Source organism: Clostridium sp. (genome assembly GCF_051654825.1).
Taxonomy (GTDB): domain Bacteria; phylum Bacillota; class Clostridia; order Clostridiales; family Clostridiaceae; genus Clostridium.
Genome location: NZ_JBOFYU010000238.1, coordinates 1 through 57,671, shown reverse-complemented (window position 1 = coordinate 57,671; position 57,671 = coordinate 1). Strand labels below are relative to the sequence as shown.

General features: G+C 28.9%; 48 protein-coding genes and 1 other annotated feature (1 of these 49 running past the window's edge). Of the genes, 36 read left to right on the top strand and 12 right to left on the bottom strand.

The genetic code is table 11. From position 1 onward, the window contains the following. Nucleotides 1–122, bottom strand: partial view of a Ppx/GppA phosphatase family protein gene (locus ACRDBA_RS14590; protein ID WP_438573660.1) — the beginning only. 1,396 nt of this gene lie to the left of the window's left edge; only the first 122 of its 1,518 coding nucleotides appear in the window; its start codon is at nucleotides 120–122; its stop codon lies beyond the left edge, outside the window. A gap of 184 nt (nucleotides 123–306) precedes the next feature. Further along, nucleotides 307–511: a binding site (T-box leader), on the top strand. 82 nt (nucleotides 512–593) lie between these two features. On the opposite strand from ACRDBA_RS14590, the gene argS reads away from it, so the two are divergent. Both argS and ACRDBA_RS14580 read left to right on the top strand, forming a co-directional pair. Then, the gene (argS, locus tag ACRDBA_RS14585) at nucleotides 594–2,285 is read left to right on the top strand and encodes an arginine--tRNA ligase (RefSeq protein ID WP_438573659.1); all 1,692 of its coding nucleotides are present in this window, start codon (nucleotides 594–596) and stop codon (nucleotides 2,283–2,285) included. A 275-nt stretch (nucleotides 2,286–2,560) separates the two neighbouring features. Then, nucleotides 2,561–3,670 carry an AI-2E family transporter gene (locus ACRDBA_RS14580; protein WP_438573658.1) on the top strand — a complete coding sequence of 370 codons (1,110 nt, stop codon included), beginning with the start codon at nucleotides 2,561–2,563 and terminating at the stop codon, nucleotides 3,668–3,670. A 31-nt stretch (nucleotides 3,671–3,701) separates the two neighbouring features. Here the strand turns inward: ACRDBA_RS14580 and ACRDBA_RS14575 are convergent, their stop codons facing one another. From ACRDBA_RS14575 to ACRDBA_RS14565, 3 genes are read right to left on the bottom strand one after another with little or no spacing between them, the layout of a single operon-like run. Continuing rightward, nucleotides 3,702–3,839 (bottom strand): FeoB-associated Cys-rich membrane protein, encoded by a 138-nt coding sequence (locus ACRDBA_RS14575; RefSeq protein ID WP_438573657.1) that lies wholly within the window; start codon nucleotides 3,837–3,839, stop codon nucleotides 3,702–3,704. Between the two features lie 22 nt (nucleotides 3,840–3,861). Beyond that, on the bottom strand, nucleotides 3,862–5,622 hold the full coding sequence (gene feoB / locus ACRDBA_RS14570) for a ferrous iron transport protein B (RefSeq protein ID WP_438573656.1): 1,761 nt from the start codon (nucleotides 5,620–5,622) through the stop codon (nucleotides 3,862–3,864). 11 nt (nucleotides 5,623–5,633) lie between these two features. Further along, nucleotides 5,634–5,855, bottom strand: coding sequence for a FeoA family protein (locus tag ACRDBA_RS14565; protein ID WP_438573655.1), 222 nt, complete (start codon nucleotides 5,853–5,855; stop codon nucleotides 5,634–5,636). 365 nt (nucleotides 5,856–6,220) lie between these two features. On the opposite strand from ACRDBA_RS14565, the gene ACRDBA_RS14560 reads away from it, so the two are divergent. Further along, nucleotides 6,221–7,000, top strand: coding sequence for a ribonuclease H-like domain-containing protein (locus ACRDBA_RS14560; protein WP_438573654.1), 780 nt, complete (start codon nucleotides 6,221–6,223; stop codon nucleotides 6,998–7,000). A gap of 151 nt (nucleotides 7,001–7,151) precedes the next feature. Here ACRDBA_RS14560 and ACRDBA_RS14555 read toward each other — a convergent pair whose 3' ends face one another. Then, complete coding sequence (locus ACRDBA_RS14555; RefSeq protein ID WP_438573653.1) at nucleotides 7,152–8,012, bottom strand: ComEC/Rec2 family competence protein; 861 nt, start codon at nucleotides 8,010–8,012, stop codon at nucleotides 7,152–7,154. A 239-nt stretch (nucleotides 8,013–8,251) separates the two neighbouring features. Between ACRDBA_RS14555 and ACRDBA_RS14550 the strand changes: the two genes are divergently transcribed. Further along, the gene (locus ACRDBA_RS14550; protein ID WP_438573652.1) at nucleotides 8,252–8,962 is read left to right on the top strand and encodes a lysophospholipid acyltransferase family protein; all 711 of its coding nucleotides are present in this window, start codon (nucleotides 8,252–8,254) and stop codon (nucleotides 8,960–8,962) included. A gap of 455 nt (nucleotides 8,963–9,417) precedes the next feature. After that, the gene (locus ACRDBA_RS14545; protein WP_438573651.1) at nucleotides 9,418–11,160 is read left to right on the top strand and encodes a phosphoenolpyruvate carboxykinase; all 1,743 of its coding nucleotides are present in this window, start codon (nucleotides 9,418–9,420) and stop codon (nucleotides 11,158–11,160) included. A 30-nt stretch (nucleotides 11,161–11,190) separates the two neighbouring features. Here the strand turns inward: ACRDBA_RS14545 and ACRDBA_RS14540 are convergent, their stop codons facing one another. Beyond that, complete coding sequence (locus ACRDBA_RS14540) at nucleotides 11,191–11,397, bottom strand: DUF378 domain-containing protein (protein WP_438573650.1); 207 nt, start codon at nucleotides 11,395–11,397, stop codon at nucleotides 11,191–11,193. 68 nt (nucleotides 11,398–11,465) lie between these two features. Beyond that, nucleotides 11,466–11,933: an Lrp/AsnC ligand binding domain-containing protein gene (locus ACRDBA_RS14535; protein WP_438573649.1), complete on the bottom strand. Its 468-nt coding sequence runs from the start codon at nucleotides 11,931–11,933 to the stop codon at nucleotides 11,466–11,468. A gap of 250 nt (nucleotides 11,934–12,183) precedes the next feature. On the opposite strand from ACRDBA_RS14535, the gene ACRDBA_RS14530 reads away from it, so the two are divergent. Then, the gene (locus ACRDBA_RS14530; RefSeq protein ID WP_438573648.1) at nucleotides 12,184–12,516 is read left to right on the top strand and encodes a hypothetical protein; all 333 of its coding nucleotides are present in this window, start codon (nucleotides 12,184–12,186) and stop codon (nucleotides 12,514–12,516) included. A gap of 44 nt (nucleotides 12,517–12,560) precedes the next feature. Here the strand turns inward: ACRDBA_RS14530 and ACRDBA_RS14525 are convergent, their stop codons facing one another. After that, nucleotides 12,561–13,595: a CehA/McbA family metallohydrolase gene (locus tag ACRDBA_RS14525; protein WP_438573647.1), complete on the bottom strand. Its 1,035-nt coding sequence runs from the start codon at nucleotides 13,593–13,595 to the stop codon at nucleotides 12,561–12,563. Between the two features lie 115 nt (nucleotides 13,596–13,710). Between ACRDBA_RS14525 and ACRDBA_RS14520 the strand changes: the two genes are divergently transcribed. The 5 genes from ACRDBA_RS14520 (at nucleotide 13,711) to ACRDBA_RS14500 (ending at nucleotide 17,584) form a co-directional block, all read left to right on the top strand. Next, a complete protein-coding gene (locus ACRDBA_RS14520) occupies nucleotides 13,711–14,211 on the top strand; it encodes a gamma carbonic anhydrase family protein (protein ID WP_438573646.1) in 501 nt (166 codons plus the stop codon). 14 nt (nucleotides 14,212–14,225) lie between these two features. After that, entirely contained in the window at nucleotides 14,226–15,068 is an 843-nt protein-coding gene (locus ACRDBA_RS14515; RefSeq protein ID WP_438573645.1) for a CvfB family protein, read from the top strand. Nucleotides 15,069–15,395: 327 nt separating this feature from the next. Then, on the top strand, nucleotides 15,396–16,208 hold the full coding sequence (locus tag ACRDBA_RS14510; RefSeq protein WP_438573644.1) for an amino acid ABC transporter substrate-binding protein: 813 nt from the start codon (nucleotides 15,396–15,398) through the stop codon (nucleotides 16,206–16,208). Between the two features lie 35 nt (nucleotides 16,209–16,243). Next, complete coding sequence (locus tag ACRDBA_RS14505; protein WP_438573668.1) at nucleotides 16,244–16,885, top strand: amino acid ABC transporter permease; 642 nt, start codon at nucleotides 16,244–16,246, stop codon at nucleotides 16,883–16,885. Nucleotides 16,886–16,903: 18 nt separating this feature from the next. Then, complete coding sequence (locus ACRDBA_RS14500) at nucleotides 16,904–17,584, top strand: amino acid ABC transporter ATP-binding protein (protein WP_438573643.1); 681 nt, start codon at nucleotides 16,904–16,906, stop codon at nucleotides 17,582–17,584. Nucleotides 17,585–17,626: 42 nt separating this feature from the next. Here the strand turns inward: ACRDBA_RS14500 and ACRDBA_RS14495 are convergent, their stop codons facing one another. Continuing rightward, nucleotides 17,627–20,239 carry a cation-translocating P-type ATPase gene (locus tag ACRDBA_RS14495; RefSeq protein WP_438573642.1) on the bottom strand — a complete coding sequence of 871 codons (2,613 nt, stop codon included), beginning with the start codon at nucleotides 20,237–20,239 and terminating at the stop codon, nucleotides 17,627–17,629. A 185-nt stretch (nucleotides 20,240–20,424) separates the two neighbouring features. On the opposite strand from ACRDBA_RS14495, the gene ACRDBA_RS14490 reads away from it, so the two are divergent. From ACRDBA_RS14490 to ACRDBA_RS14455, 8 genes are all read left to right on the top strand, one after another. After that, on the top strand, nucleotides 20,425–22,143 hold the full coding sequence (locus tag ACRDBA_RS14490; RefSeq protein WP_438573641.1) for an ABC transporter ATP-binding protein: 1,719 nt from the start codon (nucleotides 20,425–20,427) through the stop codon (nucleotides 22,141–22,143). Between the two features lie 150 nt (nucleotides 22,144–22,293). After that, nucleotides 22,294–22,608 (top strand): thioredoxin, encoded by a 315-nt coding sequence (trxA, locus tag ACRDBA_RS14485; protein WP_438573640.1) that lies wholly within the window; start codon nucleotides 22,294–22,296, stop codon nucleotides 22,606–22,608. An 18-nt stretch (nucleotides 22,609–22,626) separates the two neighbouring features. Further along, complete coding sequence (locus ACRDBA_RS14480; RefSeq protein WP_438573639.1) at nucleotides 22,627–23,487, top strand: NAD(P)/FAD-dependent oxidoreductase; 861 nt, start codon at nucleotides 22,627–22,629, stop codon at nucleotides 23,485–23,487. Nucleotides 23,488–23,616: 129 nt separating this feature from the next. Beyond that, nucleotides 23,617–24,534: an alpha/beta hydrolase gene (locus tag ACRDBA_RS14475; protein WP_438573638.1), complete on the top strand. Its 918-nt coding sequence runs from the start codon at nucleotides 23,617–23,619 to the stop codon at nucleotides 24,532–24,534. A 173-nt stretch (nucleotides 24,535–24,707) separates the two neighbouring features. After that, nucleotides 24,708–26,654, top strand: a complete 1,947-nt coding sequence (locus ACRDBA_RS14470) for an HIRAN domain-containing protein (RefSeq protein ID WP_438573637.1) — start codon at nucleotides 24,708–24,710, stop codon at nucleotides 26,652–26,654. 103 nt (nucleotides 26,655–26,757) lie between these two features. Next, nucleotides 26,758–27,738: a diaminopimelate dehydrogenase gene (locus ACRDBA_RS14465; protein WP_438573636.1), complete on the top strand. Its 981-nt coding sequence runs from the start codon at nucleotides 26,758–26,760 to the stop codon at nucleotides 27,736–27,738. 126 nt (nucleotides 27,739–27,864) lie between these two features. Next, nucleotides 27,865–28,362: a deoxycytidylate deaminase gene (locus tag ACRDBA_RS14460; RefSeq protein ID WP_438573635.1), complete on the top strand. Its 498-nt coding sequence runs from the start codon at nucleotides 27,865–27,867 to the stop codon at nucleotides 28,360–28,362. A 142-nt stretch (nucleotides 28,363–28,504) separates the two neighbouring features. Next, nucleotides 28,505–29,158, top strand: a complete 654-nt coding sequence (locus ACRDBA_RS14455; RefSeq protein WP_438573634.1) for a deoxynucleoside kinase — start codon at nucleotides 28,505–28,507, stop codon at nucleotides 29,156–29,158. 69 nt (nucleotides 29,159–29,227) lie between these two features. On the opposite strand, the gene ACRDBA_RS14450 is transcribed toward ACRDBA_RS14455, so the two are convergent. Further along, nucleotides 29,228–31,132 carry an NAD(+) synthase gene (locus tag ACRDBA_RS14450; protein WP_438573633.1) on the bottom strand — a complete coding sequence of 635 codons (1,905 nt, stop codon included), beginning with the start codon at nucleotides 31,130–31,132 and terminating at the stop codon, nucleotides 29,228–29,230. A gap of 343 nt (nucleotides 31,133–31,475) precedes the next feature. Here ACRDBA_RS14450 and ACRDBA_RS14445 point away from each other — a divergent pair, with 343 nt between their 5' ends. The 4 genes from ACRDBA_RS14445 (at nucleotide 31,476) to ACRDBA_RS14430 (ending at nucleotide 33,755) form a co-directional block, all read left to right on the top strand. Then, nucleotides 31,476–31,907: an NfeD family protein gene (locus ACRDBA_RS14445; protein ID WP_438573632.1), complete on the top strand. Its 432-nt coding sequence runs from the start codon at nucleotides 31,476–31,478 to the stop codon at nucleotides 31,905–31,907. A 1-nt stretch (nucleotide 31,908) separates the two neighbouring features. Further along, nucleotides 31,909–32,850 carry an SPFH domain-containing protein gene (locus tag ACRDBA_RS14440; protein WP_438573631.1) on the top strand — a complete coding sequence of 314 codons (942 nt, stop codon included), beginning with the start codon at nucleotides 31,909–31,911 and terminating at the stop codon, nucleotides 32,848–32,850. 358 nt (nucleotides 32,851–33,208) lie between these two features. Continuing rightward, nucleotides 33,209–33,364: a zinc-ribbon domain-containing protein gene (locus ACRDBA_RS14435; RefSeq protein WP_438573630.1), complete on the top strand. Its 156-nt coding sequence runs from the start codon at nucleotides 33,209–33,211 to the stop codon at nucleotides 33,362–33,364. A gap of 235 nt (nucleotides 33,365–33,599) precedes the next feature. Continuing rightward, complete coding sequence (locus ACRDBA_RS14430) at nucleotides 33,600–33,755, top strand: zinc-ribbon domain-containing protein (protein WP_438573629.1); 156 nt, start codon at nucleotides 33,600–33,602, stop codon at nucleotides 33,753–33,755. A 58-nt stretch (nucleotides 33,756–33,813) separates the two neighbouring features. On the opposite strand, the gene ACRDBA_RS14425 is transcribed toward ACRDBA_RS14430, so the two are convergent. Then, a complete protein-coding gene (locus ACRDBA_RS14425) occupies nucleotides 33,814–34,008 on the bottom strand; it encodes a hypothetical protein (protein ID WP_438573628.1) in 195 nt (64 codons plus the stop codon). 12 nt (nucleotides 34,009–34,020) lie between these two features. Further along, complete coding sequence (locus tag ACRDBA_RS14420) at nucleotides 34,021–34,209, bottom strand: hypothetical protein (RefSeq protein ID WP_438573627.1); 189 nt, start codon at nucleotides 34,207–34,209, stop codon at nucleotides 34,021–34,023. A gap of 207 nt (nucleotides 34,210–34,416) precedes the next feature. Between ACRDBA_RS14420 and ACRDBA_RS14415 the strand changes: the two genes are divergently transcribed. The 13 genes from ACRDBA_RS14415 to ACRDBA_RS14355 form a co-directional block, all read left to right on the top strand. Beyond that, nucleotides 34,417–39,480, top strand: coding sequence for an NPCBM/NEW2 domain-containing protein (locus ACRDBA_RS14415; RefSeq protein ID WP_438573626.1), 5,064 nt, complete (start codon nucleotides 34,417–34,419; stop codon nucleotides 39,478–39,480). A gap of 59 nt (nucleotides 39,481–39,539) precedes the next feature. Further along, nucleotides 39,540–40,007: an immunoglobulin-like domain-containing protein gene (locus ACRDBA_RS14410; RefSeq protein WP_438573625.1), complete on the top strand. Its 468-nt coding sequence runs from the start codon at nucleotides 39,540–39,542 to the stop codon at nucleotides 40,005–40,007. Between the two features lie 250 nt (nucleotides 40,008–40,257). Next, on the top strand, nucleotides 40,258–44,052 hold the full coding sequence (locus ACRDBA_RS14405) for a S8 family serine peptidase (protein ID WP_438573624.1): 3,795 nt from the start codon (nucleotides 40,258–40,260) through the stop codon (nucleotides 44,050–44,052). 375 nt (nucleotides 44,053–44,427) lie between these two features. Then, the gene (locus ACRDBA_RS14400) at nucleotides 44,428–48,174 is read left to right on the top strand and encodes a phosphoribosylformylglycinamidine synthase (protein ID WP_438573623.1); all 3,747 of its coding nucleotides are present in this window, start codon (nucleotides 44,428–44,430) and stop codon (nucleotides 48,172–48,174) included. A gap of 266 nt (nucleotides 48,175–48,440) precedes the next feature. Continuing rightward, the gene (gene purE, locus ACRDBA_RS14395) at nucleotides 48,441–48,920 is read left to right on the top strand and encodes a 5-(carboxyamino)imidazole ribonucleotide mutase (protein ID WP_438573622.1); all 480 of its coding nucleotides are present in this window, start codon (nucleotides 48,441–48,443) and stop codon (nucleotides 48,918–48,920) included. After that, nucleotides 48,920–49,624, top strand: a complete 705-nt coding sequence (purC, locus tag ACRDBA_RS14390) for a phosphoribosylaminoimidazolesuccinocarboxamide synthase (protein WP_438573621.1) — start codon at nucleotides 48,920–48,922, stop codon at nucleotides 49,622–49,624. Before purE ends, purC begins: the two co-directional genes overlap by 1 nt. A gap of 77 nt (nucleotides 49,625–49,701) precedes the next feature. Beyond that, complete coding sequence (gene purF, locus ACRDBA_RS14385) at nucleotides 49,702–51,114, top strand: amidophosphoribosyltransferase (protein WP_438573620.1); 1,413 nt, start codon at nucleotides 49,702–49,704, stop codon at nucleotides 51,112–51,114. Nucleotides 51,115–51,137: 23 nt separating this feature from the next. After that, the gene (purM, locus tag ACRDBA_RS14380; protein WP_438573619.1) at nucleotides 51,138–52,139 is read left to right on the top strand and encodes a phosphoribosylformylglycinamidine cyclo-ligase; all 1,002 of its coding nucleotides are present in this window, start codon (nucleotides 51,138–51,140) and stop codon (nucleotides 52,137–52,139) included. Beyond that, nucleotides 52,127–52,738: a phosphoribosylglycinamide formyltransferase gene (gene purN, locus ACRDBA_RS14375; protein WP_438573618.1), complete on the top strand. Its 612-nt coding sequence runs from the start codon at nucleotides 52,127–52,129 to the stop codon at nucleotides 52,736–52,738. Before purM ends, purN begins: the two co-directional genes overlap by 13 nt. Nucleotides 52,739–52,754: 16 nt before the next feature. Then, entirely contained in the window at nucleotides 52,755–54,257 is a 1,503-nt protein-coding gene (gene purH, locus ACRDBA_RS14370) for a bifunctional phosphoribosylaminoimidazolecarboxamide formyltransferase/IMP cyclohydrolase (RefSeq protein WP_438573617.1), read from the top strand. A gap of 301 nt (nucleotides 54,258–54,558) precedes the next feature. After that, nucleotides 54,559–55,806, top strand: a complete 1,248-nt coding sequence (gene purD / locus ACRDBA_RS14365; RefSeq protein WP_438573616.1) for a phosphoribosylamine--glycine ligase — start codon at nucleotides 54,559–54,561, stop codon at nucleotides 55,804–55,806. A gap of 76 nt (nucleotides 55,807–55,882) precedes the next feature. Beyond that, nucleotides 55,883–56,203 carry a hypothetical protein gene (locus ACRDBA_RS14360; protein ID WP_438573615.1) on the top strand — a complete coding sequence of 107 codons (321 nt, stop codon included), beginning with the start codon at nucleotides 55,883–55,885 and terminating at the stop codon, nucleotides 56,201–56,203. A 168-nt stretch (nucleotides 56,204–56,371) separates the two neighbouring features. Next, a partial coding sequence (locus ACRDBA_RS14355) for a discoidin domain-containing protein (protein WP_438573614.1) occupies nucleotides 56,372–57,671 on the top strand: 1,300 nt, incomplete at its 3' end.

Here is a 57,671-nt window from a genome sequence, read left to right as displayed (position 1 = left end):
TGACATAATCTTATAGATGTCTTTAACTCATCAATAATTTTTAAATAACCATTTTTAGATATCTCTGCTAATAGTAATCTAATAGAACTAGGACCTATATCAATAACACCAACTCTAATCATAAAAACTCCTTGATTTATAAATTTAAATATATAATAATTATTATTATACTACTTCTTACAATAAACAGTAGATAAATTTACTATAATTAATAAATTTACATATTGTTAAAGGTATTTATCATATTTAGTTGACAAAAAAACTTTAATTTAGGTATAATAATTTTATGTAAAATTAAGATTAATATTAAATTCTAAGAAAAGGACAGTACTTTAATTGATGCTTTTAGCGAGTAGGGGATGGTGTAAGCCTTATAAGATAGATTAATAGGAATAGAACCTTGGAGATATCTACCGAAATAAGAGTAGGCTAGATCGTAGCAGCTGCGTTAAAGCGTTGAGGGGCATTTTATGCAATTAGAGTGGTACCGCGGATATTTTCCGTCTCTTATATTTAAGAGACGGTTTTTTTATTTTGTCAAATGTTTATTTTAGAAATTAATATTAACTTTATTTAGAACGAGGAGGATTAATATGGATTACAAAAAGAAAGTTGCAGAGATAATAAAACAACATGTTGATATGGATGTAGAAGCTATAGAAAAGCTTATAGAAATACCACCAAAGCCAGAAATGGGTGATTATGCTTTTCCGTGCTTCCAATTAGCTAAGGCTTTTAGAAAAGCACCGAATATGATAGCTGAAGAGTTAAGCACAAAGTTAGACTCTGAAGGATTTGAAAAGATAGTAAACTTAGGGCCATATGTAAATTTCTTTGCTGATAAAAGTATATTTACTAAAAATGCTATTGAAAAAGTATTAACAGAAGGTGAAAACTACGGTTCATCAAATATAGGTGAAGGGAAGACTGTTTGTGTTGAACATTCATCACCAAATATCGCAAAGCCATTCCACGTAGGTCACTTATTCTCAACATCAATAGGTAACTCTTTATATAGATTATTTAAAAAAGAGGGATATACAGTTGAAGGAATAAATCACTTAGGAGATTGGGGAACTCAATTTGGTAAGTTAATATCAGCCTATAAAAGATGGGGAAATGAAGAGGCATTAGAAAAAAATGCTATAGAAGAATTATTAAGAATATATGTTAAATTCCATGATGAAGCTGAAGAAAATCCAGAATTAGAGGATGAAGGAAGAGCATACTTCAAAGCATTAGAAGATGGAGATGCAGAAGCTCAAGAGTTATGGAAGAGATTTAGAGATTTAAGTTTAAAAGAATTCGATAGAGTATATGGTTTATTCAATGTTACTTTTGATTCATATGCAGGTGAAGCTTTCTACAACGATAAAATGGATGTAGTAGTAAATGAATTAAAAGACAAAGGATTACTTCAAGAAAGTAATGGGGCACAAGTAGTTATGCTTGATGAATACAATATGCCTCCATGTATAGTTCTTAAGGGAGATGGAGCTTCAATATATGCAACTAGAGATTTAGCAGCTGCTATGTATAGAAAGAAAACTTATGATTTCCATAAGTGTGTTTATGTAGTTGGATCACCACAAGCATTACACTTTAAACAAGTATTTAAAGTATTAGAACTTGCAGGTCACGAATGGGCTAATGATTGTGTTCACGTTGGATTTGGATTAGTTAAATTTGCTGATAGAAAGCTTTCAACTAGAAAAGGTGAAATAATCTTATTAGATGACTTAGTAAAAGAATCAGTAGATAAAACATTAGAAGTAATAAATGAAAAGAATCCTGAACTTGAAAATAAAGAAGATGTAGCAAAGAAAATTGGTGTTGGTGCATTAGTATTTACTTACTTAAAGAATTCAAGAGAAAAGGATATTGTATTTGATTGGAAGGAAATGTTATCATTTGAAGGAGAAACAGGACCATATGTACAATATTCATATGCAAGAGCTAAGAGTATCTTAAATAGAGCTGGAGAAGTTAAGGGAGTAGCTGATTATTCAAAATTAACTTCAAAGGAAGAGTTTGAATTAGTTAAAACTTTAGAAAACTTCACTAAGCAAATACATGTAGCTATAGAAAAATTAGAGCCTTCAGTAATGACTAGATATGTAATTGACGTTGCAAAAGCTTTTAATAAATTCTATAATGCACATTCTGTATTAAACTTAGAAGATGAATCATTAAAGGAAGCAAGATTAAAATTAGTTGAAGCGAGCTGTCAAGTAATTAAGAATGCTTTATACTTATTAGGAATAGATGTAGTAGAAAAAATGTAGTGTTTTATTAAAGGGGGGGAATAACTCCCTTTAATTTTTTTTTGTACTGAGCAATAAGAAAGGAAACTCCATCTCACATGCATTGGAAAGGAAACATCTACGCATATACATTTGTAGATGTAAGTTTGATTAACTAAATGGAACATTTAGAATCTCACTTAAGTTCTGTTAGCCAAATCATAGATTTGGAACATCACTTAAAAGAAATTTAATAAATAATACATAGGATGAATACTTATCTTTATGATATAATCATTGATAAAAGAGGTGAGCAGATGTTTAAAAAAGAAATTAAGTATAAGGATATAATTATAGCAATAGTAATATCTTGCTTATTAGTATTTGTAGGAATTAAGCTAATAAATAATTCTCAATACTTTTTCAATATAGCAAAAAAAATATTTTCACTAAGTGTACCATTTATATATGCTCTAATAATTGCATATATTTTAAATCCTTTAGTGAAATTATTTGAGAAAAAATTTAAGTTAAATAAGGGAATTTCAATTTTAATAACTTACTCTATATTAGTTGGAGTTTTAGTTTTAATTGGTTATTATTGTGTTCCTAGTATTATACAAAGTTTAGTAGATTTAAGTTCAAGTATTCCGAATTATATTACTGAGGCTCAAACTTGGTTAAATAATTTATTCAGAGACCCACAAATTAAGGAGATAATTTCAAATACAGAGTTAATGGATCATGCAAATAAGATAATCGCTCAAATGGGAACTTTAACTATTAATATATTAGAGGGTGTTGTTTTATCAGTATTTTCTATATCTACTCAAATAATTAAGATTGGTCTAGGGATATTAATTTCTGTTTATGTTTTAGTAGATAAGGAAAGATTAATAAGAGAAACAAAGAAAATATTATATGTAATATTAAGAGAAAAAAATGCTAAGAGTGCAATAGAATTAGTAAAGAATTATAATAATATGGTTGTATCGTATATTGGAATAAAGGCAATAGACTCATCGATAATTGCTGTAATGGCATTTGTATTATTAACATTAGTTAAATCTGAATACGTATTATTACTATCGATTGCAGTAGGTATAACTAATATGATTCCTTACTTTGGGCCGTTTGTAGGAGAAATAATAGGATTCTTATTTAATGTATTTATATCACCTACAAAAGCTATAATAGTATTTTTAGTTTTACTAGCATTACAACAATTTGATGGATGGTATTTAGATCCTAAATTAATAGGTAAAAAGGTTGGTGTAAGACCTATATTTATAATATTTGCAGTTGTAATTGGAGGGGGATTCTTTGGGCCTATAGGAATGTTATTAGCATCGCCTACAGTAGCAACTATAAATATATATTACGATAGATTTATGGACAAGAATAAAGAGTTAACAAAAGGTATTTAATAGAGAAATAGAGCTACATATAAATGTAGCTCTATTTTTTATCCTTATACATTGGGCAGTGTGATGAGCAGCTGCCACAATTACATTTTCCTTTAGTTGATTTTTTAAAGCTTCTATAAATTATCCAAACTGCAAGTAAGATAATTATACTTGCTATAAATATCTCCATATAATATCTCCTTTATTATTTTTTAGATAAAGAGTTTAGCAATATGGAAAACAATAAATGATACTACCCAAGCTAAAACTAATTGATATGATATAGAAAATATAGTAAGCTTAGAACCATATTCCTTTTTCATAGCTCCTATAACAGAAATACAAGGAGTATATAATAGTACAAATACTAAGAATGATAGTGCTGAAGCTGCTGTAAAGTACATTGGTAGCATTGTAGTTAAATCGCCAGCAAATATTATTCCCATTGAAGAAACAACGGTTTCTTTAGCTAATAATCCAGTAAGTAGAGAAACTGAACTTTGCCAATTTCCAAATCCTAATGGCTTAAATATAGGAGCTAAAACGCCTCCAATGGAAGCCAAGATACTATCATTAACATCTACCATTCCGGTGAAGTTAAAGTTTGATAAAAACCAAATGACAACGCTCATAGCAAATATTATTGTTCCAGCCTTAACTAAGAATCCTTTAGCTTTTTCAAAAATTTGTTTTCCTATGTTTTTAATTGACGGCTTTTTATACTCTGGTAATTCTATTATAAACGGTTCTTCATCTTTTTTGAAAAGTGTATTTTTAAATATTATTCCCAATATAAATGCTAAAATTACACCAAGTAAATATAATAATGCAACTACTAATCCCACATAATTAGGGAAGAATACTGAGGCAAATACTGCATAAACAGGTAATCTTGCATTACAGCTCATTAATGGAACTAAAAGTGCTGTTAGCTTTCTATCCTTTTCACTTTCAAGAGTTCTTGCTGACATTATAGCAGGAACAGTACAGCCAAAACCTACTATCATAGGAATAAATGCTTTTCCTGAAAGACCCATCTTTCTCATTAATTTATCCATGATAAATGCAACTCTAGCCATATATCCACTATCTTCTAATAATGAAATACAAGCAAATAATGCTAATATTATAGGTAGAAGAACTACAATTCCTCCAACTCCACCTATAATTCCATCAACTATTAATGATTGGAACCAAGGGCTTGTACTTGAAAGTAAATCAGATACATATGGAAGTAGAGAATCATTTAATAATCCATCGAGCATATCGGATAGTGGTTGACCAATCCATGCAAAGGTTACTTGGAACATTAAAGCCATAATAACTATAAATAATGGATAAGCTAACCACGGATTTAAGAAAATATTATCTAGCTTATCTTTAAAACTACCTTTAACTTCAGATGTAGTTTTATTACATTGGCTTAATAAGTTATCTATATAATTATAAGTTTCCTTTTCATCTTTAAATTGATAAGTATTATTAGTTGAATCAATTAAAAAATTACCAGTATCTAATGCTGTTTTTATTTCTTCAATTCCTTGCTCCTTTGAAGCTACTATAGGAATTACTGTTACTTGCATAAGATCTGATAGTTTATTAAAATCTATGTATATTCCTTTTTTTTCTGCTACATCAATCATATTAACAGCTAAAATAATTGGCTTATTAAACTGTTTTAATTGAGTAGTTAAGTATAAATTTCTGTTTATGTTGGAAGCATCTATAATATTTAATATTACATCTACTTCATCTGTTTCTAAGAAGTTTTTGGCAACTTTTTCTTCATTAGAATATGTGTCCATTGCATATATTCCAGGCAAATCAACTATCTTAATATCATTGAAAAACCCTTCTTTTTTATCTACAGTAACTCCAGCCCAGTTACCAACTCTTTGATTCGAGCCAGTTAAACTGTTAAAAAGGGTAGTTTTCCCTACGTTAGGGTTACCAAGTAGTGCAACTGTCTTCATTTATATCCCCCTTATATAGCTAAAAATATATTCTTAGCATCTTTTTTTCTTATAGCTAAATCAAATCCCCTTAAATTTATTATTATTGGATCACCTAATGGTGCAACTCTTTTTAATTCAATTTCAGTTCCTTCAATACAGCCTAAAGCAGATAGTCTCTTTGCTAACTTGCTATCTCCAGTAATATTTTTTATTGTACCAGTTTGTCCTAATTTTAAATCACAAATGCTCATAAAATCCACCTCGTATTGAAAATCATTATCATACTATTATAATAGCAAAAGTTAGAGAAATGGTCAATACTTTTTACTGGAAAATGAGAATAATTTTCAATGAAAAAGAAGAAACTAATAAGTTATTTAAATTATATTTTAATGTTTACGTATATAATAAAGGAGATAATATTAAATATTTAAAAAAATATGAAATAAAATCATATTTTTAATTTTAAAATATAACATAATATCATATAAGTGGAAGATTTATCGACTATATGTATTTTTATATAGAATAAAAGATGTTATAATTAAATAGTATTATATTAATAAATAAGAGATTATTAAAAAGGTGAGAAATATAAGGAAGAAAGAGTGATATTTTGATTATTCGTGAAAATATAGTAGAGGTTAGTGATATCTCTAAAGAATTTATGCTTAAAACTAAAGAGATAGATAGAACACCTGAAGATCTTATATTCTTTGACCTAGAACATTATGTATACAAAAAACCGAAGTGTATAGGGGTGTTTGGTGCATGTGTTTATAATAAAAATGATAATAAGTTATATGTTACTCAATATATGATAGAAAACAAAAACGAAGTGGTAGATATATTAATTTTAGCTAAGAGATACTTTATAAGTATGAAAAAGGCTGGCAAAAAAGCTATAGTTACTTTTTCAGGAAATAATGATTTCACCGTAATAAACTACTTATTTAATAAATATAATGTAGAGTTTGATTTTTCAAAAGAATTTGAGGATATTGATATTCAACGTGAATATGAAAAGGAATATGGACATTCTATAGGACTTAAGAATTTGGAAAAGGTTTTTGGAATAATTAGAGAAGGTGAAGTTATTAGTGGATCTAATTTAGCAAAAACATTTCATAAGGTATTAAAGGATAGAGACTATATTTTAAGAATGCCAAAAATGAAGATTGAAAATATACTTTTATATAATGAACAAGATGTGGTTAATTTATATAATATATATATATTATGGAAAAAGTATATCATAAATGAAAAAGAAGACGAAAAGATAGAAGTAGTAAATGAAACTATAGAAATTACAGAAAATATCGAAGAAATTGAAGGAGATATTGAATTTAAAGCAGATTGTAATATTAGACCATTATCAGTAGTAGAAGAAGTGTAACATATTATTAAGTATTATTTTAAGAAGTTTCTTCTTAAATGATAGATGCTCCCAAAAGTGTTTTTGGGAGCATCTATCATTTATATGAAAATGGGGGAGTTATAATAACTATTTTATGTATTTAGTAGATAAGAGTTACAAATATAATAAATTATTTTTTATTTAAATTAACTCCATCTGAATAAATTACTATTGAGCCTTCTTTATCAGTTCTAAATATATTAATGTTTTTTTCTTCTAATAGTTTAATTATTTGCTTGTTAGGATGATTATAAGTGTTATTAGATCCTACAGAAATTACAGCAATTGAAGGATTTACTGAATTTAAAAATTCGGTAGATGTAGAAGTAGTGGATCCATGATGTCCAATTTTTAATACATTAGCTGAAATATCCATATTATTTAATAACACTTCTTTTTCAGATTCTTTTTCAGCATCGCCAGTAAAAAGAAATGAATTATTACCATGAGTGATTTTTATTATAGGAGAGTAGTTATTAGTGTTGTCACCATAGTTATCTTTGATAGGTGATAATATTGATACGCTTGTATTATTACCAAGATTTATGGAAGTAGTATTTGCCTTAATTATATTTATTTTAAGTTTTTTTATAATAAGTTCTTCAACCATTTTTTCAAATACGCCAGTTGAAGCTTGAACTTTTGGAGCATAAAACTTACCTATATTATATCTTTTTATTACTTCAAACATGTTTCCTATATGATCTTCATGAGGATGGGTTGCAATAACATAATCTAAATTTTTTAATTTAAGTGAATTTAAATAGGAAAAAAGCTTTTCTCTTGAATCTCTAGGACCAGCATCGATTAGTAGATTTTTATTATTTACATTAATAAGAATAGAATCTCCCTGTCCTACATCTATGAAATGAACGGTCATATTAGATGAGGTTTCTCCACTTGTAGCTTTTGATGTAGAACAAGATATAAGTGAAAGTTGAACTAGTATTAGAATTAGAATAAGTAAAAGAAGTTTTTTAAAATATTTCATTATTAATTACCTCATAGATATTAGTATAAAAATATATCTTAATTATTGGATATATAAAATGAAAATATACAGGAATTTACTAATAATTTATTATACAATAATTTCTAAATTAAATATGTATAAGTTAAATTTACTTGTATTTAAAATACTAAAAGGTCTAAGGTAAAAACTAATTATTGAAGTATATTTATTATACAAGTATAATTATTTTATATTTAGTGTAAAAGACGGAGGAAAATATGAAAATTTTTAAGGGTATTCATTACTTAGGATATATGATTGTCTTAAGACTAAAGGCAATAAAACTATGGTACATAAGAAAAACAAAGGGAATAGAAGCAGGTCTAGAGTATAGTGGAAATGTTGGTTTAGCTTGGTCTGACTATACGGTAAATAAATCATTACAAATGAACGTGAATATTAAAGGAAAAGAAAATATACCAAATGAAGCATGTTGTTTTATAGGAAATCATACTAGTATTTTAGATATTCCCTTATTAATGGACTCAGCAGGAAGAGCAATGGGGTTCATAGCTAAAAAAGAAATGCTGAAAACTCCTGTCATTGGTTATTGGATGCAACAATATAATTGTGTTCCATTAGATAGAGAAAATCCGAGAGAGGCCATAAAGGTAATTCAGCAAGGAGCTGCAAATTTAAAAAATGGATATAGTATGTGTATTTTTCCAGAGGGAACAAGAAGCAAGGATGGAAAACTTGGTGAATTTAAAAAGGGGAGTTTAAAGTTAGCTACTAAAGCTAAGGCTCCAATAATTCCAGTAGCAATTGATGGGGCATATAGAGCTTTTGAGATTGATAGGAAGTTTAAAACTATAGATATAACAGTAACGTTTGGTAAGCCTATTTATACAGATGATTTAACTAGAGATGAGGAAAAAGAATTAGCAGAAAAAGTAAGAGGTATAATTGCAAAAGAATTAAATCAATAAAAATAACAAGAGGTTGTCATTTTGAAATGGCAACCTCTTATTATTTTCGCTAAAAAACACAAAAGCTTTGCAAGTGGAAGGAGATTTTAATATACGTAAAAAATAAATAGTTATTATTAAAGTATTAAAAAACAACTATTTATTTAAAAAAACGTATAAAATTAATGTTTTTAAAGAGAAAAGAATATTTTTATCACTAAAAATAAGAAAGAAGAGTAATATAGGATTATTAATGTTCGTAAAATATAAATATAAAATTACTTATTTACTAAAAAAACATAAATGTATATGTTTTCTATTAGTTATTTATTCTTAATTTAATAGTAATTTGTGAAAAATGAAAATTTCATCTTTTAAAAATTGCATAATGTGTGATATAATCTAGATAAAGAGAAAGAAATATATTAAAAATGAAATTTTTGTTTAATATAAAATTCAAAAAAGGGGGCAGATTTATGCGTAAAGAATTTTCCATGAGTAATGATAAGATATTAATAAACTTTACAGCTAAATATTGTAATAATTTTGAGACTTTATTAGAAAGTGATGGGTTTAGAAGGGTACTTGAATCATATTTAAGACTTTCAGAAAAGAAGGTATCTTTAAGTTGGAAGTACTTAAGTAAATCTTTAAAAAGTGATGATGTATGTTCAATAAGAAGAGATATATCAAAAATACTAAAATATTGTACTGTAATGAGTGCTAATGAAATAGTTGAGGCTAATGAAGCATATACTTTACTATTTTCAGATAAAGATAGCTTTATAGGATTTATAGAAGATTTCTATTTATTCTGGAGAAGACTAGAAAGATATACAGTAATTCATAATGATAAGGTTCAACAAGGGTTAGCTGCTATGAGCTTTATAGATGCTAATTCAGGGTTCTCAGATCTTATATTGAAGTTATATAGAAAAGTTGAAAAGAACATAGTAGGATATAAGCCAAATGTATTTAGACAATTACCTGCTGGTGGTAACTCTTGTATATTAATAAACAAGGTATTATGGCCAATTCCAAAGGGGTACGAGCTATTAGAAGATATACATTTCATTGATAGTATTCTTTTAGAAACACCATTTATAACTTATCCAAAGAGAAATACTAGAAGTGGTATGTTTGAAGAAATAGATGTAAATCCATTAAAGTATTCATCTTTAAATAAAGATCACTGGTTCTGTTACCCAGCAAAAGTTGGGGAATTATTAGCTTTTGTTTACTTCCATAGAGATTTTATGGAACATGGAGTTACGTTATGTAACTTATTTGAAATGGCAAGAAGTGATGAATATAGAGGCAGAAAGCCAGATATAGTTTATGTATTTGGTGCAAGAGATGAAGATGATGATCATAAAACTGTATTCTACAATGATGAGAAAAATGACATTATGTTAGGATATGTAAATCATTCAGATGCCATTGATTACTTTGGATATATAAAGAAGATGACTTTAACACTTCATAATTTAATTATGATTAAGAGAGGATTCTTACCTATTCATGGAGCTATGGTTAACATAGAATTAAAGGATGGAAAATGTGCAAATGTTGTTATAATGGGAGACAGTGGTGCTGGTAAGTCAGAAAGCTTAGAAGCATTTAGAACATTAAGTGAAGATTATATAAGTAATATGACTATAATCTTTGATGACATGGGAACATTTAAAGAAATAGATGGGAATATATATGGATATGGAACTGAAATAGGAGCATTTGTAAGATTAGATGACTTAGATCAAGGATATGCATTTAAGGAAATAGATAGAAGTATATTTATGAATCCTGATAAAATAAATGCAAGGCTTGTAATGCCTATTACTCCATATAAGGAAATAATTAAAGGGCATAAGGTTGACTTATTCTTATATGCTAATAATTACACTAAAGTTGGAGATGGAAAGTCAATAGAGTACTTTAACTCACCTGAAGAAGCAATTCCAGTATTTAAATCAGGAGCTAGAATGGCTAAGGGAACTACTTCAGAAAAAGGATTAGTTGAAAGTTACTTTGCAAATCCATTTGGACCTGCTCAAAAGCAAGAAGAAACAGATGTATTAATAGATACATACTTTGATGCTATGTTTAAAGATGGTGTTAAGGTAGGTCAAATTAAAACTTGTTTAGCTGTAAAGGGTGAAGAAAAAAATGGACCTAGAGCTGCTGCTTTAGAACTACTAGATATAATTAATAAACTTTAAATAAAAGAGCTGCGTAAAAGTAGCTCTTTTTTAATTTGAATTCATAAATTTATCTTTTGCAAAAAATGATAATGAATAAAGCCCTGCTACGCCTATAACAGCATAGATTATTCTACTAAAAGCACTCATTGTTCCAAAGATAGTATCGACTAAATTAAACTCAAAAAATCCTACAAGTCCCCAATTTACAGCGCCAAGTACTATTAATATAAGTGCTATAGAGTCTAAAATTTTCATAAAAAAACTCCTTTCCATAGGTATATATTAGTATATTAACCTAAAAAGGAGTTTTTTATGCTATTTAATTAAATAGTGATATTTCTATCTATTGGTTGTTCTAATGAAATAAATGTATCTGTTCTTTGAATACCGTGAATAGAATTAATTTTATTTAAAAGTATTTCTTGAAGGTCAGAAATGTTTTTACATATAACTTTAGCAAAAATAGAATAATTTCCAGTAGTTAAATGTAATTCTACTACTTCTTTAATTTTAGATAATTCATCAAATACATTTGGGAATGATGAAGTAGTATCTACATATATACCAACAAAACAACAAACATCATAACCTAGTTTAGGAAGATTTAAAAGAATTCTTGTTCCTTTTATAATTCCTAGTTCCTCCATCTTTTTCATTCTAACATGTATAGTACCACCACTTACGTGACATATTCTAGCTATTTCTAAATATGGCGTTCTACAATCTTTTATTAATAAATCTAGTATTTGAAGATCAAGCTCGTCTAATTGATAGGTTTGACTTAAACCCATAAGAATCACCTCTTATTATCGAATTTATAATTTCTTTTTCTATTTTATCAAATATTGAACCAAAATAGAAGTGAAAAAAATAAATTTAATAAAATAAAAAAGAATAATTAATATTTTGGTAAAAACATACAAAAAGGGCGTACTAACCTATTTAAAGGTTATAAAAAACTTATTATTTAAAATATATATCTTGAAAGTATAAGGGTTTTCTTTTAATATATTATTAGAAGGTAAAAAGGAGGAGTAACATATGAATATATTATCTATAATAATATACTTAGCAATAATGTTTGTTGCAGTTTTCTTAATGTTTACATTAGGTAGAAAATATGTATTTTCAAAAGTAAGAGTTAATAAGTGGATACTTTTAGGTATTTCAATAGCTATATTTTTAGTACAATTTTTCATGAAAATAACTAATCCATGGGTAAATATAGTAGCTACGTTAGTAATAGTATGGTTCTTTGTATGGTTCTTAGATATTCAAGCTACTGGTGGACCTAAAAAGGAAGAAAAGAAAATTGTAATTAAGCCTAAGGCTAAACCAAATAGAGTTAAGCATTTACAAAATAAAGATAAATAATTAAAATTTATAAATAAAAGAGTTGCAAAAAATGCAACTCTTTTTTAATTTAATTCGCTTGTTGTTTCACTTACAGTATTGATAAATATAGGTGAACTAAAGGCAATTCTATTTCCTTCTTGGACCACTTTTATTATATACCAGCTTTCACCTAATTCTATTTTATGTTCATAAAGATATTTTATATGATTTAAATTTATATCAGTGATGTTTTTTACAGTAGTTCCTTTATTAGTAATAATGCTAATTTCTTTTATTCTATATCTAATATCTTCAGCGAAAATTGAAAATTTAATTTTATTAGTTAAAAGGTCTATTTCATCACCCATAAAATTATCATTTACAGTAAAATAAAATTTTAAGAATCTAGATTCTGTAGAATATGTTCGACGAGCTCTAAAAGCATCTGTTAATGCTTTATTAGAAAGTTCATTTCCAATATAAACAGTTAAATTTTCTGAATCTCCAAAGTTAATCTTATGGTTATCTTGACCGTTGATTGCTCCTATTTTCCAGCCTTCATCAAGTAAGTTATAGTAATACTTATCATGCCTTGTATATTTAGCATCGGGATTTCCATTTCCAACTTCAACAGAAGTAATAAGCTTATTTAAAATTGGATTATATGATAATGCTTTTATATTTTTATGAGGGTGATTTATAGAAATAAATGCATTTGGATGATTAAGCATCCAAAGAGCAAGTACCTTAATATCTTTAATAGTACCATTAAAGTAAAGAGAAGAATTAATTATATTAAAATCCCCAAAGATACTTTTACATTCAAATCCTACTAAAGGTAAAAATTCATCATATTTTTTATTCATTTTAGAAGCATAGTAATGAAGGCCTTGCCAACGAGTAGATGAACTATCTTTAACGGATATCTTATTACCTAAAAAGGAATTATGATCAGTTAAAAACATAAAGTTTAACCCTGCTTTTCTTCCGTATTCATAGGCTTCTAAAGGAGTTCCTTTGCCAGTGGAAAAACTTGTGTGACAGTGTGGAATACCATAATAAAACCTTAAGGTTTTTTCATCAAAGCCTTTTACTTCTTTATTTTTCTTTTTTCCCAAAATAAGCCTCTCCTTAATTAATACTCATTATATATATAGTATTAAAGTGCTATAAATAATGACAATAATATTAGAGAATGATAAAATAAGTTTAAAAAGAAAGGGTGAAAAGAATATGATAAAGAGCTTTAATGGAAAAGAGCCTAAAATACATAAAACTTGCTATATTTCAGAAAGTGTTGATATAATAGGGGAAGTTAATATTGATGAAAACGTCAATATTTGGTTTGGAACGAGAATAAGAGGTGATATGAATAGAATTTCTATTGGAGAAAACACAAATATCCAAGAAAATTCAGTAGTTCATGTTGATATTAATTCTGAAACTGTTATTGGGAAAAATGTAACTATAGGTCATGGTGCTATAATACATGGATGTAAAATTTCTGATAATGTTTTAGTTGGTATGGGAGCAATTGTATTAAATGATGCAAAAATTGCCAAGAATACAATTATAGGAGCAGGAGCATTAATCCCTCAAGGAAAGGAATTTGAGGAAGGTGTTCTTTTAATAGGAAGTCCAGCTAAGGTAGCTAGGAAATTAACAGATGAAGAAATTAAAAAAATTCAAGCTTCAGCAGATACATATGTAAACTTAAGTAAAAGTTACTTATAATATTAGGAGGAAAAATGATAAGAATAGGCGAATATAACGAATTAAAAGTTAAAAGAGAAAAGGATTTTGGTTTCTATCTAGGAGATGAAGATAGAGAAGAGGTATTATTACCTAAATCAGTTTTAGAAGGAAACAAAGTAAAAGAAGGAGATGTAGTTACAGTATTTGCGTATAGAGATTCACAAGATAGACCTGTTGCTACATTTAAAAAGCCTTTAGCAGTTGTAGGAGATGTTGCATACTTAAAGGTAGTTAATCAAACTCAATTTGGTGCATTTATTGAATTTGGACTAGATAGAGATATTTTTGTTCCTATAAAAGAGCAAAGATTTAAACTACATACAGGGAATAAATATTTATTCTACATATATTTAGATAAAACAGGAAGATTAGCTGCTACAACTGATGTGGAAAATTATTTAGAAAATGCTTTAGAAGAAGAAAAGGAATTTAAGGTTGGAGATGAAGTAATAGCACAAGTTTACTCAAGAACTCCAGCAGGAACTTTAAATGTTGCTGTAGATTCTAAGTACAAAGGATTAGTTCTTCCAACTGAGTATTATGATGAAGCACATCCAGGAACAGAAATGCAATTAAGAGTTAAAAGATTATATGAAGATGGAGTAATTGGTTTAACTCCAAGAAAAACAAGATTAAGTGAAAGAGAAGTACTTCAAGAAAAGATAGTTAAATATATGGAAGCTAATGGTGGATTTATGGAGTTTAATGACAAATCTAATCCAGAAGCTATAAGAGAAACATTTAAAGCAAGTAAAAACTACTTTAAAATGGCTTTAGGTGGATTAATGAAATCAGGTAGAATAGTTCAAGATGAAGAAGGAACTAGATTACTATAGTATATAGGTTATTATAATATTAAGGGGGACTGCATTTGCGGTTCCCCTTAATATTTTTAGCTATGTTTTGAACTATTATTAATAAAATTCATATTATAAGGTAAGAAGTAATAGTTTAAAAGTAATAGTGTCGGTAAAAACTCATTAGGGAGTTTTGTAAAATATAGTTTATTTATAATCTTCGGAGAAGTTTAATTCTTAATTATTCACTTTTACTTAAACTTGTTTATTGTAATATTTATAAAAGAGGATAAAAAAAGTTGACTTTATTACTTTACTGTGATAAAGTAATAAATAGATAAAGCGGAATAATGAGGAGGAATAAAAATGAAATTAAAGGGATTGATGAAAAAGGTAATAGCAGTATCGTTATTAGGGGGAATGGTATTTGGATTAGTTTCTTGTGGTAATAAAACATCAGAAATAAATTCAATGGAAAAGGACAAGCTTATAGTAGGTTTAGATGATACTTTTGTACCTATGGGATTTAAGGACGAAAATGGAGAGTTAACAGGATTTGATGTTGAACTTGCAAAGGCTGTAGGTGAAAAATTAAATAAGGAAATAGTTTTCCAACCAATAGATTGGAGTATGAAAGAAACTGAATTAAATAATGGGAATATTGATTTTATATGGAATGGATATTCAATAACAGATAAAAGAAAAGAAGCTGTACAGTTTTCAAAGGAATATTTAAATAATAGACAAGTTATTATAACTTTAGCAAACTCAAAGATAGTCACTAAAGATGATTTAAAGGGAGCAGTTGTAGGAGCTCAAAATCAATCAAGTGCAGTAGATGCAATTGAAGCTGATGGAGATATAGAATCTACATTTGATGGTGGAAAAACTGTAACCTTTGAAACTAATAATGAAGCATTTATGGATTTAGAAGCAGGAAGACTAGATGCAATAGTAGCAGATGAAATATTAGCTAAATATTATATAAAACAAAGAGGTGCAGAAAAATATAAGATCTTAGACCAGGATTTTGGAAAGGAATCTTATGGTGTTGGTATGAGAAAAACAGATACAGAGTTAATTGAGGCTTTTGATAAAGCATTCAAAGAAGTAATAGAAGACGGCACAGCAAAGAAGATATCTGTTAAATGGTTTGGTGAAGACATTATAGTAAAGTAATTTTAAAAGTAGTAGGGGGAGTAAATATGACATTAATAAATGATATAGTAGGTCTAATGCCACAAATATTTGAAGGACTTAAAGTAACCTTAGGAGTATTTATATTGACATTAGTACTATCTATTCCGTTAGGCGTAATAATTGCATTAGGAAGATTATCTAAAATAAAAATTTTAAAATCAATTACAGGATTTTATGTTTTAATACTTAGAGGAACTCCCTTACTATTACAAATACTATTTATATTCTTTGGATTACCTTTACTAGGATTTAGTATCCCTAGATTTCCAGCAGCAATACTAGCTATGGTATTAAATTATGGAGCTTATTTTGGAGAAATATTTAGAGCAGGTATATCATCAATAGATAAGGGGCAATTTGAAGCAGCTGAAGTTTTAGGGTTATCTCAAAAGGATATGTTCTTTAGAATAATAATGCCTCAAGCATTAAAAAGAGTTTTTCCTCCAGTTGCAAATGAAGTAGTTACATTAGTAAAGGATACAGCATTAATATATGTAGTAGGATTAGATGAATTATTAAAGGTAGCAAAAATAGCATCTAATAGATTATCTTCTATTATGCCGTTTGTAATTGTAGCAATAGTATATTTAATATTAAATGGATTATTAACTAAAGGTTTAGAAAAAATGGAAGATAAGTATAATTACTATCAATAGAGGAAGAGGTGAATAGATATGCTTAAGGTAAGTGGTATTAAAAAAAGCTTTGGAAATATGGAAGTATTAAAAGGTGTAGATATAGATGTTGAAAAAGGTGAAGTTTTAGTAGTTGTAGGCCCATCAGGTGGAGGTAAAACAACTTTATTAAGATGTATAAATGGATTAGAACATTGTGATGGAGGAACTATTGAAATAGATGGTGAAGCCTTATGTACTAATGGCAACTATGTAGGAAAAGATGAATTTAATAAAATACGCAGAAATATAGGATTAGTTTTTCAAAACTTTAATTTATTCCCTCATATGAATGTATTAGAAAATTTAATAGAAGCACCACAAAGAGTTTTAGGAAAATCAAAGGAAGAAGCAATAAATAATGCAAAGGAAATATTAAATAACTTAGGCTTATCTGAAAAGCTTGAAAGCTATCCGTATGAGCTATCAGGAGGTCAAAAGCAAAGAGTTGCTATAGGAAGGGCGTTAGCATTAAATCCTAAGCTGATATGCTTTGATGAGCCTACATCAGCATTAGATCCAGGGTTAACTGGTGAGGTAGCTAATTTAATTAGAGAATTAGCTAAGGAAGGAATGAGCGTTTTAATAATAACTCATGATATGACCTTTGCTAAAAATGTTTCAGATAGAATTTACTCTATGGAAAATGGAGTATTAAAAGAAGGTTTAATATTTGAATAACAATAAATCCACCCTAAAGTAATAGTAGGGTGGATTATTATTTTACTTATTATTATCTTTTAATCTGAAAAATATCTTAACTATTTCATTTACTACAAAAGGTATTAATGAAATGCCAAGAACTAATCCCCAATCTTTAAGGCTTAAGGCATAAACCTTGAAAATAGAAGCTGTAAAAGGAATAGATATTAATGCAAATTGTATTGATATTCCAAATAGTATAGATAGAATAAGCCATTTGTTTTTAAATATTCCAACTTCAAAAAGTGATTTTGTTTCACTTCTCATAGCTAATGAAAAGAATAGTTGTGAAACACTTAAAACTACAAAAGCCATAGTTTGAGCATGTCTTAGTGAATCAGGATATAAATAGTTACCTAATATAAATGCAAATAAAGTAGTAACACCAATTAAAATACCATTTATAATTAAAAGCACGCCCATTCTTCCAGCGAATAAGCTTTCCTTAGGATTACGAGGAGGCTTATCCATCTCAGTAGAATCACCAGGATCTACACCTAAGGATAAAGCTGGAAAACTATCTGTAATTAAGTTTACCCATAATATATGAATAGGAAGTAGAGGAGCTTGCCAATTAAATAATATTGCTACGAATAAGGCAACAACTTCACCTAAGTTACAACTTAATAAAAATAATATAGATTTTTTTATATTACTAAATATATTTCGTCCTTCTTCAACAGCCTTTACTATAGTAGTAAAGTTATCGTCAGTTAAAACCATGTCAGCAGCACCTTTTGCAACATCTGTACCTGTTATTCCCATAGCTACTCCAATATCAGCAACTTTAAGGGATGGAGCATCATTAACACCATCACCAGTCATAGAAACTACATTTCCATGAGATTTTAAAGCTTTAACTATTTTAACCTTATGCTCAGGAGATACCCTTGCAAATACTCTATAATTACTTACTATTTTATTAAAGTCATTATCAGAATAACTATCTATTTCATTTCCAGACATTGCTTGGGAAATATTTTCGGCAATTCCTAATTCCTTTGCAATAGCTACAGCTGTATTTTTATGATCACCAGTAATCATAACTGTTTTAATCCCAGCTTTTTTACTAACTTCAATAGAGGTTTTAACTTCTTCTCTTGGTGGATCAATCATTCCCATTAAACCAACAAATATTAAATCATCTTCTAATCTATCTATTTTATTAATAGGTTTATATCCTAAAGCTAAAACTCTAAGAGCATCATCAGACATAGCATTTGAAGAATCTAATATTTTTGTTTTAAGTTCATTAGTAAAATCTATAATTTCTCCATTTAATAATATCTTAGAAGATATCCTTAAAATATTATCTATGGCTCCTTTAGTAAAGGAATAGTGTTTATCTTCATATTTATTTACTGTAGTCATAAGCTTTCTATCAGAATCAAAGGGAATTTCATTTACTCTTGCATTACTACAATTTAAGTCATCCTTAAATATATTTAAATTTCTACCTACATCTAATAATGCAACTTCAGTTGGATCACCAGTAGCACATTCATCATTAGAGGTTGCATCATTACAAAGAATCATTCCATAAACTAATAGCTTAGAAGCTTCTTCATTTATATTAATTTCACTTATAGGTTTTATTTCGTTATTTAATAAATATTTTTTTACAGTCATTTTATTAATAGTGAGGGTACCTGTTTTATCAGAGCATATTACATTAACAGATCCAAGGGTTTCAACAGCAGGAAGCTTTCTGATAATAGCATTTTCCTTTATCATTCTTTGTACACCAAGTGCTAATACTATAGCAACTATTGCAGGTAAACCTTCTGGTATTGCAGCAACAGCTAAGCTTATAGAGGTCATAAACATTGCTAAAAAGTCTCTTCCTTGAAACATAGAAATAATAAACATTAATATTGAAATTCCGACAGCTGCAAAACCTAAGGTCTTTCCTAATTGAGCTAGTTTTTTTTGTAATGGAGTAGTATCCTCTTCTTCGGAATCTAGCATTGATGCTATTTTACCTATCTCAGTATTCATACCGGTTCCAATAACAAGTCCAACACCTCGTCCATAAGTTGCTAAAGTAGACATAAAAGCCATGTTATGTTGGTCACCAATAGGTATATCTTCACTTGAGAAAAGAGTCTCAGAAGTTTTTTCAGCAGGCATGGATTCACCTGTAAAGGCAGATTCCTCTATTTTTAAGTTAACAGCTTCCATTAGTCTTAAGTCAGCTGGTATAGATCTTCCTGCATCTATAATTACTATGTCACCAATAACTACTTCTTCAGAGGGGATTTCTTTAATAACTCCATCTCTTTTTACAATAGCTTTTGGAGTAGACATACTTTTTAAGGCTTCCAAAGCTTTTTCAGCCTTAGATTCTTGAACAACACCAATAATAGCATTAACTAAAATTACTATTAAAATAATAATAGCATCACTTATTTCACTCATAAATCCTGAAATTACTGCTGCTATTAAAAGAATATAAATCATAGCATTATTTATTTGAGAGAAAAAAAGCTGAAAAAGAGATTTTTTTTTCTTGCTAATTAATTTATTTTCACCGTTTTTTTCAAGTCTAGCTTTTGCTTCAACAGAAGATAATCCATTTAAAATATCACTATTTACTTCTTTAAGAATTTCTTCTGAACATTTGTTAAACCACATATAACTACCTCCCATATAAAATATTAAATAAAACAAAAACGAATTAATTTATTAACAAAAAGAATCATTAATATTATATATATAATTAATTAGTTAATATGTTAATAAATAATTTGTAAATTTCCATAGTAGATAAAATTTAACAATTGTATTACAATTAAATAAATTAAAAGGGGGAAGAAAGAATGAAGGAATTTATACAGTATTACAAGCCATATAAAAAGATATTTATTTTAGATATGTTAGTGGCTTTTATTGCAGCAGCATGTGATTTAATTTATCCAATGATGACTAGAACTATAGTTAATGATAGTATTCCGAATAAAAATATTAGAATGCTTTTTGTATTTGCTATAGCATTATTAGTTATTTACATAGTTAAGGCTTTTTGTGGCTATTTTATGCAATATTATGGACATGTCATGGGAGTAAAGATGCAAGGTGATATGAGAAGAGATATGTTTTTACATCTTCAAAAGTTACCTAATACATATTTTGATAATAATAAAACTGGTGACTTAATGAGTAGGATGATAAATGATTTAATGGATGTATCAGAACTTGCACATCATGGTCCAGAAGACTTATTTATATCTTTAGTGATGTTAGTTGGATCATTTACTATTTTATGTACAATAAACATACCATTAACATTAATAATATTTTTATTTGTTCCTATAATAGTAGTATTTACTTGGAAAAAAAGAAGTAAAATGATGAATGCATTTATGCAGACTAGAGTAGAAACATCAGAGGTTAATTCAACACTTGAAAATTCTATATCAGGAATAAGAATAACAAAGGCTTTTGTATCTCATAATCATGAAATTAATAAATTTGAAAAGGGAAATATTAAGTTTGAAAAGGCAAGAGGAAAAGCATACAAGGTAATGGCTGAATATTTTGCAGGGGTAAACTTTGGAGTAGATTTATTAGATTATGTAGTCTTGATTGCAGGGGGGATATTTACCTTTAAAGGAATTATTAATATTGGAGATTTTCTAGCATATTTATTATATATAAAATTGTTTACGCAACCTATTAAAAAGCTTATATCATTTATGGAGCAATATCAAAATGGTATGACAGGGTTTACTAGATTCATGAATATAATGAAGGAAGATTTAGAAAAGGAAAATAAGGATTCAATAGAAATAAATGATGTAAAAGGTGAAATTGAATTTAAGGATATACATTTTAGTTATGAAGATAAAAATATATTAGAAGGTATATCCCTAAAGATAGAAGCTGGAAAGAAATTAGCATTAGTTGGTCCATCTGGTGGAGGAAAAACTACTTTTTGTAATTTGATACCAAGATTTTATGATGTTACTGATGGTGATATCACAATAGATGGCAAAAGCATATACTATAATACAATAAAATCATTAAGAAATAATATAGGGGTGGTTCAACAAGAAGTATTTCTATTTACTGGTACAATAAAAGAAAATATTTTATATGGTAAGCAAGATGCAAGTGATGAAGAAGTAATAAAAGCAGCTAAGAGGGCTAATATTCATGAGTTTATTATTAAACTTCCAAATGGATATGAAACATTTATAGGAGAAAGAGGCGTAAAGTTATCAGGTGGACAAAAGCAAAGAATTTCTATAGCTAGGGTGTTTTTAAAGAATCCACCAATATTAATATTAGATGAGGCTACATCAGCATTAGATAATACAACAGAATACATGATACAAAAATCACTAGAGGAGCTTTGCAAGGGAAGAACTTCTATAATAGTTGCACATAGGTTATCTACGATAAAAAATGCAGATGAAATTGTTGTGTTAACTGATGAAGGAATAAAAGAAAAGGGAAGCCACGCAGAACTTCTAGGGAAAGATGGATTGTATAAAGAACTATATGAAGCTCAATTTTTAAATTTAGTAAATAATTAAATTAATATAATTAAAGAAATAATTTTTAAGAAATAGGGTAAAAATATTATGGTAAATAATAAATATGACCTATTGACTAAGAATTGTTATGGGTGTAAAATAAGGTATATTAAATGATACCCCTAAGGGGTATAAATAGGAGGAAATATTATGGTTCAACATGTATCAGCTGTAAATTTTAATGAGGAAGTTTTAAATTATAATGGAGTAGTTTTAGTAGATTTTTGGGCAACTTGGTGTGGGCCTTGTAAAATGATAGCTCCAATATTAGAGGAAGTAGCAAGCGAAGTTACAAATGCTAAATTTGTAAAGGTAGATGTAGATCAAAATCCAACACTTGCAAACAAGTATCAAATATCAAGCATACCAACTTTAATGGTATTTAAAAATGGTGCTCCAGTAGATATATTAGTAGGATTTAAACCTAAGGATGCTTTAAAAGCTGCAGTAGTTAAACACCTATAATTAGGAGAAGGTGATATTGTGGATGAAAGATATGATATTGCAATTGTAGGTAGTGGTCCAGCAGGACTTTCAGCTGCTTTAAATGCAAAAATCAGAAATAAGAAGTTTATTATATTTGGAAATAAAAATTTAACTAATAAATTAATAAAGGCTCCAAAGGTAAATAATTATTTAGGTTTCTTTGGAATGACAGGAGCAGATATAAAAGATAAATTTGAAGCTCATTTAGATTCTATGGAAATAGACATTACTGAAGAAAGAATAAATAATATTTATGCTATGGGAGATTATTTTTCATTAATGGTTAATGAAAAAGTTTATGAAGCAAAAACAGTTATATTAGCAACAGGTATGGAATATACTAAACCTTTAAAGGGAGAAGCAGAGTATCTTGGAAGAGGTGTAGGTTATTGTGCAACCTGTGATGCACCATTATATAAGGGCAAAACAGTAACAATTGTTGGTTATAATAAAGAAGCAGAAGAAGAAGCTAACTTTGTAAGTGAATTAGCAGGTCTTGTTTATTATATACCTATGTATAAGGGTGAATATGAGCTAAGAAGTAATATCGAAGTAGTTCAAGATAAGCCAGAAGAAATAGTTGGAGATTTAAAGGTTAATAAGATTATCTTAAAGGATTCAGAATTAGAAACAGATGGAGTATTTGTTTTAAAGGATTCAATTTCTCCAGGTCAGCTAGTTCCAGGCTTAAAAATTGAAGAAAATCATATTGATGTAGATAGGTTAATGAGGACTAATATTCCGGGATGTTTTGCAGCAGGAGATTGTGTAGGTAAGCCTTATCAATATATTAAATCTGCAGGAGAAGGAAATATAGCAGCATTAAGTGCAAGTCAATATTTAGATCAAAAGCGATAGAAAAATAGAGAGAAAGTTAAGTATATAACTTTCTCTCTATTTTTTTATAAATTTTTAATAGAGATAATAAATAGATTAATATATAATTATTAAATATAAAGGGACAGTTTAAATTAAGAGGTGATAATTGTGGAAATAGCAGTAGTTTTGTTAATAGTCATAGTACTTTTACTATGCTTTTTAGTTTATGTACGTAATAAGGCATTTAATGCAGCAATAATGGATACTAGAAAGTCAAAAGATGAAATGATAGAAGTAATGCTTAAAAGATTTGGTAGTGATTATAAGGATTATGAAAACATGGAGTATGAAGAAATAAAGGTTAAAAGCAAGGAAGGCTTTACTCTTAAGGGATATTATTATACTCCTAATGGTAATACAAATAAGGTAATGATAATACATCATGGATATACAGCTAATCACTATGTTTGCTTGCAGTTTGCAAAGATATTTTTTGATGAAGGTTTTAATGTGCTTTTAGTGGATATGAGAAGCCATGGTGAAAGTGAAGGGAAATATATTACCTATGGGGAATGGGAAAGAGAAGATTTAGATATATGGGTAAATTTAATTAGGGAAAAAGTAGGTAAGGATGGAGTAATAGGGCTACATGGTCAATCTATGGGTGGAGCTACTGTACTTATGTATGGTGGTAAATATGGTGATAAGGTAGATTTTATTATTTCAGATTGTGCTTATTCAAAGGGAAAAGAAATAGTGAGAGAGCAATTTAAAGAAAAAAAGGTTCCATTTTTCCCAGTATATCAAATATTAAATAGACATCTTAAAAAAGTATGTGAATTTGATATGGATAAAATATCTCCGTTAGATGATATAAAAAATAGTAAAACTCCTGTGCTTTTTATACATGGAACAGGAGATGAATTAGTTCCACATTATATGAGTGAGGATATGTTTAATGCAAAAAATGGAGAAAAGGATATGCTTTTATTAATTCCAGAAGGAAGACATGTAGGAGCATATTATAAAGATCCAATTAAATATAAAAATGCAATTTCAGATTTTTTAAAATCTGTCTTAGGATAGATATATAAATTGAAGAAAAAACTTATAAATGGTAAAATATTGATAATTACTCCTTACTTGGTTGTAAGGAGTTTTTCTTTTTAGTAATTTAAAAAGGGTTATTTGAATATAAAATTAATATAAGTGTGATAAGTAGTGAGATTTATAAGACTTTAGGTATGGGGGGATATAGGGTGCGAAAAGATGGTGAAAAATATTTATATGATGAGTTAAAAAGCTACTTACAGGTTAATGGATATAAAAGCTATGGGAGGCAAAATATTAAATATTCAGGAAAGTATGAGGCTGTTAATATATGCTTAAGTAAAAGGTATTCTTTTTCAGAGCAATTAATTCCAGCCACCACTTTATTGGGCCTTGTATATGAATATTTTCAGGATAATAATGAGGTAAATAGAAATAATATAGAATTCTTTTTAAATAATTATGAAATGGCTGATATATACTATGCATTTATTGAAAAACTAAAGGTAGCAATAAGTGAGGAAATAATATTAATTCAAGATGTATATAAAAATGGGATAGTATTTGCTACTAAAAGCAATAGTGCAGGGGAAATAAAACTAGGTTTAAGCTTATTAAGATTAAGTAATGAAGAAGAGGCCGTTGAAGTTTTTAAAACATTTTCTATTCATAATGACTATTCATTTTTTTGTATTGAAGCAATGAAGGAATTTAAGGGGAGTAATACATTTACATTTAATTTAGCTAAGATTGCAAAGGGGTATGGTAGGATTATTGCAATTTCAAAACTAGAAGTTATTTCTGATTCAATCAGAAATTGGATAATAGAAAAGGGTAGCGATAATAACTTTATGGAGGATGAGTTAGCAACATTAATTTTTAATAAGGTAGATATATCTTGGTATATACAAAACACTAGAAGAGATTCAAAAAAGTTTAATGTTTTATCAAAAATAATTATTAGATTATATAGAGGAAATGATTATTTTTCAAAGTGGTATAACTATGATTTGTTTTATGAATATGTTCATGAATTTAAAAAATATGGGAAAACATTTAATCAGTTATATTCTTTAGTGGCAGTATTAATATCTATAGAAGATTATAATAAGGATTCTATACTAGAAAGTATAGAGGTATATAATGATGTTATAAAAGAAACTACAACAATAGTAGAAGGAATAGAAGAAGTATTAAAAAATGATAAGTGGATAGAGGTTTTAAAAAATGAAATAGAGGCTGGGAAGATATCATCAGAAAAATTAATGAGTGTTGGATTATTGCTAAAATCTAATTTAGATTATGATGATATGTCTATATTATTAGGAAGAGATGTTTTTGATGAATATGCTTATAAATATATAATGGTAAAATTATTAGATGAAGATAAAATAAAGTTAATAGATTTTGTAGAAAAAATATTTATTAATAACAAAAATTTATTTAGCAAAGAAGAAATAGAAGTTAATGGTTATGAAGAGTACAAGGAAGATAGATGTCTAGAAATATTAATTAGTTATATGAATAATTTAACTATAAGATATTTAGATTTTAATATTAAGGCTTTAACATCAAGGAATAGAAAAACTAAGAGAAAGGCTTTAAAAAATCTTAGAATGTTTAGAGATGATTTAGATAAGGTGCAGGTTTCTAAGGTAAAGGAAATAGCAGATGAAGAATGGGATAAGAATTTTTCTATTATGTTATTAAAGCTAATAAGTGAAAGTATAGGGTCTAATGATATTATACATGAGGATATAAGTAAGCTAAAAGTTATTCCACATATAAAAGATGTTTACTTAACAAGGACTATGATTTCAGGACTTGACTATGGAGCAATAGCAAAATCAAATTTAAAGCTAGAAAGAGAATCAGTAGTGTACTTAAAAAGGGAAAGAGATAATCAATATGATAGAAATGCTATAGCGGTAGTATCAAAAACAGGATGGCATATAGGATATATACCAAGAAGGGAAAACTATATTTTAAAGAATTTAATGGATTCGAATAAAAAGCTATATGGGCTAGTAGAAGAAGTAGATAATGAGTCTAGAATTGTAAAAATACAAGTGTATTTAAGTTATAGTGATGTAGAAGAGGAAGTTAATGATATTATAAAGTTAATTTTAGCTAAAAAAAGTGAAATAATTAACTGAAAAAATAAAATTAAATATTCACAAATAATACTTTTTATGGTAACATTATTGATATAAATTATCAATTAGCAATAAGCAAAAATAAAACATTGGAGGTAAAATTATGATCAACAAGATAAGATTAGGAATTGTTGGATATGGAAATTTAGGAAGAGGAGTAGAACAATCTATAAATCAAAATCCAGATTTTCATTTAGAAGCAGTATTCACTAGAAGAGACGTTAATTCAGTAAAGACATTTGGGGCTAAGGTAGAAAAAATAGAAAATATAAAAGAGTATAAAGATAAAATAGATGTTATGATATTATGTGGTGGATCAGCAACTGATTTAATGGTTCAGGGGCCAGAGATAGCAAGTATGTTTAATACTGTAGATAGCTTTGATACTCATGCAAAAATTCCAGAGTATTTTGCAACTATGGATAAAATATCAAAGGAAGCAGGAAAGTTAAGCATTATATCAGTGGGATGGGATCCAGGATTATTTTCATTAAACCGTTTAATGGGACAAGTAGCTTTACCTAATGGAACAGACTATACTTTTTGGGGAAAAGGAGTAAGTCAAGGTCATTCTGATGCAATAAGAAGAATTGAAGGTGTTAAAAACGGGATTCAATATACAATTCCAGTTGATGAAGCTTTAGATAGAGTTAGATCAGGTGAAAATCCAGAATTAACTACAAGAGAAAAACATGAAAGAGTGTGTTATGTAGTTGCAGAAGAGGGAGCTAGCTTAAGTAAAATAGAAAATGAAATAAAAGGAATGCCTAATTATTTCTCAGATTATGATACTACAGTTAATTTTATAACAGAAGAAGAGTTAAGAGAAAAGCATTCAGGAATGCCACATGGAGGATTTGTTATTAGAACTGGTGTTACAGGAGAAGGAACTAATCAAAAAATAGAGTTTTCTTTAGCATTAGGAAGTAATCCGGAATTCACTTCAAGTGTTTTAGTAGCATATGCAAGAGCTATTTATAGATTAGCTAATGAAGGAAAAACAGGTTCAACTACAGTTTTAGATATACCATATTCATATCTTTCACCAAAGAGTGCAGAAGAACTAAGAGCTGAACTTTTATAACATAAGAGTATATTAGGCTAGAAAATTAAGAGGTTAATCTTGATTTTTTAGCCTTTTTGTTCTTAAATGAAATTATAAAGATAAAATAATATAAATTATATATAGATATATATGTAGGAGGCAAATATGAGCAAAAGAGAAAGATATTTATCTTGGGATGAATATTTTATGAGTGTAGCAGTTTTAGCCGGAATGAGGAGCAAGGATCCTAAAACACAAGTTGGAGCTTGTATAGTTGATGTAAACAATAAAATATTAAGTCAAGGGTATAATGGATTACCAGTTGGATGTTCAGATGATGAATTTCCTTGGGAAAGAGAAGGTGACTTATTAGATACAAAATATCCATATGTAGTTCATGCTGAATTAAATGCAATATTAAATTGTAGAGGAGCTAATTTAACTAATTCTAAAATATATGTTGCCTTATTTCCATGTAATGAATGTGCAAAGGCTATAATTCAATCAGGGATAAAAGAAGTTATTTATTTATCAGATAAATATTCTAATACAGATATAGTTAAGGCATCTAAGAGAATGTTTAAAGCTTCTAATGTCAAATTAACACAATTAGAGCCTAAAAATAAAAAAATTAATATATCTTTAGATTTAAATGACATTTAGATATTAGGTAGTTATACTATATATAGAATTTTATTTGTAATTCATACAACATATGGTATTAAAAAAATTTTATTAAAGACTTGAAAGTGACCAATATTTTTTGTAATATAGAAAAAGACAAAAAACAAAGGATAGGTGACGCATGTTGATAGTTGTTGGTGGTATGATAGGTCTAGGTAAAAGCTCAGTAGCTGAAATATTAGGAGAACACTTTAGTTCAGATGTGTTTTATGAAAGTGTAGATGATAATCCAATATTACCTTTATTTTATAGTGAAACAGAAGAGGAAATTCAAAAAAAGAGATACCCTTTCTTATTACAACTGTATTTTTTAAATACTAGATTTAAAAGTATTAAAGAAGCATTAGTAAATAATAATAATGTTTTAGATAGATCAATTTATGAAGATTGGTATTTTGCTAAAAAGAATATGGAACTTGGAAGAATAAATGATTTAGAGATGAAGATTTATGAAGATCTTTTAAATAACATGCTAGAAGAGTTAGAAGAATTACCAAAGAAGGCACCAGATGTAATGGTATATTTAAAAGGATCATTTGACACAGTTTTAAGCAGAATTGCTTTAAGAGGTAGAGAGTTTGAAATAGATGATAACTTAAAAGAATACTATCACTTCTTATGGAAAGACTATGACGCATGGGTAAACAATTATTATAAAGCATCAGAAGTATTAATAGTTGATATGGATACTATGGATGTTGTAAATAATGAAGAAGATAAGATAAAGCTAGTTAAAATGGTAGAAGAAAAGCTTAAGGAAGTTAGATGCATTTAATCTTTAATACATATATAAAATACCACAGAATATTATCTCCAAATATTCTGTGGTATTTTTGTTATTTTATTATTTAAAAGAATTAAAAGATGAATCAGATGGCATTCTCCAATCACCTCTAGGGCTAAGAGATATGCTACCAACTTTTGGTCCGTCAGGAAGAGCACTTCTTTTAAATTGTTGTGTAAAGAATCTATAGATAAATTTATCTAGCCATTTATTTATTTCTTCAGTACTATAATTATCTTTAAAAGCATGCTGTGCTAACATTTCAATTCTTTCTTTAGAAGATCCATTTTTAATAAAGTGATATAAGAAGAAGTCGTGTAATTCATAAGGTCCCACAATATCTTCTGTTTTTTGAACTATTTCACCTTTATCACTTTTTGGAAGTAATTCAGGACTAACAGGTGTATCTAATATATCTAATAATGTTTCAGATACATCTTTATTAGATTCTTTTTCAGCAACATATCTTACTAAGTATCTAACTAGTGTTTTAGGAATAGATGGGTTAACTGAATACATGCTCATATGGTCACCGTTATAAGTACACCAACCAAGTGCAAGTTCAGATAAATCACCTGTACCTATTAATAATCCACCTTCCTTATTAGCTAAATCCATTAATATTTGAGTTCTTTCTCTTGCTTGAACATTTTCATAAGTTACATCATGAATATCTGCATCATGTCCTATGTCTTCAAAATGTTGAAGTGCAGCCTTAACTATATTTATTTCTCTTAAATCACAGCCAAGTTCCCTACAAAGAACTAATGCATTGTTATAAGTTCTATCTGTAGTACCAAAGCCAGGCATAGTAATAGTTACAATGTTTTTATTATCAATATTTAATAACTTAAATGTTTTAACTACTACTAAAAGTGCTAGGGTAGAATCAAGACCTCCTGAGATTCCTATTACAGCCTTTTTTAATCCAGTATGTTCTAATCTTTTAGCAAGTGCAGCTGCTTGGATATTAAATATTTCCTTACATCTTTCTTCTCTTTCTTTTTCATTTGATGGAACAAATGGATGTTTATCTATAAATCTATCAAATTCTTTAATTTCTATATTATCGAATTTAAAGTTAATATATTTACCTTGGAAAGGAACTGTATTTTGAGCGTTTCTAAAACTAATATTTTTAAGTCTTTCACTATTTAGTTTAAATACATCTATACATGAATAAATAACTTGGTTATCTCTTTGGAATCTTTCATTTTCCTTTAGGATAGATCCATTTTCTGAAATTAAAAGATGACCACTAAATAATAAATCAGTAGTTGATTCATGAACTCCAGCAGAAGAATATATATAAGAAGACATACATCTAGCACTTTGGTTTGATACTAAACTTCTTCTATAATCAGCCTTACTTACTAATTCATTAGAAGCAGAAAGATTACCAATAATATTAGCACCTAATAATGAAAGATTTGAACTTGGTGGAATAGTTACCCAAAGGTCCTCACATATTTCAAATGCAAATTTAAAGTCTCTGCAAGTGAATATTAAATTAGTTCCAAATGGAATATCTTCTTGAAATGGTAAGCATACTTTCTTATCAATAAGTCCTAAGCCTTCGCTAAACCAACGTTTTTCATAAAATTCACTGTAGTTAGGAATATATGATTTAGGAACTATTCCTAAGATTTTTCCTTTAAAAATCACATATGCACAGTTATAAAGAATATTATTAAATATAAGGGGTGCACCTACAGATATTAAAATATCTAAATCTTTACTTTTAATTGTTAACTTTTCTATTGAATCTATAGCTTTGTTTAATAATTTAGATTGTAAAAATAAATCTCCACAAGTATAAGATGTTATGCAAAGTTCAGGAAAAACAATTGATTTTGCACCAGCTAATACAGCTTCATCTATACATTTGTTTATAGAATCTAAGTTATACTCTATATCAGCTACACGTGTAATAGGACATGCAGCAGCAACTTTTATAAAGTCCATAATTTTCACTCCATTCTTTAGTTTGTAATTTTATTCTACTACTTAATAGTATTAATCTTTAAACTTAATAAAATACACATAAGTAAATAATAAAAGGAAAACTATAGAAAATCAATAAGTGAAAGTTTAAAATGGACTTATGGAGTGATCTAATAATAATATTAAATATTAATAATAGGAAAAAACATATATTAATGATATAAAAAACTTTTATAAAGGTTATAAAAAAACTTATAAAAAGATAAAAATAATATTGTAATAATGTAAAAGGTAGTGTATAATAAGTTTAAAGATAAAGAAAACATATAAGATGGTTTATCAATTTAGAAAGGGGGTATAGAGAATGCTTTCAGTTATTACTTGGATTATTGTAGCTGTATTTGCAGTTGGAATAGATATTGCAACTAGTAGTTTTCTATTTTGCTGGTTTGCAGTTGGAGCTTTAGCAGCTATGATAGGCGCTTTATTTGGGGTAACAACTACGGTGCAAATTTTAATTTTCTTAGTTGTAAGTATAATAACAATTGCTATTTGCTATCCATGGGCAATGAAGAAGTTTAAAACTTCAATAAAAAGGACTCCTTTAATGGAAGAAACTTATATAGGAAGAGTTATTAAGGCAGAAGAAGACATAGAAAATAAGGCAAGAATAAAAGTTGACGGAATATATTGGGCAATACAAAATAATGGTAAAACTATAAAAAGAGGAAGTAATTTTATAATTACAGGTATAGAAGGAAATAAATTAGTTGTAAAAAAAGAGGAGGATATTTAATATGGCAGGATTCATTATTGGAATTGTAATTTTATTATTTGTTATATTTACAATTCTATCATCAATCAAAATAGTAAATACAGGATACTTATATGTAGTGGAAAGATTTGGGCAATATCATAGAACATTAGAGCCAGGATGGCATTTCTTAATTCCTTTTGTTGATTTTGTTAGAAAGAAAATTTCAACAAAGCAACAAATACTAGATGTACCACCACAATCAGTTATTACTAAAGATAATGTTAAAATTTCAGTTGATAACGTAATATTCTATAAGCTTTTAAATGCAAAGGATGCAGTTTATAATATTGAAGATTACAGATCAGGTATAGTATATTCAGCTACTACTAATATGAGAAATTTAATAGGTAATATGTCATTAGATGAAGTATTATCAGGAAGAGATAAAATAAATCAAGACCTTTTAAGTATTATTGATGAAGTTACAGATGCTTATGGTATTAAAATACTTTCAGTTGAAATTAAAAATATAGTTCCACCAGCTGAAATTCAAGAAGCTATGGAAAAGCAAATGAAGGCTGAAAGAGATAAGAGAGCAATGATATTACAAGCAGAAGGATTAAAAACTTCTCAAATAGAAAAGGCTCAAGGGGAAAAACAAAGTAAGATTTTATCTGCAGAAGCAGAAAAGGAAGCTAATATAAGAAGAGCAGAAGGTTTAAAAGAATCTCAATTATTAGAAGCAGAAGGTAAGGCTAGAGCAATAGCGGCAATAGCAGAAGCAGAGGCAGAAGCTATAAGAAAAGTTAATGAAGCTATTATCCAATCAGGAACTAATGAAACAGTTATTGCATTAAAGCAAGTTGAAGCTTTAAAAGAAATGGCTAACAGTCCAGCAAATAAGCTTATATTACCAAATGAAACTTTATCATCTCTTGGAAGTATAGCAGCTATTGCAGAAATGTTAAAAGAAAGTAAATAAATTATAAAATTAATGAATAAAAACCTTAGATAAGGATAATAATATTAATAACTCGAAAGGGTTACGTAGGTTTCTTTGCCGGTAGTTTTGCTACCGGTATTTTTTCTTAGCAAGTGCTTTAAAGTATTATTTAATAAGATTTAAGTATATAGTGAGTGCTTAATTAATAAAGTAATATCTAATATTAAATTATCTTTAAATATTACATAAAAAACTTGTTTTTATATAATATCTATGTTATTATGAGTAAAGTAACAAAAAGTTACAAAAAATTTTTTTAAAGATACATAAGTTCAAAATTAATCTCCATTAAAAGAGATTGGTTACTGATGTTACTCTTTGAAATGGAGGATTTAAAATGGAAGATAAGAAAATCGTTTGTAAAGATTGCGGAGCTGAATTCGTATTCACAGTTGGAGAACAAGAATTCTACAAAGAAAAAGGATTCGATAACGAACCAGTAAGATGCATGGATTGCAGAAGAGCTAGAAAAGCACAAAACAACAGAAGATAGTTTTTGTTGATTAAGTCATGAAGTTTAACTTCATGACTTTTTTATTATATATAATATTAAAATAAAAAATATATTATATATAATAAAAAATAGTAGTATTTTAAAGTAATATATGATATTATTAATTAGTAGTCATTAGACACGAAAATATTGTTTAAAGATTTAATAGAAATTGGCATTCTCCATTATAGAGATTGGTGAGTACTATATTAGTCTTTAAGATGGAGGATTTAAAATGGAAGATAAGAAGATATTATGTAAAGATTGCGGAAAAGAATTCATATTCACAGTTGGTGAGCAAGAGTTCTACAAAGAAAAAGGATTCGACAACGAGCCAGTAAGATGTATCGATTGTAGAAGAGCTAGAAAAGCACAAAACAACAGAAGATAGTTTTTGTTGATTTAAAGACTGTAGTTTTACTACAGTCTTTTTTTATTGTGTAAAATTATTAATCTTTAAAGCCGTAAGCAGAAGTTCTAGTAATATCTACAGCATTATTAACAGTAGATAATGTATCTTGAACCAATTGTTTATTTTCATTTCTTTCTACAGACTTTAAAGCTTTATTTAATAATTCTTGGGCGTGTATAGCATCCGATAATGCTTGGTTTAATTCACATTTTGCATTAGGTTTATGTCCCATTTAAATTTCCTCCTAATCCTTATAATTTTCTAATGTTGTTTGTGCTGAATTTAAAGCATTTCCCATTGCTTTTAAAGCTATATGGATTTCTTCTTTGTTTGATTCATCTTCAGCATGAATATAGGCTATATTTAAGTGTTCTTCACAAGCACATAATTCTTCTAATGCTTGTATTAAATTATCTTTTGCATTGTTATTCATTTTAAACACCACCCTTAAAATTAACTCATTTATATTTTGCCTATAAATAAGCTTAAAATTACTATCTAATGAAAAATTATTTGTATTATTAATTACTATTGGTGAATATATTTCCAAATAGAAGAGATAAATAAAAAAAATACATGAAATTGTAAATAAATTGAATAAATGGTAAAATATAAATAAAAACTATTTTAGGAGGTTAAGATGATTAAAAAAAGAGCAAAAAGTATTGCTTACACTTTAGCTATGAGTGTTTCATTATCCAATGTAATTGCTATAGCTCCAGTAAATGCAATAGAAAAAAATGAAAACGATATTTTAAAATCTTCAGAAGTTAGTGGATATAATTTAGAAGATATAACTACTTATATTGATGAAGAAAATTACACAGTAATAGATGTTAGTCAATTTGGAGCCGATCCATCAGGAAGAATGGATTCAGCTTCAGCCATAATTGAAGCTATTAAATACGCAAAAACTATTCAAGGACCAAAGAGAATTTACTTCCCAGAGGGAGAATATCATATTTGGCCAGAAAAAACTGAAAAGAGAGAATTATATATTTCTAATACAGTTGGAACTAACCAGGCTTATAAAAAGAAGAGTATAGGTATTTTAATAGAAGATATGAAAGATGTATTAGTTGATGGTGGTGGTTCACAATTTATTTACCATGGATTCCAAACAGCATTTGCTTCAATTAGATCTGAAAATGTTAAATTTGAAAACTTTGCTTTTGATTATGTAAATCCTAAAGTTGTAGATGTAACAGTTGAAGAAGTTGGAGTAGAAGATGGAAAAGGATATAGAACTATATATATACCTGAAACTTACAACTATAAAATAAGTAATAATGGAATAGATTGGTATGGTGAAGAAAGTCCAGTTACAGGAGTTCCATATTGGTCAGGAAGAAATTCCTTTAATTATACACAATATTATGATTATACAACTGGTGAAACAAGAAGGGGAAGTAATCCTTTATTTAGCAATGTAAGTTCAATTACTGATTTAGGAAATAACAGAATACAAATTAAGTATAATAATGCAACTAAGCCATCAGACTTAGGAAGATCTTATCAAATGAGAGAAACTACAAGGGATACAGCGGGTACATTTTTCTGGGAAAGTAAGGATGTTGTAGTTAAAGATGTAGACGTAAATTATCTACATGGATTTGGTTTTGTTGGTCAGTTTACTGAAAACGTTACAGTAGATGGTGTTGATTTTAGAGTAAGAAGTGGTTCGGGAAGAACTACAGCAAGCTTTGCTGACTATATTCAAATGTCAGGAATTAAGGGAAAGGTTAAAATAACTAATACGTCATTTTCTAATCCCCATGATGACCCTATAAATGTTCATGGTACTTACTTAGAAGTAAAGGAAAGAATAGCACCTAACAAGGTAAAGGTTAGATATATGCATAATGAAACAGCAGGATTCCCACAGTTTTATGTAGGGGATGATGTAGAGTTCTTTACAAAGACAACAATGTTACCTGTTGATGGTTCACAAGCTAAGGTTGTAGAAGTAGATGGTCCATCAGGTACAAGCTCTGATAAGAATTTAACTGATATTATAATAACATTAGATAAGGATTTACCAGAGGAAATAGTAGCAGGTTCTACTCATGTTGTAGAAAATATAACATATACTCCAGAAGTTGAAATAACTAATAATAACTTTATAGAAACTCCAACAAGAGGAATACTTGTTACTACACGTAAACCTGTCTTAATTGAAAACAACTACTTTGATGGAATGGGAATGTCTAGTATATTTATATCAAGTGATGCTCATCAATGGTATGAATCAGGTCCTACAAATAATGTAACTATTAAAAATAATATATTTGATAGATCAGCAGGACCTGTTATAGATTTTGGACCTACAAATCAAGTATATAATGAAAATAATCCAGTTCATAACAATATAGTTATTGAAGATAATATTTTTAATATAAATAATACAACTGTTTTAAAGGGTAAAAGTGTAGGGAATTTAGAGTTTAAAAATAATACAATAAATAGATATAATCCAAATGCTAAGGTTAATCTTGAAGGAGAAGATAAGGCTTTAAATATAGGTGATACGGCTAAGGTAACAGCTACTTCTACAGGAACAGCATTAGGAACACAATTATTTGAATTTAACGGTTCAAATAATATAAAAATAGAAAATAATAAATATGATAATGGATTAAATTTAAGAGTAAATACTTCAGCTATGAGTAATCCAGCTAATAATATTACTTTTGTTAATGATGATTTAAAGATTAATGAAAATAACAATATAAATCCAGGTGGAGTAGTTAAATATTATAGTAGCAATGAAGAAGTAGCTATAGTTGATGGAGAAGGTAATGTAACAGCCGTTGGAGAGGGAATAGCAACAGTTACTGCTTATTCAGAAGCACAATCAAAAGCTTATAAGTCTAATTCTGTAACATTTAATGTAGGTGGAGTAGAGGGTGAGGTGTCTAAAGAGGAAAGATTTTTAGATGCAGAATCAGCTTTAGAATACTTAAATGTAACAGGTATAGAAGGAATGCCAGAATTTGAGGAAGGTAAATTCTATTATATGCCTAATGGTTCAACAGAAAGCACTGAAATGCATTTAGATATTAAGGCAAAATCTAATAAAGCTAAATTAAGAATATTAGTTGATGGAAAAATAATTGCTGAAACTGAAGGGAATACTTATACAGGTACTATTCCTTTATCAGCAGGTGGTAATGGAGTTCAAATTTATTCAATAGCTGAAGATGGTGGCACTACAATGTATAGAGTCGCTGCAATACGTAGAGAAAATAATGATACTAGCCTTAAGGATTTATCTATAAATGGAGAAACTATAAATGGATTTAACCCAGAAAATACTTCTTATATTCATAGAGTAAGTGAAGAGGTGGAGTCTATTAATATATCTTCTATTAAGAACTATGATAAATCTAGAATGTTAATAACCTCTAATGGAAAGATTTATGGTGAAAGTGAAGGGGAAATTCCTTTAAAATCAGGAGTAAATGATATTTACGTAAAGGTTCAATCAGAAAATTATGCTGTAGATAATTACTATAAGATATCAGTAATTCGTAGTGATAAGTCAAATTCAAGCTTATTATCATTAGAAACTCCAAATAATAGATTAGATTCTGCTTTCAATCCAAATGAAAAAGAATATACTATTACTACAAGTAAGCAATTATTTGAATTAAATGCAGTTTCTCAAGAAGTGGGAGCAAGTATTGAGGTTAAGATAAATGATAAGGTATTTAAAGGTAATGGAGAAGTAAAAGCTAGTACTAATTTAATATCAGGAATAAATACAGCTAGAATAAAGGTTACATCAGAAGATGGAAAAAATATCACAGAATATATAATAAGCATTAATGCTATAGAAAAAGTATATATTTCAGACTTAGATTGGGAAGGAACATCTTCAGTTGGATGGGGAAGCTTTATGAGAGATAAATCACCAAGTGGAGGAGTTATTAGTCTTATAAAAGATGGTGAGCCTACTCAATTTGAAAAGGGAATAGGGGCCCATGCTCAGTCTACTTTAATATATGATATTGAAGGAAAGGGATATGAAACCTTTGAAGCTTATGCAGGAACAGATTATAGTCAATTTGGAAGCCAATATGGACATGTAACTTATAAAGTTTATATAGATGGAGTTGAAAGATTTAATAGTGGTGAACTTTCACCTAGATCGGAAGCTGCATATATAAATTTAGATGTTAGTGGAGCAAAGGAAATTAAGCTTGTTGCTGATAAGGGAGCTAATGATTATAATGATCATGCTGTTTGGGCAGATGCTAAATTCAAAAAGAGTTTTGAAGAAGAGGTAGCACCAGAGTCAGATGCTAGCCTAAGTGGAATTGAATTATCAAATGGACTAAAATTATCTCCAAATTTTGATTCGAAAATAAAAAACTATACAGTAGATGCAGGAAGCGATAGAGGTGGTATTTCTATAAAAGCTAATGCTACAAGAGAAGAATCAAAGGTATCAATAATAGCTAATGGTATAGAAACAGATTATGACAATGTGGCAGAAAGACCTATTTATTTAGATAAAAACCAAAACGAAGTAAAGGTTAAGGTAACTTCAAAGGATGGAACTATAAGTGAATACAATATTATTTTCAATAAACAAGTTTTATTAAATTCAAATTGGAAGGTTGAAAGACCTCTAGATGGATATATTAAGGTTCCTACAGATGGTAGTGATTCTGTTACTATTGAAACAGCTACAGAAGGGGGAATGTGGGCTACTGGAGAATCAGTTGAAAATATTATATTAACAGATGTAATTGAAGATGACTTTAATATAACTGTAAAAATGGATGGAACTACTGAGACAAGCTATGAAGAAGCTGGTATTATAATTTATAAGGATGTAAATAACTATACTGCTATTCAAAGAAAGCATGCTGGTGGTAATCCAAATATTATGTTAGTAAATGAGATAAATGGAGCTGCTACAGAAAATTCTAATATAGGTAATCCATCAGGAGGATCTATTTATCTTAAGCTTGAAAAGGTAGGAAGTAAAATAACTGGTTATTATTCACAAGATGAAATGAATTGGACTAAGGTATATGAGGTAAATAATAGTAGCTTAACTTCAGGTTATAAGGTTGGAGTAATAGCAACAGGTTCAACAGCGAGAACACCATTTACCTTTACAAACTTTAAAGTAAATAATGAAAATGTTAAGTTTACTAGTACTTTAACTGAAGTGCCAGAAGATTTTATTGTTGATTCAAAGGAGATTGAAGTAACTACTGATTTAAATAACCTGCCTAAATTACCAGAAGAAGTATTAGTTAAATACTTAAGTGGGGAAGGAATGGAAAAGGTTACTTGGGATGAAGTAAGCTTAGAGCAAGTTTCTAAGGTTGGTGAATTTATAGTAGAAGGAAAGATAGAAGGAACTATTGTAAAAGCAAAGGCTTTAGTAAAGGTAATAGATGATCCTTCAGAAGAAATAGTGGTTGATAAGGTAAGTGGGCTTGCTGCTAATAATGTTAAAAATAATAGTATAGATATTATTTGGAATAAGCCAAGTAGTACAGTAGGTTTAGAGGAATATGTAATTTATAAAGATGGTAAGATATTAGATAGAGTACCTGCAAATGAAACTAAATATACTATAAGTGAGTTAAGAAGTAATACTATTTATGGTATTAAAGTAACTACAAAATATTCAAATGGAGAAGAATCAAAACCAGTTTCAATTAATTGTAGAACAATAAAATAAAGATTATTTAACTAGGTATAATATATTTTTATACCTAGTTTTTTAGAAGAGGTGAATATATGAAAAGGAAAGCAAAAGTCTTAATTTTTATGCCAATAGCAATATTATTACTTGGAGTGTTTATAGCATTTAAATCTGAAGATTGCGGTAAAGAATCAATTTATGGAGAAATAAATAAAGAGGAAGTTTTAAAAAATGGAATCGAGATTTATGTAGATAATATAGCATTATCTAAAGAAAAAAATGAATTAGAGTTAGTAATATCGAATATTGGAGATAAAAAAATATCATTTGGAGTAGAATATGCAGTTGAAAAGAAGAAAAATGGTATTTGGTATGAGGTGCCATTTAGAGAAGAGATGATGTTTATAGAAATAGCTAAGATTTTAAATCCTGCAGAAATTTCAAGTGAAATTATATCATTAGATAATCTAAAGGGTAGTTTGAAAAGTGGTGAATATAGAGTGATTAAAAGATTTTACATAGGTGGAAAAGAAGTTATAGTAGCGGGGAATTTTACAATTTAATAAAATTATTACAAAGGAGATATGAGTGTTTGAAATACTTATATCTCCTTTATTTATATTAGTCGATTTTAGAAGAATGATGTTGTGGATAATAAATTAATTGTTTAATAATTAGAAATAAAAGTTTAAAAATTATAAAATTATACTGTATTTTATAACAATATGTTAAGAAGTGTTGGGTGAATTGATTTGTAAAAATATAACAATGTGGTATACTAAACAAGAAGTATAGTATATTGGGGGTAAAAGAATGAAGAGTAAAAGATTGGTTGCGTTAGTAGTGGGGGTTGTTTGTGCTATTAACGGATTAGGTGTTAATGTAGGAGCAAATCCTATAAAAGAAAAGATTTCAGTAGAAGGTGAAGATAATAAAAAATCTTTAACACCAGCTTTAAATGATTATTTAAATAATAAAAATGAAAAGGCTAAAACTTTTGTAGCAGATGATAAAAGTGATATTTTTAATATTACTAAAAGTGAGAAAAAGCAATATAAAGCAAATGATCAAGTAAGAGTAATAGTTGAATTAGAAGATAATAAAAATATTAAAGGTACAGAAGAAGAGGTAAAATCTTTTAAGTTTGCAAAGCAAGATGATGTAATTACTAATTTTAAGAGTGTATCAGAGAATATAGATGTAAAAAATAGATATTATAAGGGAACAAATAGTTTTAGTATAGATACAACATATGGTGATTTAGAAAAGATAAGTGAACTAAAGAACTTAGAAGGAGTTAGATCAGTAAAAATAGCTAAGACATATGGATATCAAATGTTAAGTAGTGCTGACTTAGTTAATACGGAAAAAGTATGGGAAGAAAATAAGTTCAAAGGTGAGGGAACAGTAGTAGCTATAGTTGATACTGGAGTAGATTATGAACATAGAGATTTTGCTCTTTCTGAATTAGGATTAGAAAATAGAAAGATAATCAAAGAAGAGGTTGAATTAAAATTAAATGAAACTGTTGTAGATGATGTTTGGTTATCTGAAAAAATACCTGTTGCATATGACTGGGCTGATGGTGATAGTGATGTAAGAAATCCATATAATGAACATGGAACACATGTAGCTGGAATAGTTGCTGCTAATGGAAATGAAAATATTAATGGTATTAAAGGTGTAGCACCAGAAGCACAAATAATTGTTGAAAAAGTATTTGGTGATTATAGTGGTGGAGCTTATGATGATGATATAGCAGCCGGTATATATCATGCAGTAGATATGGGAGCTGATGTAATAAACTTAAGTTTAGGTACAGATGCTGGTTGGGTTGATGAAGAAGATTTAACTCAAAAAGCTATAAAGTATGCTGCTGATAATGGAGTTTTAGTTGTAGCAGCAGGTGGTAATGCTTCATATAGTACGGATGCAAATATTATGTTGCCTTGGGTAGATAAGCCATTTGCTGAAAATTATGATATAGGGGTAGTTGGCTCACCTGGTATATCTCCTTATGCACTACAAGTTGCTTCTTACGAAAATACTCATAGAGTTAAATCAAAGGGGATAACTATTGATTCAAAGGGCGAAGAAGGAACTTTAGCTTTATTTAATCAAGCTAGATCTAAAAAGTTTGTAAATGAATTAGATTTAGAAAAAGAATATGAATTAGTTTATGTGGGTGAAGGTTCAGATAATGATTATAAGGGTAAAGATGTAGAGGGGAGAATTGCAGTAATAACTCCTGAAATGCAATATTCAACATATACTACATTCCAATATGCAGCTGAAAGAAAAGGTGCTATTGCTGTAATTATGGTTCCTCATGAAGGCTCACCTATAGATAAAAATCTAATGTTAAGTATGTCAACTGTTCCGTTAGCAACAACATCAACAAGAGCTGAAGGGATGGAAGTTGTTGAAAAATTAAGTAATGGTGAAAATGTTAAGTTTAAGATTACAGATGATATAATTCAAACTGAAAGTGCTTTTAAAGATACAATGTCAGATTTCTCATCTTGGGGAACTGGTGCTAATTTAGAATTAAAACCTGAAATATCAGCTCCTGGTGGAAATATTTATTCTACTGTAAGCGGTAACTCATATGAAGAAATGAGTGGAACATCAATGGCATCACCGTATGTTGCTGGTGGAGCTGCATTAGTAATACAAGGTTTAAAAAATAATGATTCATTAAAGGATGAAAACTTAGTTACTTTATCTAAAAAAATACTTATGAATACTTCAGAAGTTGTTGTAGATAAAGACACAGGAGTTCCTTATTCTGTTCGTAAGCAAGGTTCAGGTCTTATGAAATTGGATAAAGCTGTAAATACTTCAGCTGTTGTATATAGAAAAGATACTGTAGATGAGAAATCAGCAGCAGTTGAATTAAAGAGTATATCTGATGAAGTTGAATTTGATTTAGTTTTAGAAAGCTTAGGAAATCATAGTGAAGCTATAGATTATAATGTTTCATTAGATGTTTTAACTGATAGAATAAGCAGTAATGAATATGACTATGATGAAGATGGAACAGTGGACAAGGTTTGCGACCAACTAGATATGAAGAGTATTTTATTAGATGGTGCTGTAGTTACAATAAATGGACAAGTAGTATCATTAGAAAATCCATATAATATTTCTTTAAATTCTGGTGAAAAGAAAGAACTAAAAATAAATATAGATTTAAAGAATGCTAAAAATTTAAGAAAAGATACATTTGTTGAAGGGTTTGTTAATTTAAGAAGTGAATCTTCTTCAGATTTAGTAGTTCCGTATATGGGATTCTATGGAGCATGGGAAGAAGGTAAAAATGTAGACTTACCAGCATGGGATGAAAATTCATTTATTCCATTTACGGCTGTATGGAATACAGTAGAGGATGGTCCGTATCCACTAGGATTAAATCTAGCAACTGGTCAGTGGGAGTTAAATAAGGTAGGAATATCATCAACAAGTATATTTGATGCTGTAGCTCCTAAATTTACACTGCTAAGAAATGTTGATAGCGTGGCTATAGAAGTTGTTGATAAAGAAGGAAATATTGTAAACAATCTTGGTTATGCAGAAGATTGGTTTGGAAATGTATTGAAGTTAGGAAAATCAATAATGTCTTATAATGATTATAATTTGGCATTTGCAGAATGGAACGGATTAGATGAAAATGGAAATAAATTAAGTGATGGTGATTATAAGTTTAAAATTAAGACTGTAGGACAATATGATAATGCAAGTGAACAAATTAGAGAAATTACTATAAAGTTAGATAATACTCCACCTGTAATGACTAATCTTAATGCTGAGGTTTCAGGAGATGGTACTTTAGTAACATGGGATGTTGAAGACACAGGAGTAGGTTTTGATGGAGTTATAGTTTACTATGATGACCAATATATAAGTACAGCTGATCCAACACTTACTGAAGTTTGGTTACCAAAGAAAGATATTAAAGATTTAACTGTGGTAGCTATTGATAGCGTTTTAAATTTATCAATAAATAATTATGGTGATACTACTCCGAATTACGAGTATTTAGTTAACTTTGGAAGAATATATGGAGATGTAGCAAACTTTGAAACTGGATTAAATATAAATCAATTCTCAGTTAAAAAGGTTGATTGGAAAGTTAGTGTTAAAAATTTAGCTGGCGAAGAAGTACATTCATATGAAGAAAAATATACTGCAAACTTCGTTCCAGAGCCAGTATGTATTCCAAAGGAAATAAAAGATGGAGAATACTATGTTGAGATTACAGCTACAGATGAAGTAGGATATTCTGTTACTTCAGAACCTCATTTCTTTAAAGTAGTTGGAAATGATCCAGCAGATGTACAACAAAAATCTACTGCTTTAAAAGCGATAGAAACAAATAAAGAAGATGTTAAATTAAATTGGAATGCTTCAGCATCAACAGACACTATGGAATACATTTTATATAAGGATGGTAAAGAAATTGATAGAGTGCCAGCAGATAAAGATGTTCTTGAATATAGTGTAACAGGATTAAGAAGTAATACAATTTATGGATTTAAAGTTGTATCAAGAAGTAAAACAGGTATATTATCAAAACCTGTATCACTTAATGTAAGAACTGCTAAATAATATTTTAATATAAAATAAATGTAGAGATTATATCATAAAAACTACACTAGTTTAGTAAATCTAAATTGGTGTAGTTTTTTCATGTTTTATAAAAATTACTATAAAAAAACTATATTTAAGTGAGTTGAGTGAAAAAAACAAAGAAATGCGAATATTAACCTAGTTTTTTACATACGAATATATGTGAAAAAAATAAAGTTAAAAGTTCGATATATTACGAATGTTATTAAAAATATTATGGTTAAAGTTGACAATAAGGTTTTTAAATGGTAAGCTATAAATGAATTAAACGAAGAATTTAAAAATAAAAATGATTAATGTTCGTGTTTATAAATTTCCTTAATAAAGAAGATGATTTATGAGGTGGAGGTAAGTATGTTAGGAGCAAGATGTATATTTGTTGAAAAGAAAAAAGGTTTTGATGTTGAAGGGAAAAGCTTACTTGAAGATTTTAAAAGTAATTTAGGTATTACAGCTTTAGAAGGAGTAAGACTTGTTAATAAATATATTTTAGGAGAAATGGATGAAGAGTTTTATAAAAAAGCACTTTATACTATTTTTGCAGAAAAGACAGTAGATTTAGTTACAGAAAACAATCTAGAGCTAAATAATGGAGAAGTTGCTTTTGGAGTAGAGTACTTACCAGGACAATATGATCAAAGAGCTGATTCAGCTTCAGAATGTTATCAGCTATTAACTTCAGAAGAAAAAGTTAAAGTTAAGTCAGTAAAGGTATTAGTTTTAAAAGGAAATTTATCAGATGAAGAAGTAAATAAGATAAAAAGTTATTATATAAATCCAGTAGATTCAAGAGAAGTTAAAATAGATAATTTAGAATTAATATCAGAGCTTCCTGAACCAAAGAATGTAGAATTTTTAACAGGGTTTATAAATAAATCAGATAAAGAAATAGAAGAATTTCATAAAGAATTAGGGTTAGCAATGAGCCTTGAAGATATAAAGATGATAAGAGATTTCTTTAAAAGTGAAGAAAGAGATCCAAGCATAACAGAAATAAAAGTGATTGATACATATTGGTCAGATCACTGTAGACACACAACTTTCTCAACAGCTATAGAAGAAGTAGAAGTAGAAGAGGGAATTTACTCAGAGCCAGTAATTAGGTCATATGAGGCTTACTTAAAATCAAGAGATTATGTTTATGGTGAAACTGATAGAGATGAAACATTAATGGACATAGCAGTAATAACAATGAAGGAAATGAGAAAAAGAGGAACTTTAGATGACTTAGATCTTTCAGATGAAATAAATGCTTGTTCAATAAAAGTTAACATAGAAACAAATAATGGTAATGAAGAATATTTAGTAATGTTTAAAAATGAAACACACAACCATCCAACAGAAATAGAACCATTTGGTGGAGCTGCTACATGTTTAGGTGGAGCAATAAGAGATCCGTTATCAGGTAGAACTTATGTATATCAAGCAATGAGAGTTACAGGAGCAGCAGATCCAACAGTACCAGTTGAAGGTACTATTAAAGGTAAGCTTCCACAAAGAACTATTACTTTAGGAGCAGCTCATGGATATAGCTCATATGGAAATCAAATAGGATTAGCAACTGGACAAGTTTCAGAAGTATATCATCCTAATTATGTTGCTAAAAGAATGGAAGTTGGAGCAGTTATTGCAGCAGCACCAAAGGAAAATGTAGTTAGAGAAGAACCTAAGTCAGGAGATATAGTTATTTTACTTGGTGGAAGAACTGGTAGAGATGGATTAGGTGGAGCAACAGGTTCATCAAAGGAACATACTGAAGAATCAATAAATGAATGTGGAGCTGAAGTTCAAAAGGGTAATGCTCCAACAGAAAGAAAAATTCAAAGATTATTTAGAAATGCTGAAGTAGCAAAAATGATAAAAAGATGTAATGACTTTGGAGCAGGTGGAGTTTCAGTTGCAATTGGGGAATTAACTAGAGGTTTAGATATAGATTTAGATAAGGTTCCAAAGAAATACGAAGGTTTAGATGGAACAGAGCTTTCAATTTCTGAATCACAAGAAAGAATGGCAGTAGTAGTAGAAAAAGAAAATGTTTCAAGATTTATAGAACTATCAGCAATGGAAAACTTAGAAGCTGTAACTGTTGCAGAGGTTACTGATTCAGAAAGATTAAGAATGTTCTGGAGAGGAACAAAGATTGTTGATTTAAAAAGAGAATTTTTAGATACAAATGGAGCTAGACAAACTACAACAGTAGAAGTTACTTCACCAGAAGAATATCCATTCCTAGTTGAAGATGTAGATGTAAGAGAAGAATGGATTAAAACATTAAAAAGCTTAAATGTAGCATCACAAAAAGGGTTAGTAGAAAGATTTGATTCAACTATTGGAGGCGGAACAGTATTAATGCCTTTTGGAGGGAAAAATCAAACTACTCCAGCAGAAGGTATGGCTGCAAAGATTCCAGTATTAAATGGAGAAAGTAAGGATGCAACATTAATGAGTTATGGATTTAATCCAGAGCTTGGAATATGGAGCCCATATCATATGGCTTACTATTCAGTAATAGAAGCAGTTACAAAAATTGCAGCTATGGGTGGAGATTATAGAAAGGCTAGACTTACACTTCAAGAATATTTTGAAAAGCTAGGGAATAATCCAGAAAGATGGGGTAAACCATTTGCAGCATTACTTGGAGCTTACCAAGTACAAATGGATTTAGGAATTCCAGCTATAGGTGGTAAAGACTCAATGTCAGGAAGTTTTGGAGATATAGATGTACCACCATCATTAGTAGCTTTTGCAGTAGGAGTAGAAAAGGCAGCTAAAGTAATATCACCAGAATTAAAAGAAATAGGATCTAAGGTTGTATTTTTAACAGCAAAAAGAAACGAAGATATGACATTAGATATGGATATATACAAAAACAATTTAGAAAGATTATATGACTTAATATCAGAAGGTAAGGTTATTTCAGCAGCATCAATTAAGTTTGGTGGAGTTTCTGAAGCAATTACTAAAATGACTTTAGGAAACAGAATAGGGGTAGAACTAGAAAACTTAACTAAGGAAGAGTTGTTTGGATTAAATTACGGTAGCTTAATATTAGAAGTTAAAAAGGAATTAGAAGTTGAAGATATATTAAAAGGATGCGCTTATAAGGTAATAGGTAATACAGTAGAAAATGGGGCAATTACATTAAAAAAATATGATGTTAAATTTGAAGTAGAAATATTAGAAAAAGTATTAGAAGAAAAATTATCTTCAGTATTTAAAATAAAAACAGATGATAAATCAGAAAAGGTAGAAGAGAAACTTTATACTAATGAAACAGTTAAATCATCAAAAGTAAAGGTTGCAAAGCCAAGAGTGTTTATACCGGTATTCCCAGGTACAAACTGTGAATATGATTGCGCTAGAGCATTTAGAAATGAGGGAGCTGAAGTTTCAGAAGTAGTATTAAGAAATATGAATAAAGAAGCTTTACAAGAATCTATTTTAGAAATGGAAAAGACAATAAGAGAAAGTCAAATAATTATGTTACCTGGAGGATTTTCAGCTGGAGATGAGCCAGATGGATCAGGTAAATTTATAGCAACAGTATTTAGAAATGAAAGAATTAAAGATGCAGTAATGGATTTATTAAAAAATAGAGATGGATTAATCTTAGGTATTTGTAATGGCTTCCAAGCTTTAATTAAACTAGGATTAGTTCCATACGGTGAAATAGTTGATATAGAAGAAGATATGGCAACATTAACTTATAACGAAATAAATAGACATATGAGTTCAATTATAAGAACAAAGGTAACTTCAAATAAGTCACCATGGTTTAGTGAAGTAACTCCAGGAGATATTCACTCAGTAGCAATTTCACATGGAGAAGGAAGATTTGTAGCTCCAGAAAAACTATTAAATGAATTAAGAGAAAATGGACAAATAGCAACTCAATATGTTGACTTTAATGGTGAAATTTCAATGGATATGCCATTTAATCCAAATGGTTCAATGCTAGGAATAGAAGGTATAACTAGTCCAGATGGAAGAGTATTAGGAAAGATGGGACATTCAGAAAGAATAGGAGATAACCTATATAAAAATATCCCAGGAGAATTTGATCAAAAGATATTCAGAGCAGGGGTAAATTACTTTAAGTAAGATTCTAAATCTATGATTTAGCCAATCGAACTTACTCCTCAGAGCGTATGCGAAGAGGAGCTACATTTTAAAGGAGCTATTATTTGGTTAGCTGAACTTGCTTCTCTGAACATATGTGAAGATGAGGTTCCTTTAAAAAAGAAAAGTGATTTGAACAAATGAGTTTATTGATAAGAATATAAATTGAAAAATAAAGAAGTTTGGAGAGGGCAATAATGCTTCTCCAAACTTATAAGTTAATAAATGTGTATAAGGAGAGATCTTTAATGAAAGTAGCAATATTTTTTGGAAGTAAATCAGACACAGAAGTAATGAAGGGTGCAGCAAACTGCTTAAGAGAGTTTGGAGTTGAATTTAAAGCATATGTTTTATCAGCTCATAGAGTACCAGAAAAATTAACTGAAACTTTAATTGAAGCTGAAAAAGCTGGTTGTGAAGTAGTTATTGCAGGAGCAGGGCTTGCAGCTCATTTACCAGGAGTTATAGCTTCTCAAACTACAATGCCTGTAATTGGTGTTCCAATAAAGGGTGCTGTAGAAGGTATGGATGCATTATTTTCAATAGTACAAATGCCAAAGTCAATTCCAGTTGCAACAGTTGGAATAAACAATAGTTATAATGCAGGAATGTTAGCAGTACAAATGTTAGCTATTAAAGATGAAGTATTAAGAGAAAAGTTAAATCAATTTAGAATAGATATGAAAGCTAAGTTTATTGAAGAAAACGGACAAGGAGTGGATTTATAATGGAAAAATTAGAAATGATGTATGAAGGTAAAGCAAAGAAGATATATGCAACAGATAATGCAGATGAGGTAATAGTTTATTATAAAGATGATGCAACAGCATTTAATGGAGAAAAAAAGGGTGCTATAGAAGATAAGGGTGTTTTAAACAATGCTATAACATCAGTATTATTTGAAATGTTAAATGAAAATGGAATTAAAACTCACTTTATAGAAAAGTTAAATGATAGAGAGCAACTTTGTAAAAAGGTTGAAATAGTACCACTTGAAGTAATAGTAAGAAATGTAGCAGCAGGTTCAATGGCTAAGAGATTAGGATTAGAAGAAGGATTTGCACTTAAGACTACAGTATTTGAATTATCATATAAGGATGATTCACTAGGAGATCCATTAATAAATGATTATCATGCAGTAGGTATTGGAGCAACTACATTTGAAGAGTTAGAAACAATATATGCAATGACTGCTAAAATAAATGATTTATTAAAAGAATTCTTTATAAAGCAAAACATTAGATTAATTGATTTTAAGTTAGAATTTGGAAGATACAATGGAGAAATAGTTTTAGCTGATGAAATTTCACCAGACACTTGTAGATTCTGGGATGCAACTACAGGAGAAAAGTTAGATAAGGATAGATTTAGAAGAGACTTAGGAAATGTTAAGGATGCATACGTAGAAATCTTAAACAGAATGTCTAAGTAATTAACTAAAGGAAATTAATGATTAAGGTTATTAATTTCCTTATATAAGCTTTAAATAAATGAGGGGTGTTTAGAGGTATGAATTCAAACTTAGAGCTAGTTTTAGATCCAAGTAATGATAAATTTAAAGAAGAATGTGGAGTTTTTGGAGTTTACGTTAATAAACCTATGGATGTAGCATCAATGGCTTATTACGGGTTATATGCTCTGCAACATAGAGGTCAAGAAAGTGCTGGTATAGCAGTAGCTAATGGTGAATCTGTAAGTATGCATAAGGGAATGGGGCTTATTACAGAAGCATTTTCACAAGAAGCATTAAATGAATTAAAGGGACATGCTGCTATTGGACATGTTAGATATTCAACATCAGGAGATACAAGAATTGAAAATGCTCAACCACTTTTAAGTAAAACAAAGCTTGGGCCTATAGCTATGGCTCATAATGGGACATTAGTTAATGCTGAGGTTATAAGAGAATTACTTGAGGATGGCGGACATGTATTCCATACTTCAATAGATTCAGAAGTAATTGCTAACTTAATAGCAAGAGGAGCTAAGAAAGGGATAGAAAGAGCAACTTTAGATGCTATTCAAGCAGTAAGAGGATCTTTTGCAATGGTAATATTAACGGAAAATAAGTTAATAGGAGTTAGAGATCCACATGGAATAAGACCATTATGTCTTGGAAAAATGGATGAAGGATATATTTTATCATCAGAAAGTTGTGCTTTAGATGCTATAGGGGCAGAGTTAGTTCGTGATATAGAACCAGGAGAAATTATTGTAATAGATGAAAATGGAATTAATTCATATAGATATTCAGAAAATACTCAATGTCAAACATGTGCGTTTGAATATATATACTTTGCTAGACCAGATTCAACAATAGATGGTGTAGATGTACATGAATCAAGAGTTAAGGCTGGGGAAGAATTATTTAAACAATATCCTATAGATGCAGACTTAGTAGTTGCAGTTCCTGATTCAGGAATACCAGCAGCTATTGGATATGCTAAGGCATCAGGAGTTCCATATGATACAGGGTTTGTTAAAAATAGATATGTAGGAAGAACCTTTATAACTCCTTCTCAAGAAATAAGAGAAAAAGCAGTAGCTGTTAAATTAAATCCATTAAAGGTTAATGTAAAAGGAAAAAGAGTTGTTTTAATAGATGATTCAATAGTTAGAGGAACTACTTCAAAACATTTAGTTGATTCATTAAGAAGAGCAGGAGCTTTAGAAGTACATTTCTTAGTAGCTTCTCCAATAGTTCAATATCCATGTTATTTTGGAATAGATACGCCTTATAGAAGTGAATTAATTGGTTCAAAGAGATCAGTAGAAGAAATAAGAGAAATGATAGGCTGTGATAGCTTAGGATATTTAGGCATGGAAAATATGTATAGATGCTTTGATGAAAACAGTGGATATTGTGTAGGTTGCTTTAATGGAGTATATCCAGTTGCAACACCAATAGAAACATTAAAATAGAATCTGAAAGGTAGGGTTTATTGATGATTACTTACAAAGAAGCCGGAGTTAATATAGAAGAGGGATATAAGTCAGTTAAGCTTATAAAAGAATATGCAAGCAGAACTATGAGTGAATATGTTTTAAATGGGTTAGGAAGCTTTGCAGGAATGGTTGAACTTCCAGAAGGATATAAAAAGCCAGTTTTAGTTTCAGGAACAGATGGTGTTGGAACTAAGCTTGAAATAGCATTTAAAACAAAGAAATATGACACTGTAGGAATAGATTGCGTAGCTATGTGTGTAAATGATATTTTATGCCATGGAGCAAAGCCATTATTCTTTTTAGATTATATAGCTTGTGGAAAATTAGAAGCTGAAGTAGCTGCTGATTTAGTAAAAGGAATATCTGATGGATGTATTCAATCAGATTGTGCATTAGTTGGTGGAGAAACTGCAGAAATGCCAGGTTTTTATAGCGATGGAGAATACGATATGGCTGGGTTTGCAGTAGGTATCGTTGATAAGGATAAGATAATCAATGGAAAAACAATTAAAGAAGGAGATAAGCTTATAGGTATTGCTTCTTCAGGTTTACATTCAAATGGTTATTCATTAGTAAGAAAGCTATTCACTGATTTAAATGAAGATCTAGGTGGAGAAGAAGCTTGGAAAACATTAATAGAACCTACAAAAATATATGTTAAACCAATATTAAAGCTATTAGAAAGCTTTGAAATTAAGGGAATGTCACATGTAACAGGTGGTGGATTTATAGAAAATGTACCAAGAATGTTTAATGGTGAAAACTTTACAGCTGTAATAAATAAAGATAGTTATCCATTACCTTTAGTATTTGAAAAAATAATTGAAAAAGGTGTAGATAAGGATCATATGTACAATACTTTCAACATGGGAATAGGGTTTGTACTTTGTGTAAAGGAAGAAGATGTTGATTCTATTATTAAAGCTTTAATAGAAATGGGTGAAAAAGCTTATGAAATAGGTTATGTAACATCTGGAGGTGAAGGCTGTTGCTTAAAATAGCAGTATTAGCATCAGGTTCAGGATCTAATCTTCAATCAATAATAGATAAAATAGATTATAAAAAAATAAATGCAAAAATTGAAATGGTTATTGGAAGTAAAGAAGGGATTTTTGCATTAGATAGAGCTAAAGCAAATGCCATAGAAACTCATGTAGTTTCAAAAAAAGAATATGGAAATAAAACTTCAGATAGGATTCTTGAGCTAGTAAAAGGAAGAGTAGACTTAATAGTATTAGCAGGTTATCTTTCAATATTAGATGGAGACTTATTAAAGGAGTTTAGTAATAGGATAATAAATATTCATCCATCATTAATACCTTCATTTTGTGGACCAAAGATGTATGGAATAAAGGTTCATGAGGCTGTAGTTAAATCAGGAGTTAAATTTACTGGTTGTACAGTTCATTTTGTAAATGAAGAAGTAGATGGAGGGGCAATAATACTTCAAGAGGTAGTTCCAGTATTCTTTGAGGATTCAGCTGAAGAAGTACAAATGAGAGTATTAGAAAAAGAGCATAAGATATTGCCTATGGCTGTTGATCTTATAAGTAGAAATAAAATAGATATAGTTAATGGTAAAGTTAATATTTTAGATTAAATGGAGGGTTTTTAACATGATTAAAAGAGCTTTAATAAGTGTATTTGATAAAGAAGGAGTATTAGACTTCTCAAATTTCTTAGAATCAAAGGGAGTAGAAATTATATCAACTGGAGGTACTTATAAGCACCTTAAAGAAAATGGAGTAAAAGTTATAGAAGTAAATGAAGTAACTAACTTCCCTGAAATGTTAGATGGAAGAGTTAAGACCCTACATCCAATACTACATGCTGGTATTTTAGCAATTAGAGAAAATGAAGAGCATATGAATACTATAAAGGAAAGAAATATAGAAACTATTGATATGGTAATAGTAAATCTATATCCTTTCTTCCAAAAGGTTAGAGAAGGTTTAAGCTTTGATGAAAAAGTTGAGTTTATAGATATTGGTGGTCCAACAATGCTTAGAGCAGCAGCTAAAAACTTTAAAGATGTTGTAGTTATTTCTGATAAAGAAGATTATAAAGCTGTAATGGAAGAAATGTCAGAAACAGGTGAAGTATCAGTAGCTTTAAGAAAGAAATTAGCAGGAAAAGTATTTAACTTAATGAGTGCTTATGATGCTGCTATTTCAAACTTCTTATTAGGTGATGAAGAATATCCAGAGTATCTTTCAATTTCTTATAAAAAGAAGCAAAGCTTAAGATATGGGGAAAACCCACATCAAAGAGCTGCTTACTATAGTAGTACAGAATTTGATGGAGCTATGAATAGCTTTGATATTTTAAATGGTAAGGAACTTTCATATAACAACATTAAGGATTTAGATATTGCTTGGAAAGTAGTTTGTGAATTTGATGAAGTTGCTTGTTGTGGATTAAAGCATAACACTCCTTGTGGTGTAGCTATTGGTGAATCACCATATGAAGTTTATACAAAGGCTCATGCAGCAGATCCAACATCAATATTTGGTGGAATAGTAGCTGTAAATAGAACTGTAGATAAGGCTACAGCAGAAGAAATGGTTAAAACATTCTTAGAAGTAGTAGCAGCTCCAGATTTTGATGAAGATGCTTTAGAAGTATTAAAAACTAAAAAGAACTTAAGAGTAATTAAATGTAACAATACTCCTAAGGATAAAAAGTTTATGGTAACTGTAGATGGCGGAATATTAGTTCAAGAAGAAGATAACAAATTAGTTGAAGATTTAAAGGTAGTAACTGAAAAATCACCAACAGAATCAGAAATGAGAGAATTAATATTTGGTATGAAGGTAGTTAAATATGTTAAATCAAATGCTATAGTTGCAATAAAAGATGGTGTAGCTGTTGGAATAGGTGGCGGACAAGTTAATAGAATTTGGGCTACTGAAGAGGCATTAGAAAGAGGTAAGGGAGCTACACTATTAGCTTCAGATGCATTCTTCCCATTTAGAGATGTTGTAGATGAATGTGCTAAAAATGGAATAAAAGCAATAATACAACCAGGTGGATCAATGAGAGATGGAGAATCAATAGAAGCTTGTAATGAACATGGAATTGCAATGGTACTTACAGGAGTAAGACATTTTAAACACTAAAATATAAAAAAATAAAAAGGTTATTATCTTAGAAAGGGTTAAATAATTAATCCTTTCTAAGAGGACCTTAATTGTTTTAATAAATTTAAGATGTATATTAGAAAAACTTTAGTTAGGAATTTAAATGATAGCTGTATAGTTTTTAAATTTTAATATGATTAATAATGAATGGGGAATTAAGTATAATTCAATATCCATTATTAATCATTAACTAAACCAATAGTTTTCAACTATTACGTAAGAGGTATATCTATTAACTCTTACATATTAACTTTTACTTATAATTATGGAGGTATTATTAATGAAGTTATTATTAATTGGATCAGGTGGAAGAGAGCATGCTTTAGCGTGGAAGCTTGCTAAAAGTGAAAAGGTTGAAAAGATTTTTGTAGCTCCGGGTAATGGTGGAACTGCAATTGAAAATAAATGTGAAAATATAAATATTACAGATATAAATGAATTGCTTTCATTTGCAAAGGAAAATAATATAGATTTAACCATTGTAGGGCCAGAAGACCCATTAACAAAAGGTGTAGTTGATTTATTTAAAAAGGATGGATTAAAGATATTTGGTCCTGATAAAAGAGGAGCTGAACTTGAGGGAAGCAAAAGTTTTTCTAAAGACTTTATGAAAAAGTACGGTGTTAAAACTGCTGAATATGAAGTTTTTTATGAAGCTATAAAGGCTAAAGAATATCTTGAAGGATGCAGTTACCCAATAGTTATTAAGGCTGATGGATTAGCAGCTGGTAAAGGTGTTGCAATATGTGAAACTAAAGAAGAGGCTACTAGCACTATAGATTCATTTATGATTGATGATATTTTTGCAGGGGCAGGAAATAAAGTAGTTATTGAAGAGTTTTTAGATGGAGTTGAAGCTTCAATTCTTTCTATAACAGATGGAAAGACTATAATACCATTTTTATCAGCTAAGGATCATAAGCAAATATTTGATGGTGGAAAAGGACCTAATACTGGAGGAATGGGAGTATTAGCACCAAATCCATATGTTACAAATGAAGTCCAAAAAGATTTTGAAGAAAATATAATGGCTAATACATTAAAAGGAATAAGAGAAGAAGGCTTTGATTTTAAGGGAATAATTTTCTTTGGGTTAATGATAACTAAAAAAGGAACTTATCTTTTAGAATACAATGTAAGAATGGGAGATCCTGAAACGCAATCAGTTTTATCTTTAATGGAAACGGATTTATTAGAGCTTATTGAAGCTTCATTAGAAGAAAAACTAGAAGAAAAAGAAGTAAAGTGGAAATCAGGAGCTTGCGTTAATGTTGTACTAGCTTCTAAGGGCTATCCAGGAGCATTTGAAAAAGGATATGAAATAAAAATAAATGATGAAGTAAAAGATAAGGTGTTTTTAGCTGGTGCACAGGTTGCAGATGGAGTATTAAGAACATCAGGAGGAAGAGTTTTATCAGTAATAGGAATAGGTGAAACTATAGAAGAAGCAAGAAAAGAAGCTTATAAGAATATAGAAAAAGTTAATTTCGAGGGTAAATATTTTAGAAATGATATAGGTTTAGTTTAATATAAAGGTATTGAGGGTATGCAATTAAATAGCTTAGTATTTATGTTAAGTTATTTTAAGTGAGGGGGCTTAGAATATGGATAATATATGTGTAAAATGTATTACATGTAATAATCTATATTTTTATGATTATTGCAAGATTAAGAGGGCTAATATTAATAATGTAAGACTTCAAAGGGAATGTGGAGATTATATTTTAAAAAAAGAATCTGTAAAAAAAGAAGTTAATAAGCTTTTTGAGAATGGAAAAGAAGAAGTTCAAAAAAATACTAATGGTAAATGCATTAATTGTAAAAATTTGTTTTTTAATAATTTTTGTAAAGTACTTAGGAATAATATAAGCAATGTAAAGTTACAGAGAAATTGTGGTAAATACGAAGAAAAAATTAAAGGTTAGATTTGTCTAATCTTTAATTTTTGTACTTTTATAGAAAAAAATATCGTATTTAGAAGAATATGGTTGACTATACTTTAATTAACTTTTATAATTATATTGTAAATATTTATTACTTAGAAACGTTTATTTAATAATTAGTTTACAAAAGAGTATAAAGGGGGAATTATTTTGAAACAAAAAAAGAACATTAGTAGGAGAAGTTTATCATTTGTTGTTACACTATGTATGGCAACTAGCTTAGTAGCTAATATTTCTACTGAAAACGTTAAGGCTAGAGGAACTAGCAAAGTAACTGTAAATAGAAATGAAAAGTCTATAGTAGTTGGTAACGATTATATGAGTAGAGAATACTCTATTGAAAATGGTAAGGTGAAAACAAAAGTAATAACAAACAATAGAACTGAAGGTGGAAGTACAACTATTTCTCCAGCAATAGGTTCAGAAGATTTTGTAATTAATACAATTGCAAAAGAAAGCAATGAGGATGATATAGTTAATCCTACTCAAATGTTAAGTAGAGAAGGTTGGACTGCAGTAACTCCTAATGGTCAAAATGCAAGTGCTGTTTTAGATGGTAATCCAGATACTAAGTGGGAAGCTAATTCTAAACCAGGAGAATTAATATTTAACTTACAAAGTCCTAAGACGTTTAAATCATTCTCATATCAAGCAAGACAAGATGGGTTTAAAGATAACGGCGGAATATGGGGAATAAATGGTATATTTAAAGGATATGAAGTTTACACTAGTGAAGATGGAGCTAATTGGGAATTAGTTAAATCAGGAGATTTAGATGTAAAGTTATATAATATAGAATCAGAAAATAAATATAATAGATCAAAGCCTGTATATGTAAACTTTGATGAAGAAATAACAACTCAATATTTAAAATTAGTTTGTAAATCACAATTAAATGGACAAGATCACTGGGCAACTGCATCAGAATTTGCTTTATATGAAGATGAAGTAATAGTTCCAGAGAAAGAACAAACTGAAATTAAAGCAAGTGATTTAACTTTAGAAGAAAATGGAATTGTAGAAGAAAGAACTGAAACAGGGTATAAAGTTACTTTTGACTATAAGCCATATACATTAAATGGTGTTGAATGGGATATAGATTATGTAGCAGTTATGAATGATGATGAACATTATATGAGAACATTTATGGAAATAACAGTTCCTGATGCTCAAAAAGCTGATGCAAGAATAGATTATATAGATACTGACCGTTTTGTATTAGGTGAAGATATCTTAGAAGAAGGACTTTGGTCACATCCAGACTTAAAAGATGTATCATCACAATGGATAGGAAAAAATGAATTAATGCTAGGACAACCTATATATGCAAATAGTATGTTCTTTGGTTCAGAATTCCCAGCTGCAGATACAGATGTAGTAAACAATGAAATGCAAATGAGATATTACTCAGGTAAAAACTTTAATCAATTAAAGGCTGATAACCAATTAA

What these genes read in the sequence shown, in the direction of transcription:
- argS (WP_438573659.1), top strand. Translation starts at nt 594, where the DNA reads ATGGATTACAAAAAGAAAGTTGCAGAGATAATAAAACAACATGTTGAT.
- ACRDBA_RS14580 (WP_438573658.1), top strand. Translation starts at nt 2,561, where the DNA reads ATGTTTAAAAAAGAAATTAAGTATAAGGATATAATTATAGCAATAGTA.
- ACRDBA_RS14575 (WP_438573657.1), bottom strand. Translation starts at nt 3,839, where the DNA reads ATGGAGATATTTATAGCAAGTATAATTATCTTACTTGCAGTTTGGATA.
- feoB (WP_438573656.1), bottom strand. Translation starts at nt 5,622, where the DNA reads ATGAAGACAGTTGCACTACTTGGTAACCCTAACGTAGGGAAAACTACC.
- ACRDBA_RS14565 (WP_438573655.1), bottom strand. Translation starts at nt 5,855, where the DNA reads ATGAGCATTTGTGATTTAAAATTAGGACAAACTGGTACAATAAAAAAT.
- ACRDBA_RS14555 (WP_438573653.1), bottom strand. Translation starts at nt 8,012, where the DNA reads ATGAAATATTTTAAAAAACTTCTTTTACTTATTCTAATTCTAATACTA.
- ACRDBA_RS14550 (WP_438573652.1), top strand. Translation starts at nt 8,252, where the DNA reads ATGAAAATTTTTAAGGGTATTCATTACTTAGGATATATGATTGTCTTA.
- ACRDBA_RS14545 (WP_438573651.1), top strand. Translation starts at nt 9,418, where the DNA reads ATGCGTAAAGAATTTTCCATGAGTAATGATAAGATATTAATAAACTTT.
- ACRDBA_RS14540 (WP_438573650.1), bottom strand. Translation starts at nt 11,397, where the DNA reads ATGAAAATTTTAGACTCTATAGCACTTATATTAATAGTACTTGGCGCT.
- ACRDBA_RS14535 (WP_438573649.1), bottom strand. Translation starts at nt 11,933, where the DNA reads ATGGGTTTAAGTCAAACCTATCAATTAGACGAGCTTGATCTTCAAATA.
- ACRDBA_RS14530 (WP_438573648.1), top strand. Translation starts at nt 12,184, where the DNA reads ATGAATATATTATCTATAATAATATACTTAGCAATAATGTTTGTTGCA.
- ACRDBA_RS14520 (WP_438573646.1), top strand. Translation starts at nt 13,711, where the DNA reads ATGATAAAGAGCTTTAATGGAAAAGAGCCTAAAATACATAAAACTTGC.
- ACRDBA_RS14515 (WP_438573645.1), top strand. Translation starts at nt 14,226, where the DNA reads ATGATAAGAATAGGCGAATATAACGAATTAAAAGTTAAAAGAGAAAAG.
- ACRDBA_RS14510 (WP_438573644.1), top strand. Translation starts at nt 15,396, where the DNA reads ATGAAATTAAAGGGATTGATGAAAAAGGTAATAGCAGTATCGTTATTA.
- ACRDBA_RS14500 (WP_438573643.1), top strand. Translation starts at nt 16,904, where the DNA reads ATGCTTAAGGTAAGTGGTATTAAAAAAAGCTTTGGAAATATGGAAGTA.
- ACRDBA_RS14495 (WP_438573642.1), bottom strand. Translation starts at nt 20,239, where the DNA reads ATGTGGTTTAACAAATGTTCAGAAGAAATTCTTAAAGAAGTAAATAGT.
- ACRDBA_RS14490 (WP_438573641.1), top strand. Translation starts at nt 20,425, where the DNA reads ATGAAGGAATTTATACAGTATTACAAGCCATATAAAAAGATATTTATT.
- trxA (WP_438573640.1), top strand. Translation starts at nt 22,294, where the DNA reads ATGGTTCAACATGTATCAGCTGTAAATTTTAATGAGGAAGTTTTAAAT.
- ACRDBA_RS14465 (WP_438573636.1), top strand. Translation starts at nt 26,758, where the DNA reads ATGATCAACAAGATAAGATTAGGAATTGTTGGATATGGAAATTTAGGA.
- ACRDBA_RS14460 (WP_438573635.1), top strand. Translation starts at nt 27,865, where the DNA reads ATGAGCAAAAGAGAAAGATATTTATCTTGGGATGAATATTTTATGAGT.
- ACRDBA_RS14455 (WP_438573634.1), top strand. Translation starts at nt 28,505, where the DNA reads ATGTTGATAGTTGTTGGTGGTATGATAGGTCTAGGTAAAAGCTCAGTA.
- ACRDBA_RS14450 (WP_438573633.1), bottom strand. Translation starts at nt 31,132, where the DNA reads ATGGACTTTATAAAAGTTGCTGCTGCATGTCCTATTACACGTGTAGCT.
- ACRDBA_RS14445 (WP_438573632.1), top strand. Translation starts at nt 31,476, where the DNA reads ATGCTTTCAGTTATTACTTGGATTATTGTAGCTGTATTTGCAGTTGGA.
- ACRDBA_RS14440 (WP_438573631.1), top strand. Translation starts at nt 31,909, where the DNA reads ATGGCAGGATTCATTATTGGAATTGTAATTTTATTATTTGTTATATTT.
- ACRDBA_RS14435 (WP_438573630.1), top strand. Translation starts at nt 33,209, where the DNA reads ATGGAAGATAAGAAAATCGTTTGTAAAGATTGCGGAGCTGAATTCGTA.
- ACRDBA_RS14430 (WP_438573629.1), top strand. Translation starts at nt 33,600, where the DNA reads ATGGAAGATAAGAAGATATTATGTAAAGATTGCGGAAAAGAATTCATA.
- ACRDBA_RS14425 (WP_438573628.1), bottom strand. Translation starts at nt 34,008, where the DNA reads ATGGGACATAAACCTAATGCAAAATGTGAATTAAACCAAGCATTATCG.
- ACRDBA_RS14420 (WP_438573627.1), bottom strand. Translation starts at nt 34,209, where the DNA reads ATGAATAACAATGCAAAAGATAATTTAATACAAGCATTAGAAGAATTA.
- ACRDBA_RS14415 (WP_438573626.1), top strand. Translation starts at nt 34,417, where the DNA reads ATGATTAAAAAAAGAGCAAAAAGTATTGCTTACACTTTAGCTATGAGT.
- ACRDBA_RS14410 (WP_438573625.1), top strand. Translation starts at nt 39,540, where the DNA reads ATGAAAAGGAAAGCAAAAGTCTTAATTTTTATGCCAATAGCAATATTA.
- ACRDBA_RS14405 (WP_438573624.1), top strand. Translation starts at nt 40,258, where the DNA reads ATGAAGAGTAAAAGATTGGTTGCGTTAGTAGTGGGGGTTGTTTGTGCT.
- ACRDBA_RS14400 (WP_438573623.1), top strand. Translation starts at nt 44,428, where the DNA reads ATGTTAGGAGCAAGATGTATATTTGTTGAAAAGAAAAAAGGTTTTGAT.
- purE (WP_438573622.1), top strand. Translation starts at nt 48,441, where the DNA reads ATGAAAGTAGCAATATTTTTTGGAAGTAAATCAGACACAGAAGTAATG.
- purC (WP_438573621.1), top strand. Translation starts at nt 48,920, where the DNA reads ATGGAAAAATTAGAAATGATGTATGAAGGTAAAGCAAAGAAGATATAT.
- purF (WP_438573620.1), top strand. Translation starts at nt 49,702, where the DNA reads ATGAATTCAAACTTAGAGCTAGTTTTAGATCCAAGTAATGATAAATTT.
- purM (WP_438573619.1), top strand. Translation starts at nt 51,138, where the DNA reads ATGATTACTTACAAAGAAGCCGGAGTTAATATAGAAGAGGGATATAAG.
- purH (WP_438573617.1), top strand. Translation starts at nt 52,755, where the DNA reads ATGATTAAAAGAGCTTTAATAAGTGTATTTGATAAAGAAGGAGTATTA.
- purD (WP_438573616.1), top strand. Translation starts at nt 54,559, where the DNA reads ATGAAGTTATTATTAATTGGATCAGGTGGAAGAGAGCATGCTTTAGCG.
- ACRDBA_RS14360 (WP_438573615.1), top strand. Translation starts at nt 55,883, where the DNA reads ATGGATAATATATGTGTAAAATGTATTACATGTAATAATCTATATTTT.